This window comes from Streptomyces sp. NPDC001443 (genome assembly GCF_053597355.1).
In genome coordinates, this window is sequence record NZ_JBSFIA010000020.1 from 1 (window position 1) to 56963 (window position 56963).

General features: G+C 72.4%; 48 protein-coding genes and 2 pseudogenes (1 of these 50 running past the window's edge). 15 read left to right on the forward strand and 35 right to left on the reverse strand.

The window, feature by feature from the left end; genetic code table 11:
• Positions 1-69: 69 nt before the first annotated feature.
• From ACWC24_RS21180 to ACWC24_RS21190, 3 genes are read right to left on the reverse strand one after another with little or no spacing between them, the layout of a single operon-like run.
• Positions 70-765, reverse strand: coding sequence for a 3-oxoacid CoA-transferase subunit B (locus tag ACWC24_RS21180; protein WP_450664382.1), 696 nt, complete (start codon positions 763-765; stop codon positions 70-72).
• Positions 762-1457, reverse strand: a complete 696-nt coding sequence (locus ACWC24_RS21185) for a 3-oxoacid CoA-transferase subunit A (protein ID WP_450664383.1) — start codon at positions 1455-1457, stop codon at positions 762-764. Before ACWC24_RS21185 ends, ACWC24_RS21180 begins: the two co-directional genes overlap by 4 nt.
• On the reverse strand, positions 1454-2647 hold the full coding sequence (locus tag ACWC24_RS21190) for a thiolase family protein (protein ID WP_450664384.1): 1194 nt from the start codon (positions 2645-2647) through the stop codon (positions 1454-1456). Before ACWC24_RS21190 ends, ACWC24_RS21185 begins: the two co-directional genes overlap by 4 nt.
• 70 nt (positions 2648-2717) lie before the next feature.
• On the opposite strand from ACWC24_RS21190, the gene ACWC24_RS21195 reads away from it, so the two are divergent.
• The gene (locus tag ACWC24_RS21195; protein ID WP_450664385.1) at positions 2718-3620 is read left to right on the forward strand and encodes a LysR substrate-binding domain-containing protein; all 903 of its coding nucleotides are present in this window, start codon (positions 2718-2720) and stop codon (positions 3618-3620) included.
• Between the two features lie 47 nt (positions 3621-3667).
• On the opposite strand, the gene ACWC24_RS21200 is transcribed toward ACWC24_RS21195, so the two are convergent.
• Positions 3668-3880 (reverse strand): hypothetical protein, encoded by a 213-nt coding sequence (locus ACWC24_RS21200; RefSeq protein WP_450664386.1) that lies wholly within the window; start codon positions 3878-3880, stop codon positions 3668-3670.
• Between the two features lie 139 nt (positions 3881-4019).
• Here ACWC24_RS21200 and ACWC24_RS21205 point away from each other — a divergent pair.
• Positions 4020-4412 (forward strand): annotated as a pseudogene (locus ACWC24_RS21205) (VOC family protein); the annotation flags it as partial.
• Between the two features lie 286 nt (positions 4413-4698).
• Here ACWC24_RS21205 and ACWC24_RS21210 read toward each other — a convergent pair.
• Positions 4699-5076, reverse strand: coding sequence for a winged helix-turn-helix transcriptional regulator (locus tag ACWC24_RS21210; protein WP_450664387.1), 378 nt, complete (start codon positions 5074-5076; stop codon positions 4699-4701).
• 107 nt (positions 5077-5183) lie between these two features.
• Between ACWC24_RS21210 and ACWC24_RS21215 the strand changes: the two genes are divergently transcribed.
• Positions 5184-5549 carry a DoxX family protein gene (locus tag ACWC24_RS21215; RefSeq protein WP_450664502.1) on the forward strand — a complete coding sequence of 122 codons (366 nt, stop codon included), beginning with the start codon at positions 5184-5186 and terminating at the stop codon, positions 5547-5549.
• Between the two features lie 80 nt (positions 5550-5629).
• On the opposite strand, the gene ACWC24_RS21220 is transcribed toward ACWC24_RS21215, so the two are convergent.
• On the reverse strand, positions 5630-7522 hold the full coding sequence (locus tag ACWC24_RS21220) for a hypothetical protein (RefSeq protein ID WP_450664388.1): 1893 nt from the start codon (positions 7520-7522) through the stop codon (positions 5630-5632).
• 71 nt (positions 7523-7593) lie between these two features.
• Entirely contained in the window at positions 7594-8118 is a 525-nt protein-coding gene (locus ACWC24_RS21225; RefSeq protein WP_450664389.1) for an adenylate kinase, read from the reverse strand.
• A 156-nt stretch (positions 8119-8274) separates the two neighbouring features.
• Here ACWC24_RS21225 and ACWC24_RS21230 point away from each other — a divergent pair, with 156 nt between their 5' ends.
• The 4 genes from ACWC24_RS21230 (at position 8275) to ligA (ending at position 13645) form a co-directional block, all read left to right on the forward strand.
• On the forward strand, positions 8275-8463 hold the full coding sequence (locus tag ACWC24_RS21230; protein WP_450664390.1) for a hypothetical protein: 189 nt from the start codon (positions 8275-8277) through the stop codon (positions 8461-8463).
• 53 nt (positions 8464-8516) lie between these two features.
• Positions 8517-9503 (forward strand): aldo/keto reductase family protein, encoded by a 987-nt coding sequence (locus ACWC24_RS21235; RefSeq protein WP_450664391.1) that lies wholly within the window; start codon positions 8517-8519, stop codon positions 9501-9503.
• A 217-nt stretch (positions 9504-9720) separates the two neighbouring features.
• Positions 9721-11370: a multicopper oxidase family protein gene (locus ACWC24_RS21240; protein ID WP_450664392.1), complete on the forward strand. Its 1650-nt coding sequence runs from the start codon at positions 9721-9723 to the stop codon at positions 11368-11370.
• Between the two features lie 184 nt (positions 11371-11554).
• The gene (gene ligA, locus ACWC24_RS21245) at positions 11555-13645 is read left to right on the forward strand and encodes an NAD-dependent DNA ligase LigA (RefSeq protein WP_450664393.1); all 2091 of its coding nucleotides are present in this window, start codon (positions 11555-11557) and stop codon (positions 13643-13645) included.
• A 65-nt stretch (positions 13646-13710) separates the two neighbouring features.
• Here ligA and ACWC24_RS21250 read toward each other — a convergent pair whose 3' ends face one another.
• On the reverse strand, positions 13711-13914 hold the full coding sequence (locus tag ACWC24_RS21250) for a cold-shock protein (protein ID WP_059190954.1): 204 nt from the start codon (positions 13912-13914) through the stop codon (positions 13711-13713).
• Between the two features lie 521 nt (positions 13915-14435).
• On the opposite strand from ACWC24_RS21250, the gene ACWC24_RS21255 reads away from it, so the two are divergent.
• From ACWC24_RS21255 to ACWC24_RS21270, 4 genes are all read left to right on the forward strand, one after another.
• Positions 14436-15020 (forward strand): hypothetical protein, encoded by a 585-nt coding sequence (locus ACWC24_RS21255; protein WP_450664394.1) that lies wholly within the window; start codon positions 14436-14438, stop codon positions 15018-15020.
• Between the two features lie 100 nt (positions 15021-15120).
• On the forward strand, positions 15121-15363 hold the full coding sequence (locus tag ACWC24_RS21260; RefSeq protein WP_450664395.1) for a ferredoxin: 243 nt from the start codon (positions 15121-15123) through the stop codon (positions 15361-15363).
• Entirely contained in the window at positions 15353-16747 is a 1395-nt protein-coding gene (locus ACWC24_RS21265) for an NAD(P)/FAD-dependent oxidoreductase (protein WP_450664396.1), read from the forward strand. Before ACWC24_RS21260 ends, ACWC24_RS21265 begins: the two co-directional genes overlap by 11 nt.
• 23 nt (positions 16748-16770) lie before the next feature.
• Positions 16771-18009, forward strand: a complete 1239-nt coding sequence (locus ACWC24_RS21270; protein ID WP_450664397.1) for a cytochrome P450 — start codon at positions 16771-16773, stop codon at positions 18007-18009.
• 75 nt (positions 18010-18084) lie between these two features.
• Here ACWC24_RS21270 and ACWC24_RS21275 read toward each other — a convergent pair whose 3' ends face one another.
• The 3 genes and pseudogenes from ACWC24_RS21275 to ACWC24_RS21285 form a co-directional block, all read right to left on the reverse strand.
• Positions 18085-19341 (reverse strand): vWA domain-containing protein, encoded by a 1257-nt coding sequence (locus ACWC24_RS21275; protein WP_450664503.1) that lies wholly within the window; start codon positions 19339-19341, stop codon positions 18085-18087.
• A gap of 63 nt (positions 19342-19404) precedes the next feature.
• Positions 19405-19893 (reverse strand): annotated as a pseudogene (locus ACWC24_RS21280) (hypothetical protein); the annotation flags it as partial.
• Between the two features lie 66 nt (positions 19894-19959).
• Positions 19960-21450 carry a condensation domain-containing protein gene (locus ACWC24_RS21285; protein WP_450664398.1) on the reverse strand — a complete coding sequence of 497 codons (1491 nt, stop codon included), beginning with the start codon at positions 21448-21450 and terminating at the stop codon, positions 19960-19962.
• 193 nt (positions 21451-21643) lie between these two features.
• On the opposite strand from ACWC24_RS21285, the gene ACWC24_RS21290 reads away from it, so the two are divergent.
• Positions 21644-22477 carry a DUF817 domain-containing protein gene (locus tag ACWC24_RS21290; protein WP_450664399.1) on the forward strand — a complete coding sequence of 278 codons (834 nt, stop codon included), beginning with the start codon at positions 21644-21646 and terminating at the stop codon, positions 22475-22477.
• A 28-nt stretch (positions 22478-22505) separates the two neighbouring features.
• On the opposite strand, the gene ACWC24_RS21295 is transcribed toward ACWC24_RS21290, so the two are convergent.
• The 4 genes from ACWC24_RS21295 to ACWC24_RS21310 all read right to left on the reverse strand — a co-directional run bounded on the left by ACWC24_RS21295 (position 22506) and on the right by ACWC24_RS21310 (position 32672).
• Entirely contained in the window at positions 22506-24380 is a 1875-nt protein-coding gene (locus ACWC24_RS21295; protein ID WP_450664400.1) for a M1 family aminopeptidase, read from the reverse strand.
• Between the two features lie 474 nt (positions 24381-24854).
• Positions 24855-28229, reverse strand: coding sequence for a pyruvate carboxylase (locus ACWC24_RS21300; protein ID WP_450664504.1), 3375 nt, complete (start codon positions 28227-28229; stop codon positions 24855-24857).
• Between the two features lie 273 nt (positions 28230-28502).
• Positions 28503-30161: a cellulase family glycosylhydrolase gene (locus tag ACWC24_RS21305; protein WP_450664401.1), complete on the reverse strand. Its 1659-nt coding sequence runs from the start codon at positions 30159-30161 to the stop codon at positions 28503-28505.
• Positions 30162-30353: 192 nt separating this feature from the next.
• The gene (locus tag ACWC24_RS21310) at positions 30354-32672 is read right to left on the reverse strand and encodes a M4 family metallopeptidase (protein ID WP_450664402.1); all 2319 of its coding nucleotides are present in this window, start codon (positions 32670-32672) and stop codon (positions 30354-30356) included.
• A 411-nt stretch (positions 32673-33083) separates the two neighbouring features.
• Here ACWC24_RS21310 and ACWC24_RS21315 point away from each other — a divergent pair, with 411 nt between their 5' ends.
• Positions 33084-33989, forward strand: coding sequence for a hypothetical protein (locus tag ACWC24_RS21315; RefSeq protein WP_450664403.1), 906 nt, complete (start codon positions 33084-33086; stop codon positions 33987-33989).
• Between the two features lie 27 nt (positions 33990-34016).
• Here the strand turns inward: ACWC24_RS21315 and ACWC24_RS21320 are convergent, their stop codons facing one another.
• The 5 genes from ACWC24_RS21320 to pgm all read right to left on the reverse strand — a co-directional run bounded on the left by ACWC24_RS21320 (position 34017) and on the right by pgm (position 38037).
• Positions 34017-34622, reverse strand: coding sequence for a GOLPH3/VPS74 family protein (locus ACWC24_RS21320; protein WP_450664404.1), 606 nt, complete (start codon positions 34620-34622; stop codon positions 34017-34019).
• Positions 34619-34915: a muconolactone Delta-isomerase family protein gene (locus ACWC24_RS21325; RefSeq protein WP_450664405.1), complete on the reverse strand. Its 297-nt coding sequence runs from the start codon at positions 34913-34915 to the stop codon at positions 34619-34621. The genes ACWC24_RS21320 and ACWC24_RS21325 overlap by 4 nt, the downstream gene beginning before the upstream one ends.
• Before the next feature lie 78 nt (positions 34916-34993).
• Complete coding sequence (locus ACWC24_RS21330) at positions 34994-35779, reverse strand: SDR family oxidoreductase (protein WP_450664406.1); 786 nt, start codon at positions 35777-35779, stop codon at positions 34994-34996.
• 326 nt (positions 35780-36105) lie between these two features.
• Positions 36106-36279: a CsbD family protein gene (locus ACWC24_RS21335; protein WP_450664407.1), complete on the reverse strand. Its 174-nt coding sequence runs from the start codon at positions 36277-36279 to the stop codon at positions 36106-36108.
• Positions 36280-36396: 117 nt separating this feature from the next.
• A complete protein-coding gene (pgm, locus tag ACWC24_RS21340; RefSeq protein ID WP_450664408.1) occupies positions 36397-38037 on the reverse strand; it encodes a phosphoglucomutase (alpha-D-glucose-1,6-bisphosphate-dependent) in 1641 nt (546 codons plus the stop codon).
• Positions 38038-38227: 190 nt separating this feature from the next.
• Between pgm and ACWC24_RS21345 the strand changes: the two genes are divergently transcribed.
• Positions 38228-39082 (forward strand): DUF427 domain-containing protein, encoded by an 855-nt coding sequence (locus ACWC24_RS21345; protein WP_450664409.1) that lies wholly within the window; start codon positions 38228-38230, stop codon positions 39080-39082.
• A gap of 30 nt (positions 39083-39112) precedes the next feature.
• Here ACWC24_RS21345 and ACWC24_RS21350 read toward each other — a convergent pair whose 3' ends face one another.
• The 15 genes from ACWC24_RS21350 to ACWC24_RS21420 all read right to left on the reverse strand — a co-directional run bounded on the left by ACWC24_RS21350 (position 39113) and on the right by ACWC24_RS21420 (position 56727).
• Positions 39113-39559 carry a hypothetical protein gene (locus tag ACWC24_RS21350; RefSeq protein WP_450664410.1) on the reverse strand — a complete coding sequence of 149 codons (447 nt, stop codon included), beginning with the start codon at positions 39557-39559 and terminating at the stop codon, positions 39113-39115.
• Between the two features lie 229 nt (positions 39560-39788).
• Entirely contained in the window at positions 39789-40421 is a 633-nt protein-coding gene (locus ACWC24_RS21355) for a class F sortase (protein ID WP_450664411.1), read from the reverse strand.
• A gap of 115 nt (positions 40422-40536) precedes the next feature.
• Entirely contained in the window at positions 40537-41151 is a 615-nt protein-coding gene (locus tag ACWC24_RS21360; RefSeq protein ID WP_450664412.1) for a hypothetical protein, read from the reverse strand.
• Between the two features lie 211 nt (positions 41152-41362).
• Positions 41363-44173, reverse strand: a complete 2811-nt coding sequence (locus ACWC24_RS21365) for a hypothetical protein (protein ID WP_450664413.1) — start codon at positions 44171-44173, stop codon at positions 41363-41365.
• Complete coding sequence (locus ACWC24_RS21370; protein ID WP_450664414.1) at positions 44170-45291, reverse strand: ATP-binding protein; 1122 nt, start codon at positions 45289-45291, stop codon at positions 44170-44172. Before ACWC24_RS21370 ends, ACWC24_RS21365 begins: the two co-directional genes overlap by 4 nt.
• Before the next feature lie 109 nt (positions 45292-45400).
• Positions 45401-46873, reverse strand: a complete 1473-nt coding sequence (locus tag ACWC24_RS21375; RefSeq protein ID WP_450664415.1) for a vWA domain-containing protein — start codon at positions 46871-46873, stop codon at positions 45401-45403.
• Positions 46870-48360 carry a hypothetical protein gene (locus ACWC24_RS21380; RefSeq protein WP_450664505.1) on the reverse strand — a complete coding sequence of 497 codons (1491 nt, stop codon included), beginning with the start codon at positions 48358-48360 and terminating at the stop codon, positions 46870-46872. Before ACWC24_RS21380 ends, ACWC24_RS21375 begins: the two co-directional genes overlap by 4 nt.
• A 622-nt stretch (positions 48361-48982) precedes the next feature.
• The gene (locus ACWC24_RS21385) at positions 48983-49615 is read right to left on the reverse strand and encodes a PAS and ANTAR domain-containing protein (RefSeq protein ID WP_450664416.1); all 633 of its coding nucleotides are present in this window, start codon (positions 49613-49615) and stop codon (positions 48983-48985) included.
• Between the two features lie 184 nt (positions 49616-49799).
• A complete protein-coding gene (locus ACWC24_RS21390) occupies positions 49800-50252 on the reverse strand; it encodes a flavodoxin family protein (RefSeq protein ID WP_450664417.1) in 453 nt (150 codons plus the stop codon).
• A gap of 71 nt (positions 50253-50323) precedes the next feature.
• Positions 50324-51181, reverse strand: a complete 858-nt coding sequence (locus ACWC24_RS21395; RefSeq protein ID WP_450664418.1) for an STM4011 family radical SAM protein — start codon at positions 51179-51181, stop codon at positions 50324-50326.
• Positions 51182-51191: 10 nt separating this feature from the next.
• On the reverse strand, positions 51192-52571 hold the full coding sequence (locus tag ACWC24_RS21400) for an STM4012 family radical SAM protein (protein WP_450664419.1): 1380 nt from the start codon (positions 52569-52571) through the stop codon (positions 51192-51194).
• Complete coding sequence (locus tag ACWC24_RS21405; protein WP_450664506.1) at positions 52568-53458, reverse strand: STM4013/SEN3800 family hydrolase; 891 nt, start codon at positions 53456-53458, stop codon at positions 52568-52570. Before ACWC24_RS21405 ends, ACWC24_RS21400 begins: the two co-directional genes overlap by 4 nt.
• Before the next feature lie 43 nt (positions 53459-53501).
• Positions 53502-54827 carry an STM4014 family protein gene (locus ACWC24_RS21410; protein ID WP_450664420.1) on the reverse strand — a complete coding sequence of 442 codons (1326 nt, stop codon included), beginning with the start codon at positions 54825-54827 and terminating at the stop codon, positions 53502-53504.
• Entirely contained in the window at positions 54808-55758 is a 951-nt protein-coding gene (locus ACWC24_RS21415; RefSeq protein WP_450664421.1) for an STM4015 family protein, read from the reverse strand. The genes ACWC24_RS21410 and ACWC24_RS21415 overlap by 20 nt, the downstream gene beginning before the upstream one ends.
• Positions 55759-55770: 12 nt before the next feature.
• Positions 55771-56727 carry an STM4015 family protein gene (locus ACWC24_RS21420; RefSeq protein ID WP_450664422.1) on the reverse strand — a complete coding sequence of 319 codons (957 nt, stop codon included), beginning with the start codon at positions 56725-56727 and terminating at the stop codon, positions 55771-55773.
• A 170-nt stretch (positions 56728-56897) separates the two neighbouring features.
• Here ACWC24_RS21420 and ACWC24_RS21425 point away from each other — a divergent pair, with 170 nt between their 5' ends.
• Positions 56898-56963, forward strand: the beginning of a protein-coding gene (locus tag ACWC24_RS21425) for a hypothetical protein (RefSeq protein WP_450664507.1). Its footprint extends 261 nt past the window's final position; 66 of the gene's 327 nt are visible here — the first part of the coding sequence; the start codon lies at positions 56898-56900; its stop codon lies beyond the right edge, outside the window.

Genomic DNA, 56963 nt, shown 5'->3' on the forward strand with positions numbered 1-56963 from the left:
GCCCGGCGGAGACTTTCGGTGGTCCGGTCCGGTGGCCGCGTGCTGCGCGGTCGCCGGACCGGACCGTCGTCAGCCTCGCGGTACGACGACGCCGTCGAGGCGCGCCGCCAGGTCGGCGGCCGTGCTCCCCCACGTCTCCCGGACGAGCGCGCCGTCCGGTGTGATGTCGAAGGTCGCGTGGTCGGTGTAGACCCGGCTGACGCAGCGCAGACCGGTGAGCGGGTAGGTGCAGGACGGGACCAGCTTGGGCGCGCCCGTCTTGGTGAAGAGCGTCATCATCACGAGGACGTCCTTCGCGCCGATGGCGAGATCCATGGCGCCGCCCACGGCGGGGATGTCGTCGGGCTTTCCGGTGTGCCAGTTGGCGAGGTCGCCGGTGGTGCTGACCTGGAAGGCGCCGAGCACACAGACGTCGAGGTGGCCGCCGCGCATCATCGCGAAGGAGTCGGCGTGGTGGAAGTACGCCGCGCCCGGCAGTTCGGTGACGGGCACCTTGCCCGCGTTGGTGAGGTCCGGGTCGATCTGCTCGCCGACCGCGGCCGGCCCCATGTTCAGCATGCCGTTCTCGGTGTGCAGGACGACCCCGCGGTCGGCCGGCAGATGGTCGGCGATCCTGGTGGGCTGCCCGATGCCGAGGTTGACGTAGGAGCCCCCGGGGATGTCACGGGCGATGACGGCGGCGAGCTCGTCCGTGGACAGCGGCCCCCGGTCGAGATGCTCGACCACGCCGGCCGTCGTGGGCGTCGGACGGGGTGAGGTGCTCATCGTGCCCCCTGGACGATGTGGTGGCGGGTCTCGACCCGGACGATCCGGTCGACGTGGATGGACGGCGTGACCACCGTCTCCGGGTCGATCCCGCCGAGCGCGACGACCTCGCCGACCTGCACGATCGTGGTGGCGGCGGCGGTGGCCATGACGGGCCCGAAGTTGCGGGCCGTCTTGCGGTAGACGAGGTTGCCCATCGGGTCGGCGCGGTGCGCGGCGATGAGCGCGTAGTCGCCCTTGATCGGGTACTCGAGCACGTACTCGCGGCCGTCGATGGTGCGGGTCTCCTTGCCCTCGGCCAGCGGGGTGCCGACCCCGGTCGGGCAGAAGAACGCGCCGATGCCCGCGCCGGCCGCGCGCATCCGCTCCGCCAGGTTGCCCTGCGGCACGACCTCGAGCTCGATCTTCCCGGCCCGGTAGAGCCCGTCGAAGACCTGGGAGTCGGACTGCCGCGGGAACGAGCAGACGACCTTGCGCACCCGGCCCGCCTTCAGCAGCGCGGCCAGGCCGACCTCGCCGTTGCCCGCGTTGTTGGACACCACGGTGAGGTCCTTCGCGCCCTGCCGGATGAGGGCGTCGAGGAGGTCGAACGGCATGCCCGCGAAGCCGAAGCCGCCGACCAGGACGGTGGAGCCGTCCTCGATGCCCGCGACCGCCTCGTCGCAGCTCTCCAGCACTCGTGCGCTGCTCATGCCCCGGCCTCCGGGTTCTCCAGGACGACGGCCAGACCCTGGCCCACGCCGATGCAGATCGCCGCGACGCCGTACCGCTCCCCGCGCTCGCGCAGCACGGCGGCCAGCGTGCCGAGGACGCGGCCGCCCGAGGCGCCCAGCGGGTGCCCGAGCGCGATCGCGCCGCCCTTCTGGTTGACCAGCTCGGGATCGCGCAGCCCGTTGTCGAGCCAGGCGTCGACGCAGACCAGCGACTGCACGGCGAACGCCTCGTTGAGCTCGACCGCGCCGACCTGCTCCCAGCCGATGCCGGCCCGCTTCAGCGCCTGGTCGGCCGCGGCGACCGGGGCGTATCCGAAGTCCTGCGGGTCGAGGGCGCTCGCGCCGCGCCCGGCGATCCGGGCGAGCGGCTCGCGGCCGATCGCGGTGGCGGCGCGCTCGCTGCCGAGCAGCACGGCCGAGGCTCCGTCCGACAGAGGTGACGCGTTGCCCGCGGTGATCGTGCCGTCGGGGCGGAACGACGGCTTGAGCGCGGCGAGCACCTCCGGCGTCGACCCGGGCCGGATGCCCTCGTCGCGGGCCAGCGTCTCCACCGGCGTGACGAGGTCGTCGTAGAAGCCGCTCTCCCAGGCCTGGTGGGCCAGGCGGTGCGAGCGTGCGGCGAAGTCGTCCTGGCGCTCGCGGCCCACGCCGTAGCGCTGCCGGAGCTGCTCGTTGCACTCGCCGAGCGAGGCGGTCCACTCCTTCGGCATCCGCGGGTTCACCAGCCGCCAGCCGAGCGTGGTCGACACCGCCGTCACGTCCCCCGCGGGAAACCCGCGGGCCGGCTTGGGCAGCACCCAGGGCGCCCGGGTCATCGACTCCACACCGCCGACCAGGACGACGTCGGCGTCGCCGGTCTCGATCGTGCGCGAGCCGGCGATCGCCGCGTCGAGGGACGAGCCGCACAGCCGGTTGACGGTCGTGCCCGGCACGCTCGTGGGCAGGCCCGCCAGCAGCGCGGCCATCCTGCCGACGTTGCGGTTCTCCTCCCCCGCTCCGTTGGCGTTGCCCCAGACGACCTCGTCGACGGCCGACGGGTCGAGGTCGGGGGTCCGGGCGAGGAGACCGGTGATCGCGGTGGCGGCCAGGTCGTCGGGGCGTATGCCGGCCAGGGCGCCGTTGAACTTTCCGAACGGCGTGCGGGTCGCGGCGTAGAGGTATGCACTCACCCTGCCACCGTAGGCGCGGCTGCCGATAGGGTGAAGTATCCATATGGCGAGCGATTGAGAGGTCTGCGATATGGATCTCCGCCATCTGCGCTACTACGTCGCGGTCGCCGAGGAGCGCCACTTCGGCCGGGCCGCCGAACGGCTGCACATGGCGCAGCCCCCGCTGTCGCAGGCGATCCGCCAGCTGGAGACCGAACTCGGAGTGCAACTCCTGCACCGCACCACGCGCCGGGTGGACCTCACCGAGGCCGGCCGCGCCTACCTGGAGCGCGCGCGGGCGATCCTGGCCGAGGTGGACGAGGCGGCCGACCTGGCGCGCCGGGTCGCGGCCGGCGTCGTCGGCCGGGTCGCGATCGGCTGTGTGGGGTCGGCGACGTACAGCCTGCTGCCCACGCTGTCCCGGCACCTGTCGGCGGAGCTGCCGGGGGTCGACTTCTCCTTCCGCGGCGAGATGCTCGCCCCCGACCAGGCGGAGGGCCTGCGCACGGGCGCGATCGACGTCGCGCTGCTGCGCCCGCCGGCGGCGGACCCCTCCCTGGCCGTGCGGCTGCTGCGCCGCGACCGGCTGGTGGTGGCGCTGCCGGCCGACCACGTCCTCGCGGGGCGGTCGCGGGTGCGGGCCGCGGACCTGGCCGGCACCGACCTGATCGTGCACTCGGCGGACCGCCGGTCCGTGATGTACGACGTCGTCCTGCGGATGCTGCGGGAGGCCGGGGTCGAGCCCAGGATCCGGCACGAGGTCGGCGAGACGTCGACGCTGATCACCCTGGTGGCGGGCGGGCTCGGGGTGGCCGTCGCGCCGGAGCCGGTGACCGCGCTGACCCTGCCGGGGGTGGTCTACCGGCCGCTCGTCCAGCCGGCCGGCACGGTCGAACTGGCCGTCGCCCACCGCGCCGACCGGTCCGAGCCGCACCTCCTGCGGACGGTCGAGGTGATCCGACAGCTGTTCCGTCCCGCGACCGGGACGTCGTGAACGCGGAGGCCCCGGAGGACCGTCGTGTCCTTTTGGGGCCTCGTGATTCACCTGCCTTCCCGGAAGGCGCGTGCGTCAGGGTTGTTCTCCCACCACCACCAGCACACCTTCCAGTGGTTGTCCGAGGCCCCGGCGTCGTCGAACGTCACGATGGCGACGACCTGACCGGTGCAGTTCGGGCTGTTGCCGTCGTGCATGCTGCACTTCAGGCCGTTGTCCGGAGGTACCTGGTCGTCGATGTCTGTGATGACGGACTTCATGCCGGGAGGCTACGCCGTCGCGCGGCATCGCCCCCGCCGTTCCCTCTGAAGGCAGGCCTGCCTGGAGGCGGCGACGAACGTGCCCGACCCCGGGACCGGCCGTGGTGAACCGTCCCCGGGCCGGGGGCAGGATGGGTGCATGCGAGGTCAAGGGCACATACGCGTCAAGGATTTCGATCATCTGGTGCTCAACGTGGAGGACGTCGAGCGCTCCCTGGAGTTCTACTGCGGGCCCCTGGGCCTGACGCCGGTGCGGGTGGCCGAGTGGCGGGCCGGTGACGTCCCGTTCCCCTCGGTGCGGGTCAACGCGACCACGATCATCGACCTGCTCGGGCGGCCGCGCGCCGAGTCCAACGTGGACCACATCTGTCTGGTCGTCGAGCCGCTGGACTGGCGGGAGGTCATCGCCTCGGGCACCTTCACCGTGCTGGAAGGCCCCGTCGGCCGGTACGGCGCCCGGGGCGAGGCGCAGTCGGTGTACGTCCGGGACCCGGACGGCAACACCGTCGAGCTGCGCTGGTACCCGCAGGACGTGCAGGAGGCACCGAACGCGGAACAGGGGCAGGACGCACGGGACACGCGCGTCACGCAGGAGAGGCCGCCCGCGTGAAATGGACCCATGGGTCCACTCTGGAGGTGCGCCCGTGCGGAACTGCTGCTCGCGGTGGCCGCCCGCGAGGCCGAACGCGTCCTGGAGGACCAGGAGCCGCACCTGGGCGATCCAACACCTGGCAGGACTGGCGTGAGGCGGTCGTACGGCGCTACGAGCAGCAGGGCGTCGACTGCCCGCGATCCGGCCTGATCACGCCGGTCCGCGCTCACCCGGCCCGGTCACCGTGGGCGGCCCGGCTGGCCTCGATCTCCGCGATGTGCTCGATCGCCCAGCCGGCCAGCGCGAGCGCCGGCGGGATGAGGCTCTCCCCGGTGGGGGTCAGCGCGTACTCGACGCGTGGCGGGACCTCCGCGTACGCCGTGCGCGACACCAGGCCGTCCCGTACCAGGTTGCGCAGGGTCAGCGTCAGCATCCGCTGCGAGATGCCCGGGATCTGCCGCTGGAGGTCGGTGAAGCGCAGGCGCCCCTGCTCCAGGGTCACCACGATCAGCAGTGTCCACTTGTCGCAGATCCGGTCGAGCACGGCACGGATCGTCCGACCGCCGTCTCCGCGGATCATGCAGGTGTGCTCGTACTCCGACATGACAACTCCCTGTGCGTGACGCACATCCGTGTGCCTTTTGTAGGCCTCTCGGCGGTCACCCATGATGAGGCGCCTCGGAGCAGGTACTTACCACGCAAGGAATCATGATGGACATCGCGTACTGGATCGTCGCCGCGCTGCTGGCGGTGTTCTACCTCTACGCCGGAGGCAAGAAGGTCCTCCAGAGCCAGGAGCGGCTGCGGCCGATGATGGGCTGGGTCGACCGGGTCCCGATGCCGGCCGTCAGGCTGATCGGGACACTGGAGGTCCTCGGCGCCGCGGGTCTGATACTGCCGCCGCTGACCGGGATCGCACCCTGGCTCGCCGTCGCCGCGGCGATCGGGCTCGTCCTGGTCCAGTGCGGCGGCATCGCGCTCCATGTCTCGCGCGGCGAGGCACGGTTGATCGGGCTCAACATCGCGCTGCTGGTGGCCGCCGTTGCCGCTGCCTGGCTGGCGACCGTACGGCTCTGACGTACCCGCGGGCGTCCGGGCCGGTCGGAGCCCGGCCGACGCGGAGCCCCGCCCGACGCGGACTCAGGTCCGCCGCGGACTCAGGTCCTGCGCAGCACGCGGCTCGCTCCGGCGGCGACGGTGGTCGCCAGCAACCAGCCGCTGCCGACGAGGACGAGCGCCGTCCACTGCATGGCGCCGGACGGGCTGAACACGCGTTCCTGGCCGAGGTCGACGAGCGGGAGCAGCAGATCGAGGGTGTAGATCACCGGCTGGAAGGCCGGATGCGGGCCGTCGGCCACCGCCCGCGGCGGCCAGGTCGCGAACAGTGCCGAGCCGGCCGCCAGGAGACCGGCCAGCAGCCACACGGCGCGCAGCGGGCGGTATCCGAAGCCCACGGTCGCGTCCTGGAGGAGACTCCACAGCCGGGCGGGCACCCCGAGGGTGGCGCGCAGGGCGCGCTGCTTGGCGACCAGGACGGTCCGCGCGTCGGCGTCCTGGCCGTGGCGCTGGTAGACGGCGGCGAGTTGCTCGTACGGCTGGGGTGTGAAGGCGTTCGGGTCCCGGCGCAGCAGGGGCAGGCGGCGCGCGGCCGGCAGGGCGGGGCTGATGTCGTCGTAGACCGCGCCGTCCACGACGAGGGAGGCCGGCCAGGTGGCGGGCTCGTCCTTGAGCAGCACCGTGCGCAGGCGGCTGAGGTCGACGATGCCAGCGGGTGTCTCCCGCGGCTCCAGCCGCAGCACGGCCGCGGTGGCTCCGCGGCAGGTGAGGGCCTCCTCCTCGGGCGCGGTGTCCAGCAGCGCGTCGGCGAGGCACAGGGTGCTCCGGATCGTGGCGCTGTTGAGGCGGACGCCGCCGTGGGCCGTGAAGCCGTCGCAGAGGTTCACCACGCCGCCGACGTCGACGCCGTTGGCCCGCAGCGCGGGCCTGCCGCTGTCCGGGGCGGTCAGTTCGGCGGCCTCCAGCCGGATCGAACCGCCGATGCGCGCGTCGCACAGGTCGACGGTGCCGTGTGCGGTCGTCCCGCCCCGGCAGTCGAGGTCGCCGCCGATGTGGGTGCGCTCCGCGGTGAGCACCGTGCCCTCGGGGAAGTCCAGCCGGGCGCCCTCCAGGACGACGCTGCCGCGTATCGAGGTGTCGGCGAGGGTGACCGGGCCGCCGACGACCAGTCCACCGTCCGCCTGGATGTCGCCGCCGATCTGCGCGCAGCCCAGATGGAGGGCGTAGCGCCCCGGGCCCGCGCCGGGACCGGCGAGGGTGGCGTCGGACAGCTCCACCGTCGCACCGACCGAGGCCCCGCACAGGTTGACCATTCCGGCGCAGGAGAAGCCGCGCCCGAGGTACAGGCCGCCGCCGACGGTGATCTCGGACATCTGGAGACAGCCGTCGGGGCCGCCTATGGCCGCCCCGCGGAAGACGAGCGTGTCCTGGACCCGCGCGTTGCTCAGGTGCACCGGGCCGGTGCAGTCCAGGCCCGAGGCCCACATGTACTCGTCCACGGCGACGCTCTGAGCGGTGACGGCGGCCTCGCCCGGCGCCGGGCGGATCGTCGTGTCCTGGAGCGAGAGCACGGTGCCGACGGTGAGGGAGCGCAGGTCCAGGGTACCGTCCACGGTGCACTTGTCGACCTTGAACTCCTGGGCGACACGGGCGCTGTGGGCCCGCAGGCCGGGCAGCCGGCACTCGCCGAGCTCGAACGCCTCGAGTTGCGCGCCCTCCAGTCGTGGCGCCTCGTCGAACCGGCAGTTTCGCATGCGGACGGTGCCGCGCAGGGCGGCCTCCGACAGGTCCAGTCGCCCTCGTACGTGCACGCCGCGCAGGCGCAGCCGGGCCAGGTGTCCGGGCACGGGGGGCGGCGGGGACAGCAGCAGCATCCGCACGGCGGCCCCGCGCACCTCCGGTACGCCGACGCACCACTCCCCCCGCCGGTACGCCTGCCACATACGGCGCTCGCCGGCGTCCCAGTCGGCCGGCGCGTCGTCATGGTCCGCCACGGAAGTCCCCCTCTGCGCTCACCGGGACGAGCCGGCCCCGGGCAGCAGCGTGCGCTGTCGCGCGCCGGTTTTCAACGGCCGAGCGTCTCGACCCAGGCGGTGGTCTCGTCCGGGTGGCCCAGTCGGACCGTGCGCAGCGGGGCGAAGCGGGGGTCGCGGGTGCGCAGGCCGATCTCCCGGTGCCGGGCGCTGTGTTGGGACCACGACCACCAGACGGGGTGTTCCCTGCTGAGCCAGCCCCGCCAGTTCTCCCGGTTGCCGCCGAAGAGGGATTCGCGGGTGACGCTCCGGCGGAGCGAGCGGCGCAGGACCCGGGGCATGACGACCCGTCTGGGATAGTCCAGCCAGATCACGGTGTCGGCCCGCTCCCACAGCAGGTCGCGGACCTCGGCGGCACCGATCGAGTCGACGATCCAGCGAGGCCGCGCGGTCAGCCGCGACACGTCCTCGACCAGCCGGCCGTTCACCGCCCAGTCCGGCCCGTCGTAGTACAACGCGTCCATCTCGTGGTAGGCCAGGCCCAGTCGGCCGCCCAGCACCCGGGCGAGCGTGGACTTGCCCGCCCCCGTCACCCCCACCACCAGGACCCGTTCCACCTGCGCACCCTATCCCGGCACGCGGGGACGACCACAGCGCCTCCGCCCGGTGGGGGGCGCTTATCCCCTCGCCGTCCGGCCGCGGTCCGCGTAGGGTCACGCGTCGGAGACCGCCCGCTCGACGACACCACGATCGGCGCCCGGGACAAGGGGACTGTGAGCAGGCGACGTTACGTAGCCCGGGGCGTGCCGGGCGGCTACCGGATCTGGGACAACCGGGGGCGCAGATGGTGGGGCGATCTCTACGACCTCTGCCCCGACGACCTCGTGGCCGAACTCAACGGCCCGGCGGACCCGGCGCGGATCACCGCGCTGATGAAGCGCTACCGGGCGCGGAAGCGGTAGGCACCCGCACGACGGTCCGGTCACCTGCCGTGGTCCGGAAGTAGGGTCGCGGCATGGAGTTCCGTCACCTCGGCCGCAGCGGCCTGATGATCAGCGAGATCGCCTACGGCAACTGGCTCACCCACGGTTCCCAGGTCGAGGAGGACGCGGCGCTCGCCTGTGTGCGCGCCGCCCTCGACGCGGGGATCACCACCTTCGACACCGCCGACGTCTACGCCCAGACCCGCGCCGAATCCGTCCTCGGCAGGGCGTTGAAGGACGAGCGGCGGGAGGGTCTGGAGATCTTCACCAAGGTCTACTTCCCGACCGGTCCCGGCCCCAACGACCGCGGCCTGGGCCGCAAACACATCATGGAGTCGATCGACAACTCGCTGCGCCGGCTCCAGACCGACTACGTCGACCTGTACCAGGCGCACCGCTACGACGCCTCCGTCCCGCTGGAGGAGACCATGGAGGCGTTCGCCGACGTGGTCCACTCCGGCAGGGCGCTGTACATCGGTGTCTCCGAGTGGACGGCCGACCAGATCCGCGACGGCCACGCGCTCGCCCGGGAGCTGCACTTCCCGCTGGTCTCCAGCCAGCCCCAGTACTCGATGCTGTGGCGGGTGATCGAGGACGAGGTCGTGCCGACCTGCGAGGAGCTGGGTCTGGGCCAGATCGTCTGGTCGCCCATCGCGCAGGGCGTCCTCACCGGCAAGTACGCGCCCGGCGCCCCGCTGCCGGCGGGCAGCCGGGCCACGGACGAGAAGGGCGGCGCGACGTTCGTCGGCCGGTTCCTCCAGGACGAGGTGCTGGAGCGCGTCCAGCGGCTCAGGCCGCTCGCCGATCAGGCCGGGCTGTCACTGGCGCAGCTCGCCGTGGCCTGGGTCCTGCAGAACCCCAACGTCTCCGCCGCCATCATCGGTGCCTCGCGGCCCGAGCAGGTCACGGAGAACGTGAAGGCGGCGGGCATCAAGCTGGACGCCGATCTCATGGAGGCCGTCGACGGCGTCCTCGGCCCCGTCGTGGAGCGCGATCCGGCCAAGGCGGGCCGCGTCTGACCTGTCCCGCCGCCGCCCCGAGGGGGCCGCTCCGCACCGGAGCGGCCCCCTTCGCGCGCACCGGCCGTGCCTGTCGCGCGGGCGACGATCGGGCATCGGGCATCGGCATCGGCATCGGCATCGGGCAGGGGAACGAGCAGGGCATCGGGCAGGCGATTCACCCGACGCGCCGCGTCAGTTCTCACACAAATCGCCCCAAGGCGTGTGTTATACGTTCATGAACACATATACGCGGCGCGCCTTGCTCGGTGCCTCGGTCGTTGCGGCCGGCTCGGGACTCCTGACCGGATGCTCCGGGTCGGACTCGCCCCCGGCTTCCGGTCCCGGTCCCAGCCAGGGTTCCAGCCCCGGGGGCACCGGTTCCGGCCCCGGCGGCACCCGGTTCGTCCCCAGGGGACCCAAGGGGTATGTCGACCCGTCGGGACCCGAGGTCGTCGCCGCCGAGCGGAAGCGCGGGTCCGGGCCCGTCCGCAGGTTCAGGCTCACCGCCGCCCAGACCTCCCTGGATCTCGGTGGGCGGACCGTCAGGTCCTGGGCGTACGGCGATTCCCTGCCCGGGAAGGAGGTCCGGATCACCGCGGGCGACACCCTCGACCTCACGCTCGCCAACCACCTGCCCGTGACGACGACGCTGCACTCGCACGGGGTGCGCATGCGGTGCGACATGGACGGCGTGCCCGATCTGACCCAGAACCCCATCGCCCCCGGCGCGGACTTCACCTACCGTTTCGTGGCCGAGCACCCCGGTACGTACTGGATCCACTCCCACTCGGGGATGCAGCTCGACCGCGGCCTGTACGCCCCGTTCATCGTGGAGGACCCCCGGGAGTCGCTGGTCTACGACAAGGAGTGGGTCGTCGTCCTGGACGACTGGCTGGACGGGGTGGACGGCTCCACCCCGGACGACGTGCTGGCCGAGCTGCGCCACGGCAAGGGCCCGGCGATGGACATGGACATGGGCGTCGGCAAGGGGGGCGCGTCGCACGACCACGGCGGTCGCGGCAGTCACGGCGGCAGGCCCGCGGGGCCCTCCCGGGCGATGCACGGCTCCCGCAGCCATCTGCTGCGCAGCGAGGGCGGCAACGTCGCCTACCCGTACTACCTGATCAACGGCCGCCGTCCGCAGGCGCCCACGGTCTTCAAGGCCCGTGCCAAGGACCGCATCCGGCTGCGCATCATCAACGCCAGCGGTGACACGGCCTTCAGGGTGGCGCTGGGCGGCCACGAGATGACGGTGACGCACACCGACGGCTACCCGGTCGAGCACCATGAGACCGACACGCTGCTGCTGGGCATGGCCGAGCGCTACGACGTGCTCGTCACCGCCAAGGACGGGGTGTTCCCGCTGGTCGCGCTGGCCGAGGGCAAGCAGGGGCGGGCGATGGCGGTGCTGCGTACCGACAGGAGCGGGACGCTGCCGTCCACCTCGGTGTTCCCCGACGAGCTGGACGGGCGGCTCGTACCGGCCAGACGCCTCAGGCCGCAGGAGTCGGTGGCACTGCCGGAGCGCGACACGGACCGCGAGATCCGTATCAGGCTGTCCGGCAACATGAGGGACTTCGACTGGAGTTTCGACCACCGGCCCTACTCCCTGGAGCAGCGTCATCCGATCCGCCAAGGCGAAAGGATTCGGCTGAGCCTCATCAACGGCACCGACATGTGGCATCCGCTGCATCTGCACGGCCACACCTTCGCCATGGCCGGCCTCGACGCGGCCGGGGCCCGCAAGGACACCGCGTACGTACTGCCGCACCGCAAGCTGGTGGTGGAGTTCGACGCCGACAATCCGGGTCTGTGGATGCTGCACTGCCACAACCAGTACCACTCCGAGTCCGGGATGATGACCGTCTTCGGGTACCGCACCTGACGCGCCGGTGCCGGTGACCAGGCCGGGGCGTCCCGCGCCTCGGTCCGTCAGGGTTCCGCTCCCGGACGGACCCGGGCGGTCGGCCGGAGGGTCCCGGACGGTCACCCGCGTGTCCCGTGCCTCGCCCGCCGGTCCGGGTCCGCGCGGGGGCCCGTTGTCAGTGGGGGGAGGCAAGATGCAGGTCATGACGACACCAGTTGCAGTGATCATGGATGCCGCCGCCTACGCGCGGGCGGTCGAGGACGCCGTGGAGGCCGCGGCCGCCTACTACGCGAGCGGCACCTCTTCACTCGACGACGACGCCTACGACCGCCTGGTCCGCGGGATCGCCGCCTGGGAGGCCGCGCACCCGGACGAGGTGCGGCCGGACTCGCCGACGGGCAAGGTGGCGGGCGGCGCGGCCGAGGGCGATGTCCCGCACACGGTCGCCATGCTCAGCCTGGACAACGTGTTCTCCGCCGAGGAGTTCACCGCCTGGGCCGCCTCCCTGGGCCGGCGCCTCGGACGCGAGGTCACCCGGTTCGGTGTCGAGCCGAAGCTGGACGGACTCGCCGTCGCCGCCCGCTACACCGAGGGCCGGCTGAGCAGACTGATCACCCGCGGTGACGGGACGGCCGGGGAGGACGTCTCGCACGCGATCGGCACGATCGAGGGCCTGCCGCAGACGCTTGCCGAACCGGTCACGGTCGAGGTGCGCGGCGAAGTGCTGATGACCGTCGCCCAGTTCGAACACGCCAACGAGGTGCGCACCGCGCACGGCGGACAGCCGTTCGCCAACCCTCGCAACGCGGCGGCGGGCACCCTGCGGGCGAAGGAGCGCGCCTACACCGTGCCGATGACGTTCTTCGGCTACGGGCTGCTGCCCCGGCCCGAGACGGACGCCGATCTCGCCGTGCGGCTGGGCGAACTCGCCCACAGCGACCTGATGGCCCTGGCCGCCGGGCTGGGGGTGCACACGACGGCCGCGACCGAGGTGCCCGGTGTGGTCGCCGACACCGCCGAACAGGTGCTGGCCAGGGTGGCGGAGATCGCGGCGCTCCGCGCCGGACTGCCGTTCGGGATCGACGGCATCGTCGTCAAGGCCGACCTGGCGGCCGATCAGCAGGCCGCCGGATCGGGTTCGCGGGCGCCGCGCTGGGCGATCGCGTACAAGCTGCCCGCCGTGGAGAAGATCACCCGGCTGCTGGCGGTGGAGTGGAACGTCGGGCGGACCGGCATCATCGCCCCGCGCGGTGTGCTGGAGCCGGTGGAGATCGAGGGGTCCACCATCACCTACGCCACCCTGCACAACCCGGCCGACATCACCCGCCGCGACCTGCGGCTGGGCGACCACGTCATGGTCCACCGGGCCGGTGACGTCATCCCCCGCATCGAAGCCCCGGTGGCCCATCTGCGCACCGGCGACGAGCGGACCATCGAGTTCCCCGCGGTGTGCCCGCGCTGCGGCTCCGCCATCGACACCAGCCAGGAACGCTGGCGCTGCGAGCAGGGCCGCAACTGCCATCTGGTCGCCTCCCTCGCCTACGCCGCGGGGCGCGACCAGCTCGACATCGAGGGACTCGGCGGCACCCGGGTCGTGCAGCTCGTCGAAGCGGGCCTGGTCGGCGATCTCGCCGATCTGTTCGCGCTCACCCGCGAGCAACTGCTCGGACTGGACCGGATGGGCGCCACCAGCAGCGACAACCTGCTCGCCGCGATCGAGACCGCGAAGGGCCGGCCGTTGTCCCGGGTGCTGTGCGCGCTCGGCGTGCGCGGCACGGGCCGCTCCATGTCGCGCCGGATCGCCAGGTACTTCGCCACGATGGACGAGATACGGGCCGCCGACGCGGCCCGGATGCAGCAGGTCGAGGGCATCGGTACCGAGAAGGCCCCGTCCATCGTCGCGGAACTGGCCGAACTCGGCCCGCTCATCGACAGACTCGTGGCGGCCGGGGTGAACATGACCGAGCCCGGTGCCACCCCCGCGCCGGCTGCCGGTGCCGAAGGCGGCGGCGATGACGACACGGCGCAGGCGCCGCAGGGCGGGCCGCTGTCGGGGATGACCGTGGTGGTCACGGGCGCGATGACGGGCCCGCTGGAGAAACTGAGCCGCAACCAGATGAACGAGCTGATCGAACGTGCGGGCGGCCGCTCCTCGTCCAGCGTCTCGAAGAAGACCTCGCTGGTGGTCGCCGGCGAGGGCGCCGGTTCCAAGCGGGCCAAGGCCGAGGACCTGGGCGTCCGGCTGTCCACGCCGGACGAGTTCGCCGCCATGGTCGCTGATTTCATCGGCTGACCGGCCGGCGACGGGTGTACCCGCCCGTCGGCCGGGTGGCCGACGGGCGGGCGGGTCTCACCGGATCAGGCGGGGGTGATGTTCTCCGCCTGCGGGCCCTTCTGGCCCTGGGTGATGTCGAAGGTCACCGCCTGGCCTTCCTGGAGCTCGCGGAAACCGCTGGCGTTGATGTTGGAGTAGTGCGCGAAGACGTCGGGACCGCCGCCGTCCTGCGCGATGAAGCCGAAGCCCTTTTCGGAGTTGAACCACTTGACGGTTCCGCTGGCCATGCCGGTGCCTCTCAATCGGTGACGGGTTCGCACCGCGCGAACCCGGAGGTGGTCGTCCTGGTCCTCGGGCACTGCACAGCAAAGCGCCCGCACGACAGTGCGGGCGCGTACGGCGAACCACGACATCTGACGACGACGCTACACGGCGAAAGCGCCCGTCACCAGTGGGTAAGGCCCTTCGGATGCAACGGCGTTGCGCGGGGATCCGTCGGCGCCCGCCGAACACCCGGCCGACGGACCGCCCCGGCGCCCGCCCGGACACCCCGCCGGAGGCCCTCCCGGACGTGTCCGCGACACCTTCCGGACGCCTGTCGAGCACCTGTAGGGCACTCATTGCCCACACCGCCGACGCCCCGCCCCGCCGTGCGGCGTGACGTCACCCTCGCGGGTGCCCCCGGTGGCGCGCCCGCACGTGTGCCTGCTTGCTGGACCGAGAGGGGGAAGCCGAAAGAGAGAGCCGCAGAGAGAGCGAGCGTCCATGGCCCCGGAGGACGAGCGGCTGCGGACACCGCGCGGCCGGTATGGCCGGGACCGTGTTCGCGGTGCTGCTCGCGGCGGCGATCGTCCTGGTGCGGATCGCCGTACCCGCGGGGGGTGCCGCCAATGCCGTCGTCGCCCAGAACATGCGCTGGGCGGTGCGGGCCGCGCTGGAGATCGTTCCGTTCGCGGGCATCTTCTTCCTGTGGTTCATGGGCGCGCTGCGCGCCCAGGTGGGCGCGGCCGAGGACCGGTTCGTCGCCACCGTGTTCCTGGGCAGTGGACTGGTGTTCGTCGCCACCATGTTCGGCGCCGGTGCGGCGGCGGGGACCGTGCTCAACGAGGGCCCCTCGACGTTCGGCCGCGATTTCGCGTACATGTTGATGACGACGTACGCGCTGCGGATGGCGTCCGTGTTCGTCCTCACCACCTCGACCATCGGGCACCGCCTCCAGGTCTTTCCGCGCCCGCTCTCCCTCTTCGGCTACGCGGTAGGACTAATCCTGCTCGTCGTGGGTGCCGGAGTGCCCTGGTCCGAACTGCTCTTCCCGTTCTGGGCGCTGATCGTCAGCTTCCATCTCCTGCGCGTCGGCCTGCGCCGGCCGCCGCGCTCCGGACGCGCGCGCTGAACCCGTCATCCGCACGGCACACCTCGGCGCGCGGCGCCGCGTGCGCCGGTCCATGCTGAGGGCGTGGGGGCGGCAGGGGGCCACGGAAGGGCTGACCTCGGTGAGGCTTGTCGTCGATCTCAACCGCTGCCAGGGATACGCGCAGTGCGCGTTCCTCGCACCCGACGTCTTCGCCATGCACGGCGAGGAGTCGCTGCTCTACGACCCGCAGGCCGACGACTCCCGGCGCGACGAGATCGCGCGCGCCGTGGCGGCCTGCCCGGTCCAGGCCATCTTCGTGGAAGGGCCGAACGGCACCGACGGCACTCCCGCACGCCCTCAGGAGGCGACCCGTGAGCAGTGACAAGTACCTCGACCGGCTCAAGCGCGAAGGGCGCATCGTCGTGGTCGGCGCCTCGCTCGCGGGGCTGCGGGGCGCGGAGACGCTGCGCGCGGAGGGCTTCACCGGCTCCCTCACAATGATCGGGGACGAGCCCTACGAGCCCTACGACCGGCCCCCGTTGTCCAAGCAGGTCCTGCTGGGCCGCGCCACGGCGGACCACACCGCGCTCCCCCGGCGCCGGGCGATCGACGCCGAGTGGCGCCTCGGGGTCGCGGCAGCCGGCCTCGACATGGCGGCCCGGCGGGTACGGCTGGCCGACGGCGACGAGGTGGAGTACGACCGGCTGCTCATCGCCACCGGGGTACGGGCCAGGCCCTGGCCCCAGGAGGGCGAGGCCGAGCTCGACGGCGTGTTCGTCCTGCGCACCCGCGACGACGCCGTCGCGCTGGAGCGCGCGCTCGCGCAAAATCCGCGCCGGGTGCTCGTGATCGGCGCCGGGTTCACCGGCTCCGAGATCGCCTCCGCCTGCCGGGAACGCGGACTGTCGGTCACGGTGGCCGAGCGGGGCGCCGCACCGCTGGTCGGCGCGCTCGGCGGGGTCGTCGGCGAGGTCGCGGCGAAGATGCAGCGCGAGGCCGGCGTCGATCTGCGCACCGGCGTGATGGTGACCGCCCTGGAGGGCGACTCCTCGGGGCATGTGCGGTCCGCCCGGCTGTCCGACGGGAGCAGCGTCGAGGCCGACGTGGTGGTCGTCTCGCTCGGCGCCACGCGCAACACCGAGTGGCTCCTCGGTTCCGGACTCGGCGCGGGCCCCCGGGGCATCGCCTGCGACGCCGGCTGCCGGGCCTTCGACATCCGGGGCATCGTCACCGACGACATCTATGTGGCCGGCGATGTCGCACGGTCCCCGCACGCGCTGTTCGGCTACCAGTTCCTGTCCCTGGAGCACTGGGGCAACGCGGTGGCCCAGGCCGAGACCGCGGCGCACAACATGCTGAGCGAGAGCGTGGACCGCCGTCCGCACATGTGGGTGCCGGCCTTCTGGTCCTCGCAGTTCGGGGTCAACATCAAGTCGGTCGGCGTGCCGTCGATGGGCACGGAGATCCTCATCGCGCAGGGTTCCCGGGAAGAACGCAGGTTCACCGGTGTGTACGGCTATCAGGGGCGCGTCATCGGCGCCGTCACCTTCGACCAGACACGGTGGCTGCCGTTCTACGAGCAGCTCATCGAGACCACGGCGCCGTTCCCGCCGCCCTTCCCCACGGTGGACCGCCGCCCGGAGGGCGATCGGCCGCTGCCCGCGGACTTCCCCGACCCGTCGGTGCCCTCGCACGGTCCGACCGTCACCCTGAGCGGTTACTCGCCCGCGGACCGGCGGATGACGTTCACCCCCGCCAGGCACTGATCCGACGTCCCCGAGGACACCTCATGACGCAAGACATCCTGCGCCAGATCATCGACTACTCCCATCGTGCCGACCCGTACCCGCTGTACGAGGAGCTGCGCAAGACGCCCGTGTACCAGCAAGGGGACGGCCCCTTCGTGCTCAGCTCGTACTACGACATCCGCAGCCTGCTGCACGATCCGCGGATCAGCTCCGACGCGCGCAACCTGAAGAACACGGCGAGCAGCCCGCTGGGCGCCGACGCGCAGGAGGAGTCGGCCCTGCCGCCGAGCTTCCTGCGGCTCGATCCGCCCGAGCACGACCGGCTGCGGCGGATGACGAACCGTTCGTTCGGGCCGCCGCACTGCCCGACCCGCGTCAACGACATGCACGGCGACCTGGTGGAGATCGTCTCCGGTCTCGTCGACGGCATCGGGGAGCCGGAACACATCGACCTGGTCGACCAGTTCTCGTACCCGTTCCCGGTGACCGTGATCTGCCGGCTGCTCGGCGTGCCGCGCGAGGACGAGGCGCGCTTCCACGGCTGGGCGGACACCATCGCCGCCGGTCTCGACCCCGATCCGGACGCCCCCGACCCCGCCGAGCGGCTGAAGCGCACGCACAACGCCCGCACCGAGCTGGGCATGTACCTGGCCGGGCTGGTGGAGGAACGCCGCAAGAACCCCGGCAACGACATGCTCTCGGAGCTGGCGACCGTGCAGGGGCCCGACGGCACCATGACGACGATGGAGCTGCTGAGCACCGCCGCGCTGCTGCTGATCGCCGGTCACGAGACCACGGTCAACCTGATCACCAACGGGATGCTGACGCTGCTGCGCAACCCCGAGATCCTCGGGCGGCTGCGCGAGGATCCCAGGCTGTCGGTGAACATCGTCGAGGAGCTGCTGCGCTTCGAGCCGCCGGTGCAACTGGTGCCGCAGCGCACCACGATCGCCGACATCGAGGTCCGTGGCACCACCATCCCCAAGGGCGCGTCGGTGTGGCTGGTGCTGGCGGCCGGCAACCGCGACCCGGAGCGCTTCGACCATCCGGACCGGTTCGACCCGGACCGCGGGGACATCCAGCACCTGGGCTTCGGCAGCGGCATCCACAGTTGCTTCGGCGCGCCCCTGGCCCGGCTGGAGGCCCAGCTCGCCCTGAGCGAACTGGCCCGCCGGCTGGAGAACCCGCGGCTGCTGGAGGACCCGCCCCCGTACCGGCAGAACGCGGTGCTGCGCGGCCCGCGTCATCTGCGGATCGCCTGCGACGGCATCCGCCCGTGACGCGGGAAGGGGGCCGCCCGGCCGCTCCACGCCGGAACGGCCCCCTTCCCCCCTTCCATGCCCGTCCGGCCCGACTCATCGGGTGCCGGAAGCCGGGCCGATGACCACGGTCCGGGCCCAGGCGGGCGGTGAGTCGGGCCTGCGGCCGGGGTGGTCCTCGCTCCACGACGATCCCCCGTGCCGCGGGAACAGGCCCACCACCGTCCGGCACGGGGGCCGTTCGGCCGGCCAGGGCGTCTGACCGTCGGTCAGGACCACGATCACGTCGGGCCGGGGCCCGCGCCGCAGCGCCGTGGCGAACCCGGTGCGCAGGTCCGTGCCTCCGCCGCCCGTCAGCGCGATGCCCTCGGCCCGGCACAGCGGGAGTACGGTCCCCGCGGTCGCGTCGCACGGTACGACGGTGACCAGGTCCCGGCGGCCGCCCATCGCACGGACGATCGCGGCGACCTCCAGCAGCGCGCTGCCCAGTTCGCTGTCGCTGACCGACCCCGACATGTCGACGACCACGCAGATCCGGGGCGGCCTGCGCCTCAGGCTCGGGAGCACGATCCCGGGCACCCCGGCCGAACGCCGTGCCGGGCGGCCGTAGCTGTAGTCGTCGCCCGCGCCGGACCCGGAGACCGCCGAACGGACGGCCGCTCCCAGCAGTTCCCGCCACGGCTGGGGCGGATGGAACGCCTCCTCCGCCCACCGCCGCCAGCCCTTCGGGGTGTCCCCCGGCCGGCCGTTGATGCCCTGCGCCACCCGGAACCGGACCGCGTCCCGTTCCTGATCGCTGAGGCCGTGCGCGCCGTCCGGGCCGAGGTCCCACTCCCGGTCCAGCCCGTCGGCGCCGCTGCCGCAGTCAAGCCAGACCAGGCTCTGGGTGTGCGGCCCGAGCCGGAACCGGCTCAGGTACTCCTCCATGAGCCGGCCCGCGGGCAGGTTCAGGAACTCGGGCGTGACGGCGCCCTCGGGCCGGACCAGGCCGTCGCCGAAGGCGTCGTCGTTGATCTCGCAGTCCGCGGCGATGTTCATCCGCAGCCGTTCCCCGGGACCGGTCAGTCCCTTCTCGCGCGCGAACCGGTCGCTGCGCCCGTGGTGGTCGCGCAGCAGGTGCGACACCTCGTGCACCCACACCGCGGCCAGTTCCTCCACCGGGGTGCGGGCGACGAACACCGGGGAGACGTAGCACCGCCAGTGCCGGTCGACGGCCATCGTCGGGACGGACCGCGACGCGACGGGGTGCAGGGCGAAGAGCGCCGTCGCCAGGTAGGGCCGGGCGCGTGCGGCGTTCAGCCGGGCGGCGAAGAGTTTGTCGCGGTCCAGTTCCACGGGCGGGCGCGGGGTCATCGGCCCGCCTTCGCGGCGACGCGGGCCGCCGTGCGGTCCGCCCGCCGGGACAGGGCCACCGCTGTCGAGCCGGAACCGCCGGTCGGGACGGGGATGCGGATGACGGCGGGCGCCCGCGTCGTCCGGGGATCCGTCCCACAGGACGAGGCTGATCCGCTGGCCGGCGTCCGCCCAGGCCAGTGGGGTCCGGACCACCAGACACACCGGCCGCCCGACGTCGGGTCCGGCGGTGTCGTACCTGGCCAGGGCGATGGTCAGGCCCGGTCGCAGCAGTCCGTCGGGGGCGATCCTCGGCATGTGCCAGCGCAGCGGGTCGGGAGCCAGCCGACGCAGGTCGGCCCGGAGCCGGGCCACCGGCTCCCGGCCGTACGTCCGTGCCGCACGGCGCAGGTCGAGGTCGACGTCGACACCCGCGGCGGCGCAGGCGCCCGCCCAGTCACCGGTACGACGGCGGGCGGTGGCGGTCTCGATCATCGACGGCGGCACGGCGAACTCGCGCACGCGCTGCCAGAGGGAGAGGCGGGCATCCCCGTACACGCTTCGAGTGAGCATCAGCACTCACCTTGCGTGGACAGGACCCCCGATCTGTGTGGAGTGTCAGTCGTCATCACGCGGACCCTAGCGGCCCTCTCCACCGCCTGTCAGCTCCTTTTCCCTCGGGTGGACGGGAGCGCCGGACCGGCCCGCCGGTCCCTCGGCGCTCCCTCCGGCCCGGGGCACCGGGATGCCTCGGGCGACCGAAAGGATCACGTCCCGCAGGCGCTCGACGTACAGCCGCATGTTCTTCGACGCGATGTCGGTGTCCGGGTAGCGGCTCGCCAGCCACAGCCCCTCGTGCATCCGGTTGACCCAGACGCACACCTGGTCGCCGTAGGACACCCGCAGCAATGCGTACGCGTTCAGCTCGGCCCAGCGGGCGGCGCCGGGGATGCCGCGGGCGTCGAGGTAGGAGACGATCGAGTACAGGTCGGGCGACGTCGGGCGGAAGTCGGCGCCGAGCAGGCGCAGTACGCGGGCGAGCGGGATGCGCGCGAGCGACCTGTTGGCCTGGAGTTCGGCGCGTACGGTCCGCAGCGCGCCCGGGAAGTCCGGGGCCTGCGCGAGGGAGACCTCGATGGGCGCGCCGCCGACGTACCAGCCGACGGAGTCGGACCACTGCGACTTCACCCGGGTGTGGAAGGGCACGACCGTGCGGTAGACGGACTGTCCGCCGATCTCGTGCACGAGCAGGCTGGTGGCGGCCAGGACGCCGACCAGGCTTCCGCCGTAGGGGCGGCAGTACGCCTCGAACGCGGCGGCGGCGTCCGCGTCCACGAGCTTCTCGCGCATCAGCTTCTGGGTGGGCAGTGCGCCGCCCGGTTCGAGGCCGAGGTCCACGGGGAAGTCCGGCAGCTTCCCGTCGCAGCGCTCGACGAACTCCCGCCAGCGCACGACGATCGCGTGGGTGTCGTCGATCCGGTCTGCGTCCGCCCGTTCGATCTCGCAGAAGTCGACGTAGCTGCTGACCGGCGCCTCCTCGACGGCGCGGCCCTGCGTCCCCGCCGCGTACAGCTCGTGGATCTCGGCAGGGATGCGTTGCAGCGAGTAGCCGTCGACGTTGCTGTGGTCGAAGACCATGTGCACGGTCGCGCCGTCGTCCCGGACGATCGCCGTGTACAGGAAGTTGGGCCAGCCGAGTGCGTCGGCGGCGACGTCGAAGCGGTCCTGGAGGTGCTGGACGAGTTCCGCCGCGTCGGGGAAGTCGCCGACGACCGCGCGCCGCAGGGACACGGCGTCGGCGTCGAGCGTGAACCGGCGCATCTCGTCGCCGTCCCAGCGGAATCCGCTGCGCAGCGTCTCGTGCCGCACCGTCCAGGTGCGCAGCGCCTCCTGGAGCACGTCGAGGTCGACCTGCCCCGGGATGTCGAAGACCGTGCCCAGCCAGGTCGGCACGAACAGGCCGTCCTCCCGTACGGTCCGGGCGGTCCTGATGTGCGACTCCTGGATGTACGCCGGGGGCCGGATGTCGTACGGCAGGTCCGCCGCCGCCTCGACGGTGGCGGGGCTGAGCGTCCACTCGACGAGCCGTCCGGGCCGGACCTCGCAGCGCTGGATGTCGGTCATTCGCACCGGACGTCTCCATTCACAGTTGGGGCATATCCGATCAAGGGAATGCCCTGCTCGGGGACGGTGTGCGTGGAAGCATGATTTTTCAATGGATCGGGTGGTATGTCGAACAACGGTCCTCGGCCCGCGCGGTGACACCCGAACTTATGGCCGCCCGTACTGCAACTCCCGCACCGTCGGGGCTGTCTAGAGGAACATGCGGGGGTTCATCGAGGGTGCCGGGGTGTTCGTGGGGCAGTTGCTGCGGTTCGCCTGGTTGCAGACACGCTGCTGCGTGTTCGCCGCCGCGCTGCTGGGCGGGATGGCGGCCTCGACCCTCCTGCCGCCGCTGCCGGTGGCACGCTACGACCTGCTCCTGGCGTACGGGGTGCTGCTGACCGGGGCGGGTCTGCTGCTGGGGTGGGAGACCGGGCGGGAGTTGGCGGTGGTGGCGGTCTGCCATCTGCTGGGGCTGGCCTTCGAGCTGGTCAAGGTGCGTGTGGGAGCGTGGAGTTATCCCGAACCGGCGCTGACCAAGGTGGCCGGGGTGCCGCTGTACGGGGGTTTCATGTACGCCGCCGTCGGCAGCTACGTCTGCCGCTCCTGGCGGTTGATGCGTCTGGAGATGTCCGGTTACCGGGCCCGCGCCACGGCCGTGCTCGCCGTCGCCCTGTACGGCAACTTCCTCAGCCATCACTGGCTGCCGGACCTGCGCTGGCCGCTCGGCGGCCTGCTGCTCGCCGTGACCGCGGGGGCGTGGGTGCACTTCGGGATCGGCGAGCGGCGGTACCGGATGCCGCTCGGGCTGGCCTTCACCCTGATCGGGTTCTTCCTGTGGCTCGCCGAGAACATCGCCACCTATCTCGGGGCCTGGACGTACCCGTACCAGGCGCACGGCTGGGAACCCGTCTCGGTGTCCAAGTGGGCGTCCTGGGCGCTGCTGATCAGCGTCACCTTCGTCATCAGCGCCTTCGACGCGGGCACCGGCACCGGCACCGGTGGAGCGACCCGCAGGGCCGCCGCGCCCGGGACTCCCGGGGCGGCGGCCTGATCCGACTGCCGGGCCGGAGGGCTGCCGGTCAGCCGTCGATGCGGTGCGTGCTCCAGAAGGAGGTCAGGTCCGTGGTGGTCACCGCCTGGGCGGCCGCCTTGAACTCCGCCGTGGTCGAGACGCCGTACCAGTGCGAAGCGGCGTAGCTCTTCAGCAGGTTGGCCATCACGGTGTCACCGAGCTGACGGCGCAGGTCGTGCAGGGCGCACTTGCCGTAGCCGTAGACGACGGTGGAGTACCGGGAGGAGTGGGCGTCCCAGTAGGCCATCGAGTTGGTGATCTTCTCCGCGGACGAGGCCCAGGAGACGCTGCTCCAGCAACTGGTCCCGGTCTTGCCCTGCGCCAGGTCGGTGGCGTAGTCGGTGAACGCCTCGTCGAGCCACGGGCTGTTGTACTCGTCGTCGCCGACGATCCCGTAGAACCACTGGTGACCGATCTCGTGGGTGAGCGCGGTGGTGCTGACCAGGTCGAGGACGAAGCCGGGGTACTCCATGCCGCCGAACCAGTAGTTGTTGTCGATCACCGCGTCCAGCTCGCCGTACGGGTACGCGCCGAAGCGTGCGGCGTGGGCGTCCACCGCGGACTTGGCGGTGGAGAGCATCGACTGCTGGCTGGAGGAACTGATGCCCGTCACGGAGTAGATGTTGATCGCGGTGCCGGCGGTGGAGGTGCCGGAGATCTTGGTGAACGGCCCGGCGGCCCAGGCGAAGTCGCGGACCTTGGAGGCGGTGGCCGTGGTGATCGTACGGCCGCTCGATCCGGCGGCGTCGACCGAGGTGCCGGTGGCCGGGACGAGGAGGCTCGTCGGGTGGTCGAGGGTCACCTTGAAGTCGGCGGCCAGGGAGTAGAACGACTCGCCGTTGTTGGTGTACGGGTCCAGGTGCCAGCCGGCCCCGTCCTTGACCGCCAGTACGGGCAGCGCGTTGCCGATGTTGACGAAGGCGCCGTCGTAGCCGAAGCGGTCTGCGCCGCTGGGCACGGTGACGGCCAGGTCGAAGCCGATCGTCGCGCTCTGGCCCTGTGCCACGGGCGAGGCCAGGCTGATCTGGAGGGCCGTGCAGGCGACCGAGAGCGAACCGGCCGTGCCGCCGCTGACGTTGCTCACCACGATGGGCATCGCGGAGCAGGTGCCGTGGTAGTTGTCCCACAGCCTCAGGTACACCTCGCCGAGCGCGGTGGACGAGGCGTTGGTGAAGGTGACGCTCTCGTGGCCGGTCCAGCCGGTGCCGCTGGTGTTGCTGGTCAGGCTGACCGTGTAGGCGGGGGCGGCGGGGGTGCGGGTGGAGTCGGCCGGCGGACTCGTGTCACCGGAGGTGTCGAGGGCGATGTCGTCGAGGACGAAGCTGGTCTGGAGGCTGGAGTCCTCCGTGCCGGTGAAGGCGAGCGTGACGGTCTGGCCCGCGAACGCCGAGACGTCGAAGGTCTTCTGGGCGTAGCCGGTGGCCTTGTTCAGGTTCGAGTAGGTCGCCAGGGTCGTGCTGCCGATCTTCGCCGTCAGCTTGTCGTAGGCCGTCGACGAGGTCGTCTCCGCCGTGTCGATGTGCAGCCAGAACGTGAGGCTGGCGCTGCTGCACCCGGACGGGATGGTGACGCTCTGCGAGAGCGTGTCGGTGTGGGTGCCGCCGGTGCCGCCCAGCCAGGCGAAGGTGGTCCCGCCGTGGGCGCTCTGGCCGGTGCGGCTGGTGATCACGGTGGTCGAGGACTGGGTCCAGGACGAAGTGCCGCTCTCGAAGCCGCCGTTGCCCACCACTTGGGCCGGGGTGCAGGCGGCGGCCGGGGCCGCCGCGGGCACGGCGGCCGGCGGGGCGGCGGCCGCGGCCGGGGTGGCGGGGAACAGGGCTGCGGCCGACGCGGCGAGGACGAGCACACTCGCGGCGAGGGCCTTGTGGGGGGTCGGTCTCACACGTAACTCCTTTTCGGCGGCCGGGATTCCGGCGTGCTCGGTGGCCGCAGGACCGGCTGGGGTGCGCCGGGGCGGCCGGGGACGAGCGTCGCTCGCGCGATCGCTGGAGTGAGATTTCCCGCCGTGTCCCGTGGGGTCGGGGGACGGCTTCCGAAAGCCTGACAGGTTTGACCGGAACATGCCATCGGGCAAAGAGGGTGAATTCCCTGGTGGGACGGGCCCCAGCCCGCACTGCCGCCCCTGTGGCCTCTCGGCTCACAGAGCACTCCCTGGCCCCCGGACCGCCGCCGGAGAGGGCGCTGCGGCCGCGGTCGGCCGTCGGCACCCGGCACCCGGCACCCGGCACCCGGCACCCGGCACATGGCACATGGCACATGGCACATGACGCATGACGAGGGGCGGGCAACTCCCGTCGCCCGCCCCTGAGTCCGCCGGTCGCCCGGCGCACCGGTGGGCCGGTGCGCCGGACCCGGGTCAGCCGATCTCGACGAGCAGGTCGCCGCCCTCCACCTGCTGGATCCGGTTGATCGCCAGCCTGGTCACCTTCCCGGCCTTCGGGGCGGTGATCGTGGCCTCCATCTTCATCGCCTCGATGGTGGCCACCGTGGCCCCCGCCTCGACCTCGTCGTCCTCGTCGACCACGAGCGTCACCACGCCCGCGAACGGCGCCGCCACATGGCCCGGCTTGGCCCGGTCCGCCTTCTCGGTCACCGGGACGTCGGCGGCCGCCGCGGTGTCGCGCACCTGGATCGGGCGCAGTTGGCCGTTGAGCGTCGACATCACGGTGCGCATGCCGCGCTCGTCGGCCTCGCCGACGGCCTCCAGCTCGATCAGGAGCCGGACGCCGGGCTCCAGGTCGACGACGTACTCCGTGCCCGGTCGCAGACCGTAGAAGAAGTCCTTGCTGTCCAGCACGCTGGTGTCGCCGTAGGTCTGACGGTGCGTCTCGAAGTCGCGCGTCGGGCCGGGGAACAGCAGCCGGTTGAGCGTCGCGCGCGGGGCCTTCTCCAGGCCCGTACGGTCCTCCTCGGTCAGCTCCCGCACGGGCTTGGCCTCGCCCCGGCCGCGCAGCGCCTTGCTGCGGAACGGCTCCGGCCAGCCGCCGGGCGGGGTGCCCAGTTCGCCGCGCAGGAAGCCGATCACGGAGTCGGGGATGTCGAACCGGTCCGGGGTCTCCTCGAACTCCGCGGGCGACACTCCGGCGCCCACCAGGTGCAGGGCGAGGTCCCCGACCACCTTGGACGACGGGGTGACCTTGACCAGGTGGCCCAGGATGCGGTCGGCGGCCGCGTACATCGCCTCGATGTCCTCGAAGCGGTCGCCGAGACCCAACGCGACCGCCTGGGTACGCAGGTTGGACAACTGCCCGCCGGGGATCTCGTGGTGGTACACGCGCCCGGTCGGCGAGGCCAGACCCGCCTCGAACGGCGCGTAGATGCGGCGCACGCTCTCCCAGTACGGCTCCAGGTCGCCGACGGCCTGGAGGTCGAGGCCGGTGGGCCGCTCGGAGTGGTCGGTCGCGGCCACGATCGCCGACAGCGACGGCTGCGAGGTGGTGCCCGCCATCGAGGCCACCGCCCCGTCGACGGCGTCGGCCCCGGCCTGGATCGCGGCGAGGTAGGTGGCGAGCTGGCCGCCCGCGGTGTCGTGGGTGTGCAGGTGCACCGGCAGGTCGAACTCCCGGCGCAGGGCGGAGACCAGCTTGGCCGCGGCGGGGGCACGCAGCAGGCCCGCCATGTCCTTGACGGCCAGGACGTGGGCGCCGGCCTCGACGATCTGCTCGGCCAGCCGCAGGTAGTAGTCCAGGGTGTACAGCCGCTCGGCCGGGTTCGACAGGTCGGAGGTGTAGCACAGCGCCACTTCGGCGACGGCCGTGCCCGTCTCCCGTACGGCGTCGATCGCGGGCCGCATCTGGGAGACGTCGTTGAGGGCGTCGAAGATGCGGAAGATGTCGATGCCGGTGGCCGCGGCCTCCTGTACGAAGGCGTCGGTCACCTCCGTCGGATAGGGCGTGTAGCCCACGGTGTTGCGGCCGCGCAGCAGCATCTGGAGGCAGATGTTGGGCACCGCCTCGCGCAGGGCCGCCAGCCGCTCCCAGGGGTCCTCGGCGAGGAAGCGCAGGGCGACGTCGTAGGTGGCGCCGCCCCAGCACTCCAGGGACAGCAGCTGGGGCAGGGTGCGCGCGACGGTGGGGGCGACGGCGAGGAGGTCCTTGGTGCGCACCCGGGTGGCCAGCAGCGACTGGTGGGCGTCGCGGAAGGTGGTGTCGGTGACGCCGATGGTCGGCGACTCGCGCAGCGCGCGGGCGAATCCCTCCGGGCCGAGGTCGACGAGCCGCTGCCGGGAGCCCGCGGGCGGCTCGGCGGCGGACGGCGGCGCCAGCTTGGTGACCGGGTCGATCAGCACGGGCCGTTCGCCGTGCGGCTTGTTCACCGTGACGTCGGCGAGGTAGGTCAGCAGCTTGGTGCCGCGGTCGGCGGAGTGCCGGGCGGTGAGCAGCTGCGGCCGCTGTTCGATGAACGAGGTCGTCACCCGCCCGGCCTGGAAGTCCGGGTCGTCCAGCACGGCCTGGAGGAAGGGGATGTTGGTGGCCACACCGCGGATGCGGAACTCGGCGACGGCCCGCCGGGCCCGGCCGATCGCGGACTTGAAGTCCCGTCCCCGGCAGCTCAGTTTGACCAGCATGGAGTCGAAGTGCGCGCTGATCTCGGTGCCCGCGTGGGTGGTTCCGCCGTCGAGCCGGATGCCGGAGCCGCCCGGCGAGCGGTAGGCGGTGATCCGGCCGGTGTCGGGGCGGAAGCCGTTGGCCGGGTCCTCGGTGGTGATACGGCACTGGAGGGCGGCCCCGTGCAGGGTGACGGTCTCCTGGGACAGGCCGAGGTCGGCCAGGCTCTCGCCGGCCGCGATGCGCAGCTGCGCCTGCACCAGGTCGACGTCGGTGACCTCCTCGGTCACCGTGTGCTCGACCTGGATGCGCGGGTTCATCTCGATGAAGACGTGGTTGCCCTCGGGGTCGAGCAGGAACTCGACGGTGCCCGCGTTGCGGTAGCCGATCTGCCGGGCGAAGCGCACCGCGTCGGCGCACATGCGGTCGCGCAGCTCCGGGTCGAGGTTCGGCGCGGGGGCCATCTCGATGACCTTCTGGTGGCGCCGCTGCAACGAGCAGTCGCGCTCGAAGAGATGGATGACATTGCCCTGGCCGTCGGCGAGGATCTGCACCTCGATGTGGCGGGGGTCGACGACGGCCTTCTCCAGGAAGACGGTGGGGTCGCCGAACGCCGAGGCCGCCTCGCGCGACGCCGCCTCGATGGACTCCCGCAGCAGCGCGGGGTCCTCGACCCGGCGCATACCGCGGCCACCGCCGCCGGCGACCGCCTTGACGAAGACGGGGAAGCCGATCTCCTCGGCGGCGCGCACGAGTTCGTCCACGTCCGTGGAGGGCGCGCTGGAGCCGAGCACCGGCACACCGGCCTCGCGGGCCGCGGCCACCGCGCTGGCCTTGTTGCCCGTCAGCTCCAGGGTGCGGGCGCTCGGTCCGACGAAGGTGATGCCCGCCTCCTCGCAGGCGCGGGCCAGGTCGGGGTTCTCGGAGAGGAATCCGTAGCCCGGGTAGACCGCGTCCGCTCCGGCGCGGCGCGCGGCCCGGACGATCTCGTCGACGGAGAGGTAGGCCCGCACGGGATGCCCTGGCTCGCCGATCTCGTAGGCCTCGTCCGCCTTCAGCCGGTGCAGCGAGTTGCGGTCCTCGTGCGGGAAGACGGCGACGGTCCGCGCGCCGAGTTCATAACCCGCGCGGAACGCCCGGATCGCGATCTCACCACGGTTGGCGACCAGTACCTTGCGGAACATCCTGGATCCCTTCAGCCTGCCGGTGACGAGGACCATGGTGTCGGCGTCGGGCCCGTTGTGCCATGTGACCCGGGCCACCCACCTCGCGTTTCCCCCGATGGAGGGTCGGCCCCACCCGGCTCCGTCGAGCGGCGACACCAGGCGCTTGCGGCGCCGGTCCCGCGTTCCACGGCGCCGCGAACGCCCCGGGAGCCGCACCTGGGAAGGTGCGGCTCCCGGAGAATGACGGGACGTCAGGCCGACGGGTGATCGCCGACCGGTGCGCCGGGCGGGTCAGGAGACCGTGCAGGCGCTGCCGTTGAGGGTGAACGCCGTCGGGGCCGAGTTGGTGGCGCCCTTGGTGCCGATGAACCCGACGTCCACCGAGCCGCCCACGGGGACGGTGGAGGTGTAGGAGGCCGGGGCGACGCTCACCGTGGCGCCGCTCTGGGTGGCGGTCCCGCCCCACATGTTGCTCACCGTCTGACCGTCGGCGAAGGCGAAGGCGAGCTTCCAGCCGTTGACGGCCGCGGTGCCGGTGTTGCGCAGGACGATGTCGCCCTGGAAGCCGCCCGGCCACTCCCCCACGATCCGGTAGGCCACGGAGCAGATCCCGGTGGGGGCGCTGCTGGTGGTGACGCTCACCGTGGCGGAGCGCGCGGAGCGGTTCCCGGCGGCGTCGCGGGCGTAGACGGCGAAGGTGTACGCGGTGCTCGCGGTGAGGCCGGTCACGGTGACGGAGTTGGTGGTGGAGGCCGCGGCGTTGGTCTCGGTGCCGCCGCTGATCCGTACGACGTCGTAGCCGGCGACGCCCACGTTGTCGGTGGCGGCGGTCCAGCCGAGGGTCACCGAGGTGGCCGTCACCGCGGACGCGGCCGGGGTCCCGGGGGTGGTCGGCGCCTGGGTGTCGGCGGAGGTGCCGCCGTAGACGGTGGCCTCCTTGGAGGTCTGGGCGATGCCGTTGACGCCGTTGAAGATGCGCTGACCCCATGAACTGAGCTGCTTGGGGTCGAAGTTGAGCGCGAGGTCGAGGATCGGGTCGGTGTTGCCGCTCCAGGACCAGGCGAGGTAGCCGAGTCCGAGCTGTACGGCGGTGGCCATCATGGTGTCCTCGTCGGGGTCGCCGTACTGGTCGGCGGGCCCTCCGAACTCACCGATGACGATGGGCAGTTCGGCGTTGACGAAGGCGTTCAGATAGTCGGTGATCTCCTGGGCCGTGTCGAACACGCTGTACATGTGGATCGAGAAGATCAGGTTTCCGGTGGTGTCGGCGGCGTAGACGGACTGGGCGTTGGCGCGCATGACGCCCTGCCAGTCCTGGCCCCAGTTGGGCGCGTCCACCATGATCGTGTGTTGGAATCCGGCGTTGCGCAGCTTCTGGACGGCCGCGATCGTCGGGGCGGTCCAGCCGGTCGGGTCGGTGTTGCCCCACGGCTCGTTGCCGATGTTGATGACGATGTAGTTCTCCTGGCCGGCGAGCACGCTCTTCAGGCCGATCCAGTAGTCGGCGGCCTCGTCGAGGGTGCCGGCCGCGCCGTCCTCGCCGTAGCCGGTGGTGTCGTGCACCTCCAGGACGCAGATGAGCCGGTTGGCCTTGCACTGGGCGACGACGTTCGCCACGTCGGTGGCGCTGTTGGCGCTCCAGCGGTGACCGTCGGCGAGGACGACCCGGACGGTGTTGGCGCCCAGCGCCTTGACGTCCGCGAGCGACTGCGTCCGGCTCGGGTACCAGGTGTGGGCGTGGTTGACGCCGCGCATGACGAAGTCGTTGCCGTTGCCCTCCACCAGGCGGCCGTCGGCGATGTGGAGGCCGGTGGCGAGGATCCCGGGCGACTGGGCCTGTGCGACGGCCGGGCAGAACAGGCCGAGGAGGACGAGGCCGAGGACCGCGGTCAGCCCGGTCAGCAGATCGGCCAGGGGCCTCTTTCGTGTCGTGCTTCTTGTTGATCTCACTACGACTCCAGGGAGTGAGCGCCAAGAAACTCAGGCATGGGCAGGGGCGGCGGAATTCATGGGAGCGCTCCCATAAAGCCATCATGCCAAGTACACGTCAAGACATCGGACAGGCCGCCGGCCCGCTCCGGCAGCCGCGCAGGCCCGGACCGGGTGCCGGTCCGGGCCTGCGCGCGAGCGGTTTTCGCCAGGTCAGGGGGTGAGCTGCCACTGCTTGATGTAGCCCACGTCGATCGAGGCCAGATCACGCACCCGCAGCTTCCAGGTGCCCTCGACGGGCTGCGCCGAGGCGTCCACGGTGAAGGTCTGTTCGACGTTGTCCGCGGAGCCGCCGGAGCGGTTCAGCAATGAGTAGACGGTGCCGTCGGGGCCCACCAGGTCGACGGTCAGGTCGCCGCGGTAGGTGTGGACGATGCTGACGTAGACCTCCGTGGCGGCCGAGGCGTTGCCCGGGCGGCCCGTGATGGTGATGGGCGATTCGACCGCCGCGCCCGCGTCCGGGATGTCGACCCGGGTGCCGTTGGCGTAGATGTTCGCCACCCGCCAATGGAAGCCGACGGTCGCGGTGGCGCCGGTGCTGTCGGTCACGGTGACGGAGACGTCACTGGTGCCGGTGCTGGTGGGGACGCCGGAGATCAGCCCGTCGGCGCCGAGGGACAGCCCGTCCGGGAGCCCGGTCGCCTCGTACGCGAGCGTGGCGTCCGTGTTGGTGGTGTAGGCGCCGATCTGCAGCGAGACCTGCTGGCCGACGCCGCTGGTCTGGTCGCCGACGGGCGCGACGTTGACCCCTCGCGCCACCCGGTCGCCGACGTGGATCGCGGCCCAGGCGCCCGCGACCGTGAGGTAGGTGTCGCTGTAGGCGCCGAAGAGGTCGGCCGCGGCCTGGAGGGTCGCCACCCGGGCGTCCGCGTAGTCGGTCGTCGAGGTCATGTACGTCGTCAGCGCCCGGTACCAGATCCGCTCGGCGTTCCCGATGCCGATGCCCGTCACGGGCAGCCCGTCGTAGGTCGGACTGTCGTACGCGACGCCGTTGACGGTCTTCGCCCCGCTGCCCTCGGAGAGGAGGTAGAAGAAGTGGTTCGCGGGTCCCGATGAGTAGTGGACGTCGATGCCGCCGAGGCCGGAGTCCCAGTAGTCGCGGGAGGAGCCGTCCCGGGAGGGCTTGTCCATGTAGCGCAGCGGGGTGCCGTTGCCCCGGATGTCGATCTTCTCGCCGACGAGGTAGTCGGGGACGTCGGCGGCCAGGTCCGAGTGGAACTCCACGGCGGCGGCGAAGATGTCCGAGGTCGCCTCGTTGAGGCCGCCGGACTCGCCCGAGTAGTTCAGGTTGGCGGTGGCGCTGGTGACGCCGTGGCTCATCTCGTGGGCCGCGACGTCCAGCGCGGTCAGCGGCTTGGCGTTGCCGGAGCCGTCGCCGTAGGTCATGCAGAAGCAGGTGTCGGACCAGAAGGCGTTGACGTAGTTGTTGCCGTAGTGGGCCCGGCTGTAGGCGGCGACACCGTCGTTGCGGATGCCGTTGCGGCCGAAGACGTCCTTGTAGAAGTCCCAGGTGGCAGCCGCCCCGAAGGCCACGTCCACACCGGCGGTCTGCCGGTCGCCCTGGGTCCCGTCGCCCCAGACATCGTTGTCGTCGGTGAAGAGGGCGCCGGTCCCGGACGTGCCCTGGTTCAGGTCGTACGTACGGTGTCCCGCGCGGTCGCCGTCCACGAGCTGGTACGTCGATCCGGACAGAGTGGTGCCGAGCGGCACGGTCCCGCTGTACTGGCCGACCCCCGTGCCGGTCTCCACACCTTCGTACTCCTGGAGGACCTTGCCCGAGGCCGCGTCGGAGACGACGTGCAGTTCGCTGGGGGTGCCGTCCCGGCGGACGCCCTCGACGACCGACTCCCAGGCGAGCACCGGCCGCCCGGCCGCGGCGGCCAGGACGACGAGCCGCGGGGCGCGGCCGCCGGTGGTCTCGCGGTTGCGGTCGGCCCGCGCCCCCGCCCCGGCCGCGGCGGTCTTCCGCGCGGCCGCGAGGGCCGTCGCCGCGGCGTCGGACGCGGACACCCTCGGTGTGGTCGTCGGCACCGCGAGCGCGGCTCCGGTCGCCTCGGAGACGGTGGTACGGCCGTCGCGCACATGGGCGACGAGGTCGCCGCCGAGCACCGGAAGGCCGGCGTAGGTGCGCTCGTAGCGTGTGTGCGTGGTGCCGTCGGCGTCCTGGGCGACGTCCTTCACGACGAGCCGTTCCCGGGACCCGAGGCCGAGCGTTCGCGCCGTGTCCGCGGCCGTCGCCCGCGCGCGGCCGACCAGTGCCGCGTGTCGCGCGGGCGACAGGACGGCCGGGGCGGCACCCGCGCGGGGAGTGGCGACGGTCTTCACGGGACGGAGGTCCAGGGGCGCGGCGGACGCGGGGCCGGCCTGGACCGCGCCGGCGAGCAGGGCCCCGGCCGCGAGCGCGACGAGGGCCGCGTTTCCTCCGCGGAGGGGGCGGAGGCGAGGACCTGCGGGGTGGACTGGTCGTGACAAGGTCGACTCCTTGTGCGACGGTCGGCCCGTGGTGGAGGCCGAGAGGGAGCGGGCCGCGGCTTGCGGTCCGCCCGGAACGCGCCGCGCCGGGGGTACGGGGCGGGGCACGGGGACGCGCGGGGGCGCCCGGCGACGACGGCGGGCGGCACGCGGAACGAGGGAGGGTGGGGGGCGTGAGGCTGCAAGGGGCGTGAACGGGCGGTGAAGGCCCCTACGAGCGTGACAGCAAACCCACAGCATTGTCATGGACGCAACGGGAGTTCGGCTGGAATTGACCACGCCCCGTCGCAGGTTCATCGCACGACGGTCGCGCCGGGATCAGGGGCCGGCAATCGACTCCGGTGTCCCCATACCGTAACGCTCCCTGCCTTCAAGGGACTTGACGGGCCACTCCTGCACTATCTTCACATCATGTCCACGCCACGGGAGCCTTCGCAGCAGCCCCCTCACGACTCAGGGGCACCGGCACAGCCGACCGCGTATCCGTATCCGAATCCGCAGTCCCCGGGTGCGGGCGGCCCGGGAGCCGCCCCGCCACCGTCACCCCCCGCTCCCCCGGCCGGTCCGCCGACCCTCTACTCCCAGCCCACCCTGGCCGGCGGGCCGCAGCCCTCACCGGGCAATCCGTACGCTCCGTCGGGCTCCTACGGCCCCTACCCCGCCGCCCGCCCGTCCGGCGCCGGCGGCACCGGCGGCGCCGGACGCGCGCTGCTGTGGGCCGTGGTCGGCGCGGTGGCCGCCTCCGCCCTGTGGGCGGTCGGCCTCGTGGCGCTGCACGGCCTGGGCACCGCCGCGGACCTGCGCGGCTACGACGCCCCGGCCAACCTCTGCGCAAGCTCCGACCACTCGTCCTTCAGCAGCGAATACCCGCTCGCCGACACGTCCCCCGGTCACTCTTCGCTGCGGGACGGCGTGTTCGACCAGTCCACCTGCAACGTCGACCTGAAGAAGAGCGGCTCGACCTACGCGGACGCCTACCTCACCATCGACGTGCAGCTCCACAAGAAGACCGATCCCGGGCCAGAGTTCACCGCCGCCTGGAAGAACTACCCCGACAACCACGAGGGTTACGACGTCGACACCGTCGGCGGCATCGGGGACGAGGCCTATCTCGTCAGCCAGGACACCACGAGTGGCTCCACCAGCGGCTCGTTGTACGCCACGCTCGCCGTACGGGACGGCTGGGTCACCTACACGATGACCTACAGCGCCTACCTCAGCTCGTACAGCAACGACAAGGACCCGCCGCAGCTCGACGAGGTCGTCGCCTGGCTGAAGTCGGACACCAGGTCCACCCTGGAGGAACTGCGGAGTTGACGCCGCGGGCCACCCGGGCGCGCCCGGCTATTCGCCGCGCCAGACGTTGTCGAAGGCCGCGTCCTCGATCGCCCGGCGCTGCCGTACCGCCTCCAGTTCCATCACCGCGTCGTGGACGGCGGCCAGCACGGTCACCACCGGCTCGTCCGCCACGTCCAGGGAGCCGTCGGCCGGCTGGTCGACGATCCCCACGGCGGCGGCGAGGGTGGTGAGGACCGGTTCCCGCGCCTCCCAGCGCTCGGTGGCCCCGCGCCGGACCGGCGAGTCGGCCGGGGCCGTCCGGGTGACCCGCAGCGGGTTCCAGCGCCGGCGCTCCCAGGTGACCTCGCCGTCCCGCTCCAGGGCCGCGAGGTAGGCCCGGGACAGACCGCGGCCCCGGCGCCACAGCCACTCCTCGACCTGCTCGTACGGCTCCTCGCGGACGAACGTCGACGCGGCCTCGTCCAGCAGGCCGTCCCCGGTGGCCGGAAGCAGGCCGGGCACGATCCGGTCGCCACGCAGGGTGACGGCCTCCTTGCCGATGAGGTCGATGACCTCGGCTCCCGCGAGGGCCAGCGACAGATCGCCGGGCTCGACCGGACGCACGGACCGCACGTCCATGGCTACGATCATCAGATCCGTGGAGGTGGTCATGAGTCGGACGGCCCCGGGTCGTTGGGGTGGGGTTCGAGCGCGGTGACGAGGAGCGTCATCCACGGACGCAGCGGCAGCGTGCCGAGGACCTTCTCCAGCAGTTCGGTCTCGTCGGCGGCCCGCCACAGGCCGATGCTGCGCGGCTCGCCGATCGGGCGCCACAGCCGCGCCAGATTGCCGGTGGCGGCCAGTTCCTTCGCCCGGACGGCCTCGGCGGCGCGCCGCCGGTCCACCTCGTCCTGGCTGGTGCCCTCGGGGACGGTGGTGGTGATCTCCACCAGGAAGTCACGCATGGTCCTGCTCCGTTCGGTCGCTGGACGCCCGGCTCCTGACAGGACGGACCCCGTACGGCGGGACCGGCCCTGACCGGGTCAGACGATACCGCCGTTGGCCCGCACGACCTGGCCGTTGACCCAGTGTCCGGCCGGCGAGGCGAGGAAGGCGACGACCTCGGCGATGTCGGCAGGCGTGCCGAGTCGCTCCAGCGGGGGCTGCGCCGCCAGTGCGGCGATGGTCTCCTCGTCCTTGCCGTCGAGGAAGAGATCGGTGGCCGTCGGGCCGGGGGCGACGGTGTTCACGGTGACGTCCCGGCCGCGCAGTTCACGGGCGAGGATCAGGGTGAGCGCCTCGACGGCGCCCTTGCCGGCGGAATAGGCGCCGTAGCCGGGGAAGGCCAGTCCCACCACGGAGGTGGAGAACATGACGAACGCGCCACCCGGCCCGATCCTGCGCGCCGCCTGCTGCGCCACGACGAAGGTGCCGCGGATGTTGGTGCGGTGCAGCTTGTCCAGTTCCGTCAGGTCCAGCTCGGCGACCGGAGCGAGATACATCCGGCCGGCCGCGTGCACGACGATGTCGACACCGTGGCCGAACTGGGTCTCGGCGACGTCGAACAAGGCGGCCACCTGCTCCTCGTCGGCGACGTCGGCCTGGAAGGCGAAGGCCTGGCCGCCCGCGGCGGTCACGTCCTTCACGGCGGCCTGGGCCTGGTCGCGGTTGCCCGCGTAGTTGACCACGACCGCGTGTCCGGCCGCGGAGAGCCGGTTGACGATCTCACGGCCGATGCCGCGGGAGCCGCCCGTGACGACGGCCGTACGGCGGTGACCGGTGCCGCCGCCCGGAGAGGTCAGGCTGCTGACGGGTTCCTGGGCGGGCATGGAGTCTCCTGCCTACGCGATGGGGGTCCGGGCCGCCCGCCACCGTCCGTGGTGGCGGCCGGTGCCTGTACCCACTGGCGGTACCGGCACCGGTTTCTGTACCTCACTCCAGAATGCGCCGATGCCGGGCGGACAGCCACGGCTGCCGAAACGAGAGAGACACGAGAAAGCACGAGAAAGCACGAGAAAGCACGAGAAGGCCGCGCGGACCGCCGAAACCGTCCCCGCGACCTGCGCAGTCGTGTGTCAGTGCCCGACGGATCGCACATGCGTGCGTCACGGCCCGCCGGATCGGCCGGGCCGTGACGCACGCGTCGCGTGCTCCGTCAATGCTTGAACACGTCCTTGGCCTTCTCCTTCGCCTGACGGGCGTCGCCCTTGGACTTCTCCATCTGCCCCTCGGCGGCCATTTCCTCGTTGCCCAGCGTGCGGCCTAGCGCCGCCTTCGCCTTGCCCTTCATCTGTTCCTTCTTGGCCTTGCCCTTCTGGTCCCCAGCCACTGACGATCACTCCAAACCGCTGTCGGCGTGCGATTGCTCCAGCACCGGGTGACCCTTGCCGGGGCACCTCAAACGGGCAGTCGGCCGTTCACGCTCCGTCATCGCCGCGGCCGGGCCTCAGCCGCCGAGCGCAGCCAGCACCACGTCCTTCGCCTCGTCCTGCACCCGGGCGAGGTGATCGGCGCCGAGGAACGACTCCGCGTAGATCTTGTAGACGTCCTCGGTGCCCGAAGGACGGGCCGCGAACCAGGCGTTGGCGGTGGTCACCTTGATGCCGCCGATGGGCGCGTCGTTGCCGGGCGCCCGGGTGAGCACCGAGGTGACCGGCTCCCCGGCGAGGGTGTCCGCGCGGACCTGTGCCGGGGAGAGCTTGGCGAGCAGCGCCTTCTCCTCCCTGGTCGCCGGGGCGTCGATGCGCGCGTAGGCCGGTTCGCCGAAGCGCTCGGTGAGCGCGGCGTAGTGCTCCGACGGCGTCCTCTCCGTCACCGCGGTGATCTCGGAGGCGAGCAACGCCAGCAGGATGCCGTCCTTGTCGGTGGTCCACACCGAGCCGTCCCGGCGCAGGAACGACGCGCCGGCCGACTCCTCGCCGCCGAAGCCCAGCGAACCGTCCACCAGTCCGTCGACGAACCACTTGAACCCCACGGGCACTTCGACCAGTCGACGGCCGAGGTCGGCGGCGACCCGGTCGATCATCCCGGACGACACCAGCGTCTTGCCGACCCCCGCGTCGGCGGGCCACTGCTCGCGGTGGGCGAACAGGTAGGCGATGGCGGTGGCCAGATAGTGGTTGGGGTTCATCAGCCCGGCGTCCGGTGTGACGATGCCGTGCCGGTCGGCGTCGGCGTCGTTGCCGGTGGCGATCCGGAAGCGGTCGCGCTGTCCGATGAGCGAGGCCATGGCGTGCGGCGACGAGCAGTCCATACGGATCTTCCCGTCCCAGTCCAGCGTCATGAACCGCCAGGTGGGGTCGGTGAGCGGGTTGACCACGGTCAGGTCGATCCGGTGCTGCTCGGCGATCCGGCCCCAGTAGGCGACCGAGGCCCCGCCGAGCGGGTCGGCGCCGATGCGCACGCCGGCCGCGCGGATCGCGTCCAGGTCCAGCACGCCGGGCAGATCGGCTACGTAGGCGCCCAGGAAGTCGTGGCGGCCGGTGCCGGGGGCGGCGAGGGCCTGCCGATAGGTCACCCGTCGTACGTCCTTGAGTCCGCCGGTGATGATCTCGTTGGCCCGGTCCTGGATCCAGGAGGTCGCGTCGGAGCCCGCCGGTCCGCCGCTCGGCGGGTTGTACTTGAAGCCGCCGTCGGCGGGCGGGTTGTGCGAGGGGGTGACCACGACCCCGTCCGCGAGACCCGAGGTGCGGCCCCGGTTGTGGGTGAGGATGGCGTGCGAGACGGCCGGGGTGGGTGTGTAGCCGTCGGCGCTGTCGACGAGCACGGTGACGTCGTTGGCCGCGAACACCTCCAGGGCGGTGACCCGGGCGGGTTCCGACAGGGCGTGGGTGTCGGCGCCGAGGAACAACGGGCCGTCGGTGCCCTGGGACTTGCGGTACTCGCAGATCGCCTGGCTGGTCGCGGCGATGTGGTCCTCGTTGAAGGCCGTCGCCAGGGACGATCCGCGGTGCCCTGAGGTACCGAACGCCACGCGCTGTCCTGGGTCGGCCGGGTCCGGGTGCAGCGCGTAGTACGCCGTGACCAGCCGGGCGACGTCGATGAGGTCCTCGGGTCCGGCCTGCCTGCCCGCTCGCTCGTGCGGCATCTGCCCGTTCCTCCGTATCGGTTGACCATCGGGTTCCGAGCCCCATCCTCCCTCGCCCCGGCGGCGGTCCGCGAGTACCGCACCGCCCCTGGACGGCTCCCGCCGCGCGTCCGTGCCAGGGTGGGAACGTGACGGGGGGAAGCTCTTGGCAGCGCATCGGCAGCACATCGGCAGCTAAGGAGAGCCGGTCATGGTCACGTTCCGCACCGCACAGGCCGTCCGGACGACCCCCGAAGGCCTGCTGTGGGAGCCCAGCGAACGCTGGGTACGCGGCCGCAAGGGCGAGGTCACCGTCGTCGACAGCCGCCGTCCCGTCCTCGTCTGGGAACCCGGGCTGCACGTGCCGCAGTACGCCTTCCCCCGCGCGGAGGTCCGCACGGACCTGCTGCGCACCGCCCGCAACCCACCGGTCCCGCCCGAGCCGGGTACCCCGGACCCGAGCCTCGCGCCGGGCGCGCACGCCGGGTCGCGGATCTTCTACGACCTGGAGGTGGGCGGCGAGCTCCTGGAGAACGCCGCCTGGACCTATCCCGCCGCCGACCTGGCCGGTCACATCGCCTTCGAGTGGTCCACGCGCTCGGGCCGCGGCCTCGACCGCTGGTTCGAGGAGGAGGAAGAGATCTTCGTCCATCCTCGCGACCCGCACAAACGGGTGGACGCCCTGCCCAGCAGCCGGCACGTCGTCGTCGAGATCGAGGGCACGGTCGTCGCCGACTCCCACCGTCCGGTCCTGCTGTTCGAGACCGGTCTGCCGGTGCGTCACTACCTGCCGCGCGAGGACGTCCGGCTGGATCTGTTCGACGCCACCGGGCACAGCACCGGCTGTCCGTACAAGGGCACCGCCCGGTACTGGTCGTGGCGGGCCGGTGGTGCCGTACCGCAGAACGTCCTGTGGAGCTACCCCGAGCCGCTGCCCGCGGTGGCGGCCGTCGCGGGGCTGCTCGCCTTCTTCGACGAGGCGGTCGACACCACGGTGGACGGCGAACGCCTGGAGCGCCCGGTCACCCCGTTCACGGCCGCTCTCGGCACACCTCCGGCGCGGTAGCGCAGCGGGGGAACTCCCCCTCGCCCATGGTCAGTCGTCGCTCTCGTGGCGCACGAACCAGCAGCCGAGGAGCACCAGTGCTCCCCACACGGCCGCCACCAGGGCGGGCCCGCCCACCGTGGAGCCGTAGGCGATCGCCGGGATCGCGGCAACCATGGCGAACCAGGTCATCAGTCCCCACATGCTGAGCGACTCGGGCAGCCGCCCCCGTGCCCGGCGCACGACGACCGCGCCCGCGCACACGCCGTAGACACCCGGGGCCAGCAGGGCGAGCGCGACGCCGACGGAGAGCTCCGGAACGTCTCCCGGTCTGCGCACGGTCATCGCCCCGAACACCATGAGCGCGACCCCGATGAGCACGGCGAGCGCTCCCCACACGCGCCGCCTCACGACCCCGCCGGGGCGGTGCGTCCCGGGCCACGGTCCCCCGCTGTACGGCTCTTCGCTGGTGCTGGTGCTGGTGCTGGTGCTGGTCATGAGCACGACCCCCCGGCCTCTCCGACACTCCCCTATCGAGAGGACCCGGACCCCGCGTCGGTGATGCAGGACGGAACCGGCGACCGCGTCGTTCCGGTCACGGGCCGGGGACCTGGACCGTCCCGTGCCCGGTCAGGCTCCGCACACAGTCCAGCACCGTCTCCCCGGCGGCCCGCGGCCGCCCTCCCCGGGACCGGCTCCCCCGTCCGGCCGGCCGTCTCGTCGTCGGTCAGACGAGGTGGGCGAAGACGACCAGGTTCTCGGTGTAGTCCTTGGCCTTGTGGTCGTAGTCCCCGGCACACGTGATCAGGCGTGCCTGGGCCTGTGGCGTGTCGGCGTAGACGCGCTGGTCGGGGAAGTCGTCCTTCTCGAACTTCTCGGTGTCGTCCACCTCGAAGGACGCCTTGCGCCCGTCGGCGCGGGTGACGTAGAACCTGTCGCCCTTCTCGAGCTCGGAGAGGTCCGCGAACACGGCCGCTGACGTCGTCGTGTCGACGTGCCCGGCGATGATCGCGGTTCCGGTCTCGCCCGGCGAGGCCCCGTGGGCGTACCAGCCGACGAGATTGGTGTCGTTCGCGGCCGGAGGCTGCAGATGCCCGGTGGGGCCGATGACGAGGTCGGAGAAGGGCGCGTCGACGGAGATCTTGGGGATGAGCAGCCGCTCGGGCCTGGCCCGCGGCAGATGCTTGCCCACCGGAGCCGCGGCCCCCGACGCCCCGCTCTGGAGGGTGCGCGGCGGATACGCGGAATCGGCCGGCGCGTGCCGGCCGCCGGCCAGGATCATCGCCAGCACCAGGAAGGCCGTGCCCCACAGCCACGTGCCCGTCGAACGGGTCCCGGAGGAAGAAGGAGGGGCTGCCATCGGATACCACCTCACTACGGCTCGGCAGCTCAGCGGGAACGGCACACGGGCAGCGGACCGGGCCGTCACGGGGTGCAACCGGTGACGACCCGGCTGCTCTCCGCGTCAGGCACGGTCAGGCCGCGCCCTCGGCCGCCTTCTTCCGTCGCCACGCGTACATGCCCGCCGCCCCGACGCCCAGGACGGCCAGGCCGCCGGTGGAGACACCCGGCGAAGCCAGTGCGCCGCCACCGGCGTGCACGCCGCCGCTGGGACGGTCCCAGTCGTCGTTCCCGGAGTCGTTGCCGCGCCCGCCACCGCCGTCGTTGTTGCCACGGCCGCCGCCGTCGTTGTTGTTGCCGCGCCCGCCGCCGTCGTTGTTGCCGCGCCCGCCACCGTCGTTGCCGTCGCGGCCGTTGTTGCCGCGGCCGCCGCCGTCGTTGTTGTTGTCGTTCCGGTAGGTCTCCGGGTCCTGCTTCGGGTCCACCTTGGGAACCCAGTCGTCGGCCCGCACGACGGCCAGCGCGCCGCCACCGGCGTGGATTCCCCCGCGCGGCGAGCCGTAGCCGCCGCCGTCGTCGCGTTCCCGGTCGGAGGACGAGTCCCGGCCGCTGTCCTTGCCTTGCTCCCTGCTGTAGGACGAGTCCTGATCGTTGTTCGAGTCGTCGCCGGTCGCGTGGGCGCCGGGGGTGGCGATCGCGAGAGCGGCCGTGGCCGCTGCCGTGGCGAGCAACATGCGGGCTGATCGCATGTGAGGGTCCTTCCGTCACAGCCGGGCAGCTGGGCTTTGTCAGCTGAGGTGACCCGACCTTGACGTGATCTACCGTCAGCCACACCACTGCGTCGCACCATCCGGGGCGCTCAGTCGGGTTACCCTGCGCCCCGTCCGGCCGTCTTCCGGTTGCCGACCGACCCGGCACCGGATCGGTCGGCCCGCTCCCGGCCGCCGGGCCCGGCCGGACTCAGCCGGCCGCCAGGAGCACCGCCAGTGCCGTCGCCGTGTCGGGGTGACGGTCCACCAGCGCCGCCCCGCGCGGACCGGCGGCCGTCGCCTCCCAGGCTCCGTCGCAGCCCAGCAGACCGGCCACCGCGTCGCAGGCCACGGGGTGGGCGGCGAGCAGCGCGACACCCCGGCCGGCCTCCGCCGGGCGCGCCGGAGCCAGGGCACCCGGGCCCGGCGCCTCCCGCCACGGTGGCACCCAGGCGTCCAGCGCCGCGAGCCGGCCCGGGAAGATCCGGCCCGCCTCGCGGATCAACAGGGGCGCCAGTTCGGCGCCGCCGTCCCGCAGGGTGGTGATCAGGGTCGGCAGCCAGGGCAGCAGCACGGGATCCGGCAGTCGCGCGAACGCGTTCGACACCGCTTCCACGACGAAGTCGGTGAGGCCGGGCACCGGCTCCAGGGCCTGGACGAAGCCGCTGAGGTAGCGCGGGTAGGCGGACACCACCAGAGGGTTGTCCAGCAGTTCGTCGCACCGTGCCCGCAGATCCGCGCGGGTCAGATGGCCGAGCTGGGTCCGGGCCGCCCACAGCAGCGCGGTCTTCGGCGGGTCCTCCGGGTGGGACTGCGCGACCGCCAGCTCGAGCTGGGTGCGGTCGCAGCCCAGCGACAGCGCCAGACCCTCCATGCTGAACAGGAAGCCGAGCATCGCGGCGACCTGACGGACACCGGCGTCCTCGTCGGTGAACGCCGTCGGCAGCAGGGTGCAGTAGTGCGCGTATCCCGCCTTGACGAAGCGCTCGATCCACGACGGCAGCACCGGCTCGCCGGTGCGGTAGAACGCCAGGAGCCTGCGGACCCGGCGCAGCACCTCCGGCGCGCCGTCGACGCTGCGCTCGGCCGCCAGGGTCTCCAGGGCGCGGGCGCCGAGCTCGTCGGCGAGCCGACGGCTGCGCAGATAGAGGGTCGCGTCCTCGACGGTCTCCAGGACGGTCGCCGTGGTCGCCCGCGGCGCGTACGCCGTGCGCCGCAACCGCTGCTCCAGGACCTGCTCGATGCTGATGCCCTCGTAGCCGAGCTCGATGAGGGCGCGCTGATGGGTGCCCAGCGCCAGGTCCCAGGACTCCTGGATCGGCCGCTCGCCCAGGCGCCGCTCCCCCATGATCGGGCGCGCGGCGCCCTGCGGCAGCAGATATCGCAGCATCCACAGCACATCGGAGCAGCGCTCCAGCTCGGGCCGGGAGGCGATGTCCAGCAACGCCCGCTGCACACCGCGCTGTTCGAGCCGCAGACCCAGATGCTTCAGCCGGTCGTGCACGTCGCGGGCCAGGGGCGGCAGGGCGTCGTAGCCGACCTGGCCGATCCGGTCGCCGCCCATCATGATCTCGACCAGGCGGCGCACGTCGCGCCGGCCCGGCACGGTGTCCTTCTCGATGCAGGTGACGGCCGCGTCCTGGAAGTCGTACGGCGTCGGCCTGGCCCGGTCGCGCATGCCCGCGAGGAGGATCGACGTCTCGAACACCGCGATGGCGTCGGCGGTGGAGGCGAGATAGCCGTTGCGGCGCGCGGCGCGCACGATCTCCACCGACCAGTCGAGCAGTTCCGCCTCGTCGAGCGGGTCGAGGACGGGCGGCCGCCGCAGGAAGCCGGACAGCCGGTCCGCGGCCGGTCCGGTCGGGTCCGCGGCGGTCGGCGCCGCGGCGGCCACGGCCTTCGTGGCCCGGCCGCGCTTGGCGCCGTTCTGTCCGGCGAGGCGGAACGGCTGCACCTTGGTACGCCGCAGGTTCTTCGTCCACACCGTGGCGGCGATCGAGACCGAACCTGCGGCGAGGCCGAACTGCGTCTCGATCGCCGCATGGCTGGACGGGATCAATCCGTGCTGCCACTTGGTCGCGGTGCGCGGAGCGATCTCGAACGTGTCGGCTCCCCGCACGCCGAACTCGGCCACCCGGCTGGCCGCGTGGAACGCGCCGCAGACGTACAGGCAGTCCGCCGGGTCCGTGCCGGTCGCGGTCAGGTGCTCGCGCATCCTGGTCCACATGTGGCGCTCGCGGTCCTCGTCCACGCGCACCCGGTGCTCGTCGCCGGGGGCCAGGCGCCGGAAGAGGCTGCCGATCAGCAGCATGACCTGCCGGTAGGTGTCGTGGTCGCTGTCGCCGAGCGGCAGTTCGACGTACTGGTGCCACCACTCCGACCAGTGTCGTACCCGGCCGTGGCGCAGCAGGTGCTCCTCCAGTTCGGCGAAGCGGGGCCGCAGGTCACCGATCTCCACGCCGACCGCGTCGCCGTGCAGCGCGGCCTCCTCCTCGACCGGCGGGGCGTCCGGGTCGGCCGGTGCGGCAGCCTGCGGTCCTCGCTCGTCCCACTGGTACACGTGGTCCGAGGAACGGTCGACGAGGACCAGTTCCACGCCCGGGGTGTCGAGGGCGTAGGCGATGGCCTGGTACTCGGCCGACGCCTCGGTGATCGGCGCGACCACGGACAGCGGCGCCCACTCGGCCGGAAATCCCTCGGTCTCGGTCGCGAAGGCCTGCACCGCCACCGGGAGCCGGCAGTTGCGCAGTTCGGTCAGCAACGGTGCCATGTCCTCGCACAGTTCGAGATACACGACCTTCGGCTGCTTCTCGCGCAGTCTGCGGGCCATCGCGATCGCCGAGGCGGGCGAGTGGTGGCAGACCGGGAAGATCTCCAGCGGCTCGCGCACCGCGCGGTCGACGTCGTCGACGATGCCGAGGAGGATGCCCTCCAGCGCCCCCGGCCCGTCCGCGAACACAGCCGCGGCTTCCTGGAGCTGACCGCGCAGCGCGCCGAACGCGCTCTCGTCCGGGCCGCTCATGACAGGGTGGCGATCGCGTCGCGGCCGCCCTCCAGGAACTCCGCCCAGGAACCGCCCTCCTCCTTGCTGCGCGGCTCCACCACACCGTGCAGGTACTTGTTGAGGATGGCCAGGTCCTCCGGGTCGCGCCGGGCCAGCGACCCGACGAGCGAGGAGGCGAGGGTGTGCGCGCTCAGCGCGCGCTCGCCGAAGAAGTTGCCGTGCAGGATCGCGTCCTCCAGCACACCGATCTGCTCGGCGGTGGACAGGGCCGATTCCAGCTTCTCGTCGTCGCTGCCGGCCGCGGCCGCGGAGGCGCGCAGGTCGGCGAAGCTCTGGAGCAGCACGTCCAGCAGGGTCGGCGGGACGTCCAGCTCGATCTGGTGCCGGCGCAGCAGTTCCTCGGTGCGGAAGCGGACGATCTCCGCCTCGCTCTTCTTGTTGGTGACCACCGGGATGCGTACGAAGTTGAAGCGCCGCTTGAGCGCCGAGGACAGGTCGTTGACGCCCCGGTCGCGGCTGTTGGCGGTGGCGATGACCGAGAACCCGGGCTTGGCGAAGACGATGTTGCCGTCGTCGTCGCCGGCCAGTTCCGGTACGGAGATGTACTTCTCGGACAGGATCGAGATCAGCGCGTCCTGGACGTCGCTGGTGGAGCGGGTGAGCTCCTCGAAGCGGCCGATCGCGCCGGTCTCCATCGCGGTCATGATGGGCGAGGGGATCATCGACTCCCTCGACTGGCCCTTGGCGATCACCATGGACACGTTCCACGAGTACTTGATGTGGTCCTCGGTGGTACCGGCCGTGCCCTGCACCACGAGCGTGGAGTTGCGGCTGATCGCGGCGGACAGCAGTTCGGCGAGCCAGCTCTTTCCGGTGCCGGGGTCACCGATGAGCAGCAGACCGCGGTCGGAGGCCAGGGTGACGATGGAACGCTCGACGAAGCTGCGGTCGCCGAACCACTTCTGCGCGACCGGACGGTCGAGCCCGTCGGCACGCTCGGAACCGAGGATGAACAGGCGCGCCATCTTCGGGGACAGCCGCCAGGAGAAGGGCTTCGGGCCGTCGTCGATCGACTCCAGCCAGTCCAGCTCCTCGGCGTACTTCAGCTCGGCGGGGGCGCGCAACAGCTCGGACATGTCGATGCCTTTCTGAACAGGTCTCAGCAGGGAAAGAAGAAAAAAGGAAGGAAGGAAGGAAGGAAGAGAAGGAGGCTCGGGGGCCGGACGCCCTGGCTACGGAAGCGCCTCAGGCGAGGAACGTCTTGAGCTCCTGGACGAGCTTGCGGATGTGCCCGGAGATGACCGGTGTGCCGAGATCCTTGAAGCGCTCCCGGAACCAGGGGTTGACGCTCGCGCGGCCGGAACTGGTGACCGAGCCCACGGGAATGAACTTCGCGCCGGAGCGGTGGATGGCGACCATGCTCGCGAACAGCGGCTCGGCGCGCCATTCGTAGAAGTCGGAGATCCACACCACGACGGTGTTGCGGGGCTCGGCGATCTTCGGCTGGGCCAGCGTCATCGCGACCGTTCCGTCGGTGCCGCCGCCGAGGTTGGTGCGCAGCAGGGTCTCGAAGGGGTCGTGCACCCACGGGGTGAGGTCGAGCGCCTGGGTGTCGTACGCGATGAGGTGGACGTCCACCTTCGGCAGCCCGGCGAAGATCGACGCGAGGATGGTGCAGTTCACCATCGAGTCGACCATCGAGCCCGACTGGTCCACGACGACGATCAGCCGCTGGGGTGTCGTCCTGCGGGCGGTGTGCCGGTAGTAGAGGCGGTCGACGTACAGCCGCTCCTCCTCCGGGCTCCAGTTGGTGAGGTTCTTCCAGATGGTGCGGTCGAGGTCGAGGTTGCGGAACACCCGCTTGGGCGGCACCGAGCGGTCCAGGGCGCCGACGGACGCCTTCTCCACCTGGGTCCGCAGGACCGCGGAGACCTCCTCGACGAAGCGCCGGATCAAATCCTTGGCGTTGGCGAGGGCCACCCCGGACAGGTTGTCCTTGTCCCGCAGCAGCTGCTCTATCAGCGACATGCTCGGCGTGAGCCGGGCCGCCAGCCGGGGATCGGCGAGCACCTCGCGCAGCCGCATCCGCCGGACGAGTTCGGCCTCGATGGCGCCGAGTTCCGGCCCGATCGCCGGTATCAGCCGGCTGAGGTCGGGCGTGCCGGCGCCGCCGCCGGAGCCGATGGGGCTGACGCCCGGGCCGCCGGCGGCCCGGCCGCCGCGCAGCTCGCCCGGCTTGCAGCCGAGGGCGCGCTCCAGCCAGCCCGCGTCGGACTGCCAGCGAGAGAGCTGTCCCGCGGTGACCGTGCCCGGGGGCGAGGCGAACACGTTGAGCAGCACCTTCGACACCAGCGCGGCACGGCGGACCTCGGCGTCCCGGTCACGTCCGGCGTCTTCGGCCTCGGCCTCCGCCCCGACCTCGGCGTCGGTGGCGCTCTCCGGTTCGTCCTCGTGCCGGGTCTCCGGTCGGGGGACCATCAGCCCGTCCAGCTCGGCGGCCAGTTCCGGGTGGCGCTGCACGATCGAGTCGACGGAGGTCTGCGGGTCGAGGAGCGCGGGCGGCAGGCCGATGTCCTCGACGACGGCGAGGCTCGACGACTCCAGGGTCGGCTGCTCCTCGTGGTCGAACAGCCGGGCGAGCAGTCGCCAGTACAGCGCTTGGCGACGGTTGTCGTACGGGTTCGCTTCCGGGTGGTGTCCATGCGTCGGCTCGGTCATTTGCGCAGCAGCCTTCCGGCGCGCTCGCGCAGCACCACCACGGCGTCGGCGGCGGCCTTCTCCGCCCGGGCGCCCGCCTTGTCGGCCGTGCCGCCGACCCAGCCGCCGGCGTGGATCGCGACGGCCTTCTTGCGTACGGTCGTCTCGACGGCGAGCGGCTGGACCCCGAACGTCCCGGCGTCCCAGCGCAGCAGTCCGATGCAGGCGCCGGAGGCCTCGACGGCCTCGGGCGTGAGCGGTCCGGCGACCGGAATGCGGTCGGTGTCGACGACCAGGGGCTGCCCGGCGACGGTGAACGTCAGCACGTCGCCGCCCGGTCGGTCGTCCTGCCCGTCCTGCCCGCCGTCCTGCGCGGCCTCCCCCGGCGTCGCCTGCGGCTCGGCCTTGCGGACGGTGTACCCCTCCAGGAACACGGGGACGGCGATGCGGGCCGGGTGCCGGTCCAGCGGTACGGTCGCCGCGGCCGTCGCGGTCGGCAGGGCGACGCGGGCGGTGGCGAAGGCGTCGGCCGGCTCGCCCGGCCGGGCGTGCTCGTCGCTCCAGATCAGGTCGCCCTCGGCGGTGAGCGGCATGTCGGTGATGTCCATCGAGCGGCCCTCGCCGACCGCGGCCAGCAACGACATGTGCGGGCGCAGCAGTTGCCACACACCGGCGCCGACGACCGTGTCCGGCTTGGGGACCGCCACACCGGCCCGCACCAGGCGCGGCGGCGTCCCGTCGGCGGGTTCGAGCACCGCGTGGACCTGGGCCTGCGCGGCGGTGGCGTGTTCGTGCACGTCGACGCCGAGGGGCAGCAGGCGTCCGGTGACCGCGGCGACGGCGGGCGTGTCGGTGGCGCCGGGCAGGGTCAGGAGCATCGCGCGTGACCACAGGTCGGCCCAGCGGCGGACCGGGACATGTTCCAGGGCCGCTCCGGGGCAGGACGCGGCGAGTTCGGCGGCGAAGCCGTCGAGGAGCGTCGCCAGCCGGCGCAGGGACGGGTCGGGGAGCATCGCGGAGACGACCTGTGCGGATCCGGCGACCACGTCGTGGTCGATGCCCTGCCATCCGGCGCGCGCCAGGTCGGCCAGCCAGGAGCGGGCGGCGGCGAGCAGGTTCGCGGCCTGCGCTCCGGCGGACGCCGGGGCCGTGTCCCCGCCGTGCGGCCGACCGGTCAGCTCCTCGACGCGGGCCACCAGGGCGTCGTGCACGGAACCCAGCAGTGCGGTGCGGGCCGCCGCGAGGGCGACGAGGTGGTCCTCGCCCGCGGCTCCGGCCGCCGCCTTCTCGGCGGCCTCGGCGACCCGGGCGGCCAGCGGGGAACCGGCGACAGCCTGCGCGAACTCCGTGAGGGCCGCGGCCTGGTCGGGCCGGGGACGCAGCAGACCGCCGACGAGGGCCCGGTCGAACGCGTCGACGGCGGCCAGTGCCTCGTCGAGCCCGCCGATCTCCTCGGTGAGCGGGCCGGTGCCTTCCGCCGGTCCGGGGCGGGAGGTGTGCGCGGGCATCGCCGGCACGGTCCGCCTGGCCGGCGGGAACCACTGCATCTCCGGCAACGGGCCGCTGGTGGGGGCGAGTTCGAGGTAGGCCAGGTGACGCAGGAACCGGCTGAAGACCGGGGCGGCGGCCGTCGAGTCCGCCTGCGCGGGACGGGTGCCGATCATGTCGACGGTGATGCTCTGCGCGCTGGGCTGGCCGTCGGTCCCGGCGGACTCGATCCGCAGGTAGCGGGCGACGCGCTCGGCGCCGTACTGGAGCACCGCCTCGTTGACCAGGGCTCGTATGTGGTTGCAGAACGAACCACGGGCGCCACCGCAGGGCCGGTTGTTGTTGGTGCTGCAGGCGAACGCGTACGTCCGGGCCGCGATCGACGAGACGTAGACCCGCTCGATGTCCGAGCCGCTGGACACCACTCCCTGGAGGCGTCCGTCGGCCAGTTCGACGAACGGGACCTTGGCGAGCTTGCGTGGCATGGCGGGTGGGACCACCCGTGCCGTGCTCGACCTCTCCCAGTCTGACAACGCGCCATCTCCTTTGCGCCCAGGGGATTGTCACCCCGGATCGGCGGGACACGGCAGAACATACGGGCCACCACTGACAATGGCCCTGGGCACGGCTCCCGGGCCGTCGTCAGTCCTCCGGGTAGAGGGCCTGCGCGATGCGCTGGTGGAGGTCGTGCTGGCCCTCCCCGGGCGGGGTGGGGGCGGCCTCGACGACGGCGCGGGCGACGGTGCGCAGCTTCACGTTCGTCTGCTGGCTGTGGCGGCGCAGCACCCGGAGGGCCACGTCCTCGTCCACGCCGTACAGCGCCATCAGGACACCGCGGGCCACGTCCACGTCCTCCTGCGAGGCACGGGCGCGCGCGATGTCCGCGTCCGCCGACTCCTGCGCGTGCTTGTGGACCGGTTCGGTGACGTCGACGACGAAGCCCCGCAGGACGACCACGGAGTCGTCGTCGGCCCGGCCGTCGCCCACGAGCACGGCGTGCCGCTCCTGTCCGTCACGGGTCAGGAGCCGGTAGTACGTGCTGAACGGCGTCCCCGTGCGCAGTCCGCGGTCCCACAGCCGGCGGATGCCCTCCCGGTCCTCGGGGTGCACGTGCCGGTCCAGTATGGCGCCGCTCGCCGGGGGCTCGTCGGAGTCGTAGCCCAGCAGGCGGTACATGTCGTCGGACCACCACCAGGCCTCCTCGGGCACCCTGAAGAGGAACACGCCGGTGAGTGCCTCCGTGCCGTCCGCCGGACCGACCGGTTCCTCCGTCACCGCGCCATACCTCCCGTGGCAGGTCCCTCCGGGCCCCCTCGCCCTGCCTGGCAGGCTCGCCCTACGGGAAGTCTGGCATCACTGCTTCCCCCGCGCCGCCGGAGCACGGCACGGAGGCGGGCGGCGGCGGGGGCCGAAGCCCGGGGCACCGGCCGACCCGCGCCGACAGCGGTCCGTACGGGCGTCACTCCATCAGTCCCGCGGCCAGGGTCGCGCCGAGTTCCCAGCACGCCCGCACATCGGCCTTGGCCGGCTCGCCGGTCACGGTCACCGGTTCGGCGGCACGGCGCCAGCCGAGACCCGTCGTGATCGTCTCGATGCCGCGCACCGCTCCCGTGACGTCGTTGCCGCCGTGCACGTAGAAGCCGAACGGCCGGCCCCGGGTCGTGTCGAGGCAGGGGTAGTAGACCTGGTCGAAGAAATGCTTCAGCGCGCCGGACATGTACCCGAGGTTCGCCGGGGTGCCCAGCAGGAACCCGTCGGCGGCGAGCACGTCGGAGGCCGTGGCGGACAGCGCCGCCCGCCGTACGACGTCGACGTCCTCGATCTCCGGGTCGCTCGCGCCGGAGACGACGGCCTCGAACATGGCCTGACAGTGGGGCGACGGCGTGTGATGCACGATCAGCAAGGTGGGCACACTCCCGAACCCTGCCGTCCGGGCGGCCCGGACCGCAAGCCGGACCGCCCGGGGCGCACCCGCTCCGGGTGCTACCCGGCGGCGGTGGTGACCGCCGGGATGCGCTCCAGGACGCCGCCCGCGAACACGTCGTACAGCGGCAGGGTCTCCAGGTGGACGTAGCCGATGTGGCAGTCGCAGGCGGTGAGGGGGCAGGGGCGCGGGCGCAGGGCCGCACGGTAGGAGCCGTCGTAGAGGTTGCCCAGTTCGGCGCGGACGAAGTGGCAGCGCCGCACGGTGCCGTCGCCGTCGACGGAGATCACGGACTCCCCGGTGCGGCACGGCAGGCCCGCGCTGGCGTGCGGGCGGCGGCTGTAGGGGAAGAGCGGGTCCAGCGCGGTCCACAGGTCGGCCTGCGCGTCGTCGTAGGTGTGGCCCTCCGCGGCGTTGACCCACAGGTACACGTGCGGCGGGAGTTCGGCGCGCAGCCGCCGGGCGGCCTCCAGGTGCTCGGGCAGCCCGACGATGCCGACGCTGAAGCGCACGCCGAGCCGGACCAGTTCACGGCACTTGGCCAGGAAGCGGTCGTACGGGGTCTGGCCGGGGTGGTAGGTGCACCACAGGGCGAGGGTGTCGGGGTCGGCGTCCGCCAGCCAGTCGGTGCGGCAGCTCAGGTTGGTCTGGATGGCCACGCGTCGGATGTGCGGCTGGTGGGAGAGCTCGGTCAGGGTGCGCCGGTACCAGGACCGGACCAGGCCCTCCCCCCACGGGGTGAACAGCAGCGAGAGGCGGTCGGTGGTGCAGTCCGCGGCCCAGCCGGCGAACCGTTCCAGCGCGGCCCGGTCCGCGCGCAGTTGCTCGCGGCTGTCGCGGCGCTTGGCGAAGGGGCAGTACGGACAGTCGTAGTCGCAGGAGGCCAGCGGGCCGCGGTAGAGCAGGGTCAGGTCCATCGGGGCGCGCTCACTTCCTCTCGTAGGCGGCCATGGCGGCCCGCACGGCCGGGGAGAACAGCTCGGGGCCGATCGCGTCGGAGTGGGCCAGGCCCTCGGGGGTCAGGCGCAGGGTCGCGGACGCGCCCGGGTCGACGGGTTCCAGCCAGCCCAGGGACGCGAAGCGCGCCAGTTCGGGTCCGAAGTCGTCGGCGGGGGTGCGCCCGTCGAAGCGGCCCGCGTAGTCGGCGAGCGGCAGTCCCTCCGCCTGGAGCAGGGACTGGAGCAGGTGGCGCCTGCGGGCCTCGTCGGAGTCCATCGGGCGGCCGTACTCAGCGTGGGCGAAGTCGGCGGCGGGCCGCGAGACGTAGTCGTCGATGATGGAGCGGATCTCGTGCATGCCGACGGCGTAGTCGAAGGAGTAGTGCAGGTCCGCGGTGTAGGAGCGGGCGCCGCAGCCCAGGCCGATCATGCCGTCGGTCTGGCAGGCGTAGTCGTCCGTGCCCTGGGGCGGGGCGTCCGCGCGCCGGAACATGCGCATCGACTGCTGCTCGTACCCGTGTGCGAGCAGGTGGTCGCGGCCCAGCCGGTACAGGCGCAGGCGCTGTGCGTCCCAGGCCGGGTCGGTGTCGCCCGCGCGGCGGCCGAGGCCGGTCAGCGGGCGGATGTAGAGCGGGTAGAGGTACAGCTCCTCCGGCCGCCAGGCCAGGGCCGCGTCCAGGGAGCGCAGCCAGGAGGCGTCCGTCTGGCCGTCGATGCCGTAGATCAGGTCGATGTTGAGCACGGGTATCCGGGCGTCGCGGACGCGGCCGAGCGCCGCCTCGACGTCGGCCCGGCGCTGCGGGCGTACGGCCGCTCGGGCCTCGGTGTCGTCGAAACTCTGCACACCCAGGCTGAGGCGGGTGGTGCCGCGGGCGGCCAGGACCTCGAGCCGGTCGGCGCTCGCCGTGGCGGGCGAGGCCTCCACCGAGAGCGGTACGGCCCGCAGGTCGGCGCCCATGCGGTGTTCGGCGATGTCGCACAGCCGCTCCAGCTCGGCGGCCGTGAGGAAGGTGGGGGTGCCGCCGCCGAAGGCCGCGGTGGCGAACCGGACGGGCTCCGCGTCGCCGAGCGCGTCCCGCACGGCGGTCGCCTGCCGGTCGAGGGCGTCCAGGTAGGCGCCGGTCAGACCGTCCGGGGCGCCGATGCGGGTGAACAGGTTGCAGAAGCCGCAGCGGACCTCGCAGAACGGTATGTGGAGGTAGAGCGAGAGGGTGTCCTTCGGCTCCGCCGCCCAGAGCGTGCGCAGCCGGGGGCGGTCGGTCAGTTTCCGGTAGGCCGTCTTGTGCGGGTAGGCGTAGACGTAGCTCTGGTACGGGCTGACGTGTCCCGCGGGTTCAGTGCGCGGGCGGGGGCCGGTCGCGGCGGTCATCGGGTGGCCTCCGTCGGGGCGGACGCCGCGGGGGCGGACGTCTGGGCGGACGTCTGGGCGGGCGTCCGGTCGGGCGTCCGGTCGGGCTTCGGGTCGAGCAGGAAGTGGGCGTAGGGCACGGTCCAGACGGACGGGTGGCCGATGCGGTGACCGGTGTAGCCGTCCTCGCCGTACGCGGTGCCGTGGTCGGAGCAGACGATCGCGAAGCAGGGGCGTCTGCTGCTCGCGGCGGCGAACAGGCGGCCGATGTGCCGGTCCACGTATTCCAGGGCGGCGGCGTGCGTCTCGCGGGTGTCGCCCGCCTCCTTGGTGGCGCCGGGCAGGTGGAACCAGTTGGGCTGGTGCAGGGCGGCCACGTTGACGAACAGGAACAGGCGCTGCTCGTCGGGCAGTTCACGGATCAGCCGCTCGGCGCAGGCCACCTGGTTCTCGAAGGACGTGGGCGAGGCGACACCGAACTCCGGCTCCCAGTGGGACTCCTGGAAGAGTCCGGGCAGCACCGAGCCCAGCGGGCCCTGCTTGTTGAAGAAGCCGACTCCCCCGACGCACGCCGTGTGGTACCCGGCCTCGGCCAGGCCGGAGACGAAGTCCGGGGTGTCGTAGACGAAGGTGCGCTCGGCGGTGGTCTCGCTGCCCGCGAAGCTCGCCGCGAACAGCCTTGCGTGCGGGCCGGGTTCGGCGGGCGTCGGCAGGAAGCCGGCGAACATCGCCTGGTGGGAGGCGTAGGTGAAACTTCCCGGGGCGTGCCGACGCTGCCAGCGGCCGTCGGGGAGATGGCGGGCCAGGTTGGGGATGCGGCCGGCCGCGGCCAGTTCGGCGGCGACGTCGTGGCGCAGGGTGTCCAGCGTGACGAGCAGGATGTCGTGGCTGCCGACGATCTCGTTCATGTCGGGGTCGCTCGCGTCCGTGCGGTGCGGCGGGGACGTCGGTTCAGGCGCTGGCATCGGTGGTTCCTGTCCTGTACGGGTCTTGCGGGTCTTGCGGGTCTTGCGGGTCTTGCGGGTCTTGCGGGTCGAGCAGGTCATGCGGGTCGAGCCGGTCGTGCGGTGCGGTCCGTCTCGGGGGCGGGGCTGTGGCCGTGGGGGCCGAGCCCCTTGGGCGGGCCGGGGGCGGGTGGCGCAGGATCGCGGCCACCTGGGCCGCGTAGGTGTCGCGGCCCTCCGCTCCGCTGCCCGGCAGCCCGGTCAGCCGGGGCAGCAGGTCGCCGAAGGCGTTGACCTCGCCGACCGCGAACCGCCGCCAGCCGACGGCCGGCAGGAGGTCGACGCCCACGCACAGGGTGTTCGGGAAGCAGGCCGCGGCCCGTTCGCACACGTCGAGGGCCTCCGGCCAGCGGGCTCCGGCCGCCTCGACGGCCGCACGGGCCTCGTCGAGGTCGCCGCGGCTGCCGCCGAGGTGCAGATTGGTCAGCGGCGAGGCGCTGGTGCGGACCACGGCGTGGGTGGCCCGGCCGGCCACCACGACGACCCGCAGATCGGCGGCCCGGCCCCGCTGCGACGCCTTGGGGAACCAGCGTTCGAGATGCAGGCCGTCCGGGGCCAGCGCGTCCACGATCGCCGCGATGTCCTGCTCCCGTTCGTAACGGCGGATCCCGAGGGAGTTGAACAGCCTTCCGTCCGGGGCGAGTTCGACGGAGGTGGTGGCCCTGATCCGTCCGGCGCCGGACGTCTCGACGGCGAGCACCCCGGACGCCGACGAGCCGTGCGCGGGCTTGACGAAGAGCCTCGGCATCCGGTGCGCGCGCATCAGCGCCCGTACGTCGTCCCAGCCGCGCACCGCCGCCGGTGCCGCCCCCCGCTCCCCCGCCGCCCCCTCCGCCGCCGAGGTGGGTGAAGCGGGGACCGGGACTCCCGCCGCGGTCAGGACGGCGTGGCAGCGCCGCTTGTCGAACAGGACCGCCAGCTCGTCCGGGTCGTCGAGGCGGCGACCGCCGCGCAGCGTGCGCACCGCGCTCATGAGGCCCGCGTACCAGCGGGCCGAGCCCTCGACCCGGGTCGGGTCCCCGGTGCCCCGGAGCAGGCGGTCGACGGCCGGGTTCTCGCCGGGCGAGTCGATGCGGACCACCTCGTCGTCGGCGAAGTCGGCCCCGCCCGAACGCAGCACCTCCTCCCAGGAGACGACGCGCGGCTCGGGCAGCCCGAACCCGGCGACCGCCGCGCCGAACAGCGCGACCCGGCGGTTCTCGGGGTTGCCGACGACCGCGAGGCGGGGACCGGCGCGGTGCGCCGGGTCCGCCTCATTCGCCGACGGCGACATAGCGTCCCTCCACCCCACGGCTTCGGCGATCGGCCGGGGTGAGGACGAGGTCCGTTCCGTGCGGCTCCAGCGACTCGCGCAGCCGCCGGACCAGTTCGGCGCTCATGAAGTGGTGGCTGAGGTCGAGCGAGCGCAGGTGCGAGAGCGGCTGTCCGGACAGCAGGGCGGCACCGCCCTCGTCGCCGAGTGCTCCCATGCTGAGGTCGAGGGAGTCGAGTCCGGCGACGACCGGAGCGGCCGACACCGCCGCCGCTATCCCGTCCTGGATGTCGCTGTTCTGCAGGCCCAGGTGACGCAGGTCCGGGCAGCGGCCCAGGGCGGCCAGGAGCGATTCGACGTCCGCCACCTCGCAGTCGCCGCCGTACCAGGTGGTGCCGAGCCAGAGTTCGAGGTGGCGCAGGGCCGGGAACTCGCAGCCGCCCAGGGCGCGTACCGGATCCCGGGCGAGGCCGCCGGACTCGATCCGCAGGGTGCGCAGCGCGTCGTGGCGCAGCGGTTCGATCACCAGGTCCTCGGCGCCGCGCACGCCCAGTTCCTCCAGCTGGGGCCAGGCACGCAGCACCCGGGTGACGGTGCCCTGCTTGATCCAGGAGATCTCCGACTCCTCGGACTCCACATCCGCGAGGAACAGCGCGCGCAGTCGCGGGAACCGGTGGGACTCGGCCGCGAGCAGTTCGAGGACCGGGTCGATGCCGTCCTCGTCCCACTCCGTCCACCAGGGTCCGAGGACGACGGCGAGGACGTCCTCGGTGCGGACCTCGTCCAGGAAGCCGCGCCAGATCTTCTCGAACGGCGTGTCCCAGTCGGCGGCCAGCTTCCAGGCGACCGTGTCGGCTTCCGGCAGGGGGGCGGGACGGGCGTCGCCGGCCGGGGAGAAGGTGTGGACGGGCAGATTGCGAAAGCGCGTCAGGTGTGAGGGGTAGTAGGCCATGGCTGCGCGCGCTCACTCACCGACGGCGACATAGCGGTACACCGTGCCGTCCTCGTCCCGGTCCTCGTCGGGGTTGCGGCTGTCCAGGTCCAGCTCGACGCCCGCGGGTTCGAGCGTCTCCCGGATCCGCTGCTGGACGGGCTCGCTCAGGTAGTGGTGGTGCAGGTCGAGCCGCTTCAGATGGGTGAGCGGCTGCCCGCCGAGCAGCGCGGCCGCGCCGTCGTCGCCCAGGGTTCCCATGGACAGGTCCAGCACCTCCAGGCGGGCGACCACCGGGGCGGACGCCACGGCCGCGGCGACCTCGTCCTGGATCTCGCTGTTGCGCAGCGCCAGGTGCCGCAGGCGCGGCAGCCGGGCCCCGGACAGGATCGGCTCCAGGTCGGCGGCCTCGGTGTCGGCCCCGTACTGTGGCGTGCCCAGCCAGAGGTCGAGGTGCTCCAGCGCGGGCAGTTCGCTGCCGCCGATGCCGCGCACCACGCGGACGGGGAGCCCGCCGGTCTGCACCGTCAGTCTGCGCAGCGCCGTGTGGCTCAGTGCCTCCAGCCGCAGGTCCGTCCCGCCGCGCACGCCGAACTCCTCCAGAGCCGGGAAGCCGGTCAGCAGCCCGGTCATGTCGGTCTGGTTGATCCAGGAGATCTCGCACTCCTCGTAGACGATGTCGCCGAAGAACAGCGCCCGCAGGGCGGGCAGCCGGTCACGGGCGGCCAGCAGTGCCTCCACGACGTCGGTGGGAGCACTGTCGTACGCCTCCGTCCAGGCACCGACGATCAGCGCGCGCACCCGGGTCGTGTCCACCGCGGCGCGGAAGCGCTCGAAGGCCGCCGTCCACTCCTCCTCGGCGTCGTAGACGCTGCCGCAGATCCGCCAGGCCACGGAGTCGGGTTCGGGCAGCGCCGTCATCGCGTCGGCGTCGGGGAAGTCGAAGACGGGCAGACCGTGGAACTCCTGCAAGTGCTGGCCGATGGTCATGCGGGCTGCTCCTGACGTGCGACGAATGCGGTGGGCGGTGCGCAGCAGTTCTACCAACAGGCACTGACAGCACGCCTCGGCAGGGTCGGCCGCGGCCCGTTGTCAGTGGTGGTCCGTACGGTCTGTGCATGGAGTCCGGTGCGCCGAGCACCGGGCCGGAGGGGAGAGCCGTGTACCGGCAGGGAGACGTGCTGATCGTGCCCGTCGCGGAGGGGGCCGTGCCGGCCCATGTCCCG

Excerpts from the sequence above, each read along its gene's own strand:
- ACWC24_RS21255 (WP_450664394.1), top strand. The coding sequence starts at position 14,436 with ATGGCCGGGACCGTGTTCGCGGTGCTGCTCGCGGCGGCGATCGTCCTG.
- ACWC24_RS21195 (WP_450664385.1), top strand. The coding sequence starts at position 2,718 with ATGGATCTCCGCCATCTGCGCTACTACGTCGCGGTCGCCGAGGAGCGC.
- ACWC24_RS21185 (WP_450664383.1), bottom strand. The coding sequence starts at position 1,457 with ATGAGCAGCGCACGAGTGCTGGAGAGCTGCGACGAGGCGGTCGCGGGC.
- ACWC24_RS21355 (WP_450664411.1), bottom strand. The coding sequence starts at position 40,421 with ATGGCAGCCCCTCCTTCTTCCTCCGGGACCCGTTCGACGGGCACGTGG.
- ACWC24_RS21410 (WP_450664420.1), bottom strand. The coding sequence starts at position 54,827 with ATGTCGCCGTCGGCGAATGAGGCGGACCCGGCGCACCGCGCCGGTCCC.
- ACWC24_RS21290 (WP_450664399.1), top strand. The coding sequence starts at position 21,644 with ATGCGGGGGTTCATCGAGGGTGCCGGGGTGTTCGTGGGGCAGTTGCTG.
- ACWC24_RS21405 (WP_450664506.1), bottom strand. The coding sequence starts at position 53,458 with ATGAACGAGATCGTCGGCAGCCACGACATCCTGCTCGTCACGCTGGAC.
- ACWC24_RS21350 (WP_450664410.1), bottom strand. The coding sequence starts at position 39,559 with ATGACCAGCACCAGCACCAGCACCAGCACCAGCGAAGAGCCGTACAGC.
- ligA (WP_450664393.1), top strand. The coding sequence starts at position 11,555 with ATGACGACACCAGTTGCAGTGATCATGGATGCCGCCGCCTACGCGCGG.
- ACWC24_RS21275 (WP_450664503.1), bottom strand. The coding sequence starts at position 19,341 with ATGACCCCGCGCCCGCCCGTGGAACTGGACCGCGACAAACTCTTCGCC.
- ACWC24_RS21200 (WP_450664386.1), bottom strand. The coding sequence starts at position 3,880 with ATGAAGTCCGTCATCACAGACATCGACGACCAGGTACCTCCGGACAAC.
- ACWC24_RS21180 (WP_450664382.1), bottom strand. The coding sequence starts at position 765 with ATGAGCACCTCACCCCGTCCGACGCCCACGACGGCCGGCGTGGTCGAG.
- ACWC24_RS21380 (WP_450664505.1), bottom strand. The coding sequence starts at position 48,360 with ATGCCCGCGCACACCTCCCGCCCCGGACCGGCGGAAGGCACCGGCCCG.
- ACWC24_RS21375 (WP_450664415.1), bottom strand. The coding sequence starts at position 46,873 with ATGACCGAGCCGACGCATGGACACCACCCGGAAGCGAACCCGTACGAC.
- ACWC24_RS21315 (WP_450664403.1), top strand. The coding sequence starts at position 33,084 with ATGTCCACGCCACGGGAGCCTTCGCAGCAGCCCCCTCACGACTCAGGG.
- ACWC24_RS21400 (WP_450664419.1), bottom strand. The coding sequence starts at position 52,571 with ATGACCGCCGCGACCGGCCCCCGCCCGCGCACTGAACCCGCGGGACAC.
- ACWC24_RS21215 (WP_450664502.1), top strand. The coding sequence starts at position 5,184 with ATGGACATCGCGTACTGGATCGTCGCCGCGCTGCTGGCGGTGTTCTAC.
- ACWC24_RS21370 (WP_450664414.1), bottom strand. The coding sequence starts at position 45,291 with ATGTCCGAGCTGTTGCGCGCCCCCGCCGAGCTGAAGTACGCCGAGGAG.
- pgm (WP_450664408.1), bottom strand. The coding sequence starts at position 38,037 with ATGCCGCACGAGCGAGCGGGCAGGCAGGCCGGACCCGAGGACCTCATC.
- ACWC24_RS21250 (WP_059190954.1), bottom strand. The coding sequence starts at position 13,914 with ATGGCCAGCGGAACCGTCAAGTGGTTCAACTCCGAAAAGGGCTTCGGC.
- ACWC24_RS21300 (WP_450664504.1), bottom strand. The coding sequence starts at position 28,229 with ATGTTCCGCAAGGTACTGGTCGCCAACCGTGGTGAGATCGCGATCCGG.
- ACWC24_RS21395 (WP_450664418.1), bottom strand. The coding sequence starts at position 51,181 with ATGGACCTGACCCTGCTCTACCGCGGCCCGCTGGCCTCCTGCGACTAC.
- ACWC24_RS21240 (WP_450664392.1), top strand. The coding sequence starts at position 9,721 with ATGAACACATATACGCGGCGCGCCTTGCTCGGTGCCTCGGTCGTTGCG.
- ACWC24_RS21420 (WP_450664422.1), bottom strand. The coding sequence starts at position 56,727 with ATGACCATCGGCCAGCACTTGCAGGAGTTCCACGGTCTGCCCGTCTTC.
- ACWC24_RS21320 (WP_450664404.1), bottom strand. The coding sequence starts at position 34,622 with ATGACCACCTCCACGGATCTGATGATCGTAGCCATGGACGTGCGGTCC.
- ACWC24_RS21325 (WP_450664405.1), bottom strand. The coding sequence starts at position 34,915 with ATGCGTGACTTCCTGGTGGAGATCACCACCACCGTCCCCGAGGGCACC.
- ACWC24_RS21235 (WP_450664391.1), top strand. The coding sequence starts at position 8,517 with ATGGAGTTCCGTCACCTCGGCCGCAGCGGCCTGATGATCAGCGAGATC.
- ACWC24_RS21210 (WP_450664387.1), bottom strand. The coding sequence starts at position 5,076 with ATGTCGGAGTACGAGCACACCTGCATGATCCGCGGAGACGGCGGTCGG.
- ACWC24_RS21330 (WP_450664406.1), bottom strand. The coding sequence starts at position 35,779 with ATGCCCGCCCAGGAACCCGTCAGCAGCCTGACCTCTCCGGGCGGCGGC.
- ACWC24_RS21270 (WP_450664397.1), top strand. The coding sequence starts at position 16,771 with ATGACGCAAGACATCCTGCGCCAGATCATCGACTACTCCCATCGTGCC.
- ACWC24_RS21345 (WP_450664409.1), top strand. The coding sequence starts at position 38,228 with ATGGTCACGTTCCGCACCGCACAGGCCGTCCGGACGACCCCCGAAGGC.
- ACWC24_RS21415 (WP_450664421.1), bottom strand. The coding sequence starts at position 55,758 with ATGGCCTACTACCCCTCACACCTGACGCGCTTTCGCAATCTGCCCGTC.
- ACWC24_RS21365 (WP_450664413.1), bottom strand. The coding sequence starts at position 44,173 with ATGAGCGGCCCGGACGAGAGCGCGTTCGGCGCGCTGCGCGGTCAGCTC.
- ACWC24_RS21360 (WP_450664412.1), bottom strand. The coding sequence starts at position 41,151 with ATGCGATCAGCCCGCATGTTGCTCGCCACGGCAGCGGCCACGGCCGCT.